General features: G+C 68.8%; 57 protein-coding genes and 2 pseudogenes (2 of these 59 running past the window's edge). 28 read left to right on the top strand and 31 right to left on the bottom strand.

What is annotated here, in order from left to right:
- The 4 genes from TK50_RS35510 to TK50_RS26710 form a co-directional block, all read left to right on the top strand.
- On the top strand, positions 1–3,820 hold the end of the coding sequence (locus TK50_RS35510) for a LamG-like jellyroll fold domain-containing protein (RefSeq protein ID WP_052503931.1). 6,911 nt of this gene lie to the left of the window's left edge; 3,820 of the gene's 10,731 nt are visible here — the last part of the coding sequence; the start codon falls outside the window, past its left edge; the stop codon is at positions 3,818–3,820.
- 50 nt (positions 3,821–3,870) lie between these two features.
- Entirely contained in the window at positions 3,871–4,302 is a 432-nt protein-coding gene (locus tag TK50_RS33940) for a hypothetical protein (protein ID WP_144420401.1), read from the top strand.
- A gap of 267 nt (positions 4,303–4,569) precedes the next feature.
- Positions 4,570–5,085 carry an SMI1/KNR4 family protein gene (locus TK50_RS33945; RefSeq protein ID WP_144420402.1) on the top strand — a complete coding sequence of 172 codons (516 nt, stop codon included), beginning with the start codon at positions 4,570–4,572 and terminating at the stop codon, positions 5,083–5,085.
- 342 nt (positions 5,086–5,427) lie between these two features.
- Entirely contained in the window at positions 5,428–6,039 is a 612-nt protein-coding gene (locus TK50_RS26710; RefSeq protein ID WP_043968121.1) for a DUF416 family protein, read from the top strand.
- A 581-nt stretch (positions 6,040–6,620) separates the two neighbouring features.
- On the opposite strand, the pseudogene TK50_RS33200 reads toward TK50_RS26710, so the two are convergent.
- From TK50_RS33200 to TK50_RS26730, 5 genes and pseudogenes are all read right to left on the bottom strand, one after another.
- Positions 6,621–6,833 (bottom strand): annotated as a pseudogene (locus TK50_RS33200) (tyrosine-type recombinase/integrase); the annotation flags it as partial.
- A pseudogene (locus TK50_RS26715) lies at positions 6,832–7,602 on the bottom strand (VirB4 family type IV secretion system protein); the annotation flags it as partial. The pseudogenes TK50_RS33200 and TK50_RS26715, both read right to left, overlap by 2 nt.
- Positions 7,603–7,649: 47 nt before the next feature.
- Positions 7,650–8,543 carry a PrgI family protein gene (locus tag TK50_RS26720; protein WP_043968122.1) on the bottom strand — a complete coding sequence of 298 codons (894 nt, stop codon included), beginning with the start codon at positions 8,541–8,543 and terminating at the stop codon, positions 7,650–7,652.
- Positions 8,540–9,451, bottom strand: a complete 912-nt coding sequence (locus TK50_RS26725) for a conjugal transfer protein TrbL family protein (RefSeq protein ID WP_043968124.1) — start codon at positions 9,449–9,451, stop codon at positions 8,540–8,542. The genes TK50_RS26720 and TK50_RS26725 overlap by 4 nt, the downstream gene beginning before the upstream one ends.
- Positions 9,452–9,465: 14 nt before the next feature.
- On the bottom strand, positions 9,466–9,753 hold the full coding sequence (locus TK50_RS26730) for a pilin (protein WP_043968126.1): 288 nt from the start codon (positions 9,751–9,753) through the stop codon (positions 9,466–9,468).
- A gap of 624 nt (positions 9,754–10,377) precedes the next feature.
- On the opposite strand from TK50_RS26730, the gene TK50_RS26735 reads away from it, so the two are divergent.
- Entirely contained in the window at positions 10,378–11,748 is a 1,371-nt protein-coding gene (locus TK50_RS26735; protein WP_241774118.1) for an SNIPE associated domain-containing protein, read from the top strand.
- 77 nt (positions 11,749–11,825) lie between these two features.
- Positions 11,826–13,643, top strand: coding sequence for an exonuclease domain-containing protein (locus TK50_RS26740; RefSeq protein WP_043968128.1), 1,818 nt, complete (start codon positions 11,826–11,828; stop codon positions 13,641–13,643).
- Between the two features lie 187 nt (positions 13,644–13,830).
- Here the strand turns inward: TK50_RS26740 and TK50_RS26745 are convergent, their stop codons facing one another.
- The 4 genes from TK50_RS26745 to TK50_RS26760 all read right to left on the bottom strand — a co-directional run bounded on the left by TK50_RS26745 (position 13,831) and on the right by TK50_RS26760 (position 16,310).
- Positions 13,831–14,286, bottom strand: coding sequence for a SitI3 family protein (locus tag TK50_RS26745; protein ID WP_043968131.1), 456 nt, complete (start codon positions 14,284–14,286; stop codon positions 13,831–13,833).
- Between the two features lie 16 nt (positions 14,287–14,302).
- Positions 14,303–14,659: a CdiA C-terminal domain-containing protein gene (locus TK50_RS26750; RefSeq protein WP_043969412.1), complete on the bottom strand. Its 357-nt coding sequence runs from the start codon at positions 14,657–14,659 to the stop codon at positions 14,303–14,305.
- Between the two features lie 230 nt (positions 14,660–14,889).
- Positions 14,890–15,417: a DUF6244 family protein gene (locus TK50_RS26755; RefSeq protein WP_043968134.1), complete on the bottom strand. Its 528-nt coding sequence runs from the start codon at positions 15,415–15,417 to the stop codon at positions 14,890–14,892.
- 116 nt (positions 15,418–15,533) lie between these two features.
- On the bottom strand, positions 15,534–16,310 hold the full coding sequence (locus TK50_RS26760) for a hypothetical protein (protein ID WP_043968136.1): 777 nt from the start codon (positions 16,308–16,310) through the stop codon (positions 15,534–15,536).
- A gap of 284 nt (positions 16,311–16,594) precedes the next feature.
- Here TK50_RS26760 and TK50_RS26765 point away from each other — a divergent pair, with 284 nt between their 5' ends.
- The gene (locus TK50_RS26765; RefSeq protein ID WP_241774119.1) at positions 16,595–17,170 is read left to right on the top strand and encodes a hypothetical protein; all 576 of its coding nucleotides are present in this window, start codon (positions 16,595–16,597) and stop codon (positions 17,168–17,170) included.
- A complete protein-coding gene (locus TK50_RS26770; protein WP_043968138.1) occupies positions 17,163–18,002 on the top strand; it encodes a TRM11 family SAM-dependent methyltransferase in 840 nt (279 codons plus the stop codon). Before TK50_RS26765 ends, TK50_RS26770 begins: the two co-directional genes overlap by 8 nt.
- A 70-nt stretch (positions 18,003–18,072) precedes the next feature.
- On the opposite strand, the gene TK50_RS26775 is transcribed toward TK50_RS26770, so the two are convergent.
- From TK50_RS26775 to TK50_RS26785, 3 genes are all read right to left on the bottom strand, one after another.
- Positions 18,073–18,963: an alpha/beta fold hydrolase gene (locus tag TK50_RS26775; RefSeq protein ID WP_043968140.1), complete on the bottom strand. Its 891-nt coding sequence runs from the start codon at positions 18,961–18,963 to the stop codon at positions 18,073–18,075.
- A gap of 162 nt (positions 18,964–19,125) precedes the next feature.
- Positions 19,126–19,476, bottom strand: a complete 351-nt coding sequence (locus tag TK50_RS26780; protein WP_043968141.1) for a hypothetical protein — start codon at positions 19,474–19,476, stop codon at positions 19,126–19,128.
- 58 nt (positions 19,477–19,534) lie between these two features.
- Complete coding sequence (locus TK50_RS26785) at positions 19,535–19,987, bottom strand: hypothetical protein (protein ID WP_241774120.1); 453 nt, start codon at positions 19,985–19,987, stop codon at positions 19,535–19,537.
- Positions 19,988–20,348: 361 nt separating this feature from the next.
- Between TK50_RS26785 and TK50_RS26790 the strand changes: the two genes are divergently transcribed.
- The 9 genes from TK50_RS26790 to TK50_RS26815 all read left to right on the top strand — a co-directional run bounded on the left by TK50_RS26790 (position 20,349) and on the right by TK50_RS26815 (position 25,101).
- Positions 20,349–20,813 (top strand): hypothetical protein, encoded by a 465-nt coding sequence (locus TK50_RS26790; protein WP_144420403.1) that lies wholly within the window; start codon positions 20,349–20,351, stop codon positions 20,811–20,813.
- Between the two features lie 160 nt (positions 20,814–20,973).
- Positions 20,974–21,159, top strand: coding sequence for a hypothetical protein (locus TK50_RS33950; RefSeq protein WP_144420404.1), 186 nt, complete (start codon positions 20,974–20,976; stop codon positions 21,157–21,159).
- Positions 21,156–21,770 carry a hypothetical protein gene (locus TK50_RS32365; protein ID WP_052503932.1) on the top strand — a complete coding sequence of 205 codons (615 nt, stop codon included), beginning with the start codon at positions 21,156–21,158 and terminating at the stop codon, positions 21,768–21,770. Before TK50_RS33950 ends, TK50_RS32365 begins: the two co-directional genes overlap by 4 nt.
- On the top strand, positions 21,767–22,186 hold the full coding sequence (locus TK50_RS26800; protein WP_043968145.1) for a hypothetical protein: 420 nt from the start codon (positions 21,767–21,769) through the stop codon (positions 22,184–22,186). Before TK50_RS32365 ends, TK50_RS26800 begins: the two co-directional genes overlap by 4 nt.
- Positions 22,179–22,412, top strand: a complete 234-nt coding sequence (locus TK50_RS33955) for a hypothetical protein (protein ID WP_144420405.1) — start codon at positions 22,179–22,181, stop codon at positions 22,410–22,412. The genes TK50_RS26800 and TK50_RS33955 overlap by 8 nt, the downstream gene beginning before the upstream one ends.
- An 86-nt stretch (positions 22,413–22,498) precedes the next feature.
- Positions 22,499–22,843 carry a CpaE-like family protein gene (locus TK50_RS26805; protein WP_043968147.1) on the top strand — a complete coding sequence of 115 codons (345 nt, stop codon included), beginning with the start codon at positions 22,499–22,501 and terminating at the stop codon, positions 22,841–22,843.
- 262 nt (positions 22,844–23,105) lie between these two features.
- Positions 23,106–23,237: a hypothetical protein gene (locus TK50_RS35515; protein ID WP_277814353.1), complete on the top strand. Its 132-nt coding sequence runs from the start codon at positions 23,106–23,108 to the stop codon at positions 23,235–23,237.
- Positions 23,234–23,812 (top strand): GGDEF domain-containing protein, encoded by a 579-nt coding sequence (locus tag TK50_RS26810; protein ID WP_277814350.1) that lies wholly within the window; start codon positions 23,234–23,236, stop codon positions 23,810–23,812. The genes TK50_RS35515 and TK50_RS26810 overlap by 4 nt, the downstream gene beginning before the upstream one ends.
- A gap of 86 nt (positions 23,813–23,898) precedes the next feature.
- The gene (locus tag TK50_RS26815; RefSeq protein ID WP_144420406.1) at positions 23,899–25,101 is read left to right on the top strand and encodes a hypothetical protein; all 1,203 of its coding nucleotides are present in this window, start codon (positions 23,899–23,901) and stop codon (positions 25,099–25,101) included.
- Positions 25,102–25,361: 260 nt separating this feature from the next.
- Here the strand turns inward: TK50_RS26815 and TK50_RS26820 are convergent, their stop codons facing one another.
- The 10 genes from TK50_RS26820 to TK50_RS26865 all read right to left on the bottom strand — a co-directional run bounded on the left by TK50_RS26820 (position 25,362) and on the right by TK50_RS26865 (position 35,480).
- Positions 25,362–25,652 (bottom strand): hypothetical protein, encoded by a 291-nt coding sequence (locus tag TK50_RS26820; protein WP_043968151.1) that lies wholly within the window; start codon positions 25,650–25,652, stop codon positions 25,362–25,364.
- Positions 25,653–26,330: 678 nt separating this feature from the next.
- Positions 26,331–27,110, bottom strand: coding sequence for a transposase family protein (locus tag TK50_RS26825; RefSeq protein WP_082106342.1), 780 nt, complete (start codon positions 27,108–27,110; stop codon positions 26,331–26,333).
- 47 nt (positions 27,111–27,157) lie between these two features.
- Positions 27,158–28,300, bottom strand: coding sequence for an endonuclease/exonuclease/phosphatase family protein (locus TK50_RS26830; protein ID WP_043968153.1), 1,143 nt, complete (start codon positions 28,298–28,300; stop codon positions 27,158–27,160).
- Positions 28,297–28,635, bottom strand: a complete 339-nt coding sequence (locus tag TK50_RS34550) for a helicase associated domain-containing protein (protein ID WP_241774171.1) — start codon at positions 28,633–28,635, stop codon at positions 28,297–28,299. Before TK50_RS34550 ends, TK50_RS26830 begins: the two co-directional genes overlap by 4 nt.
- A complete protein-coding gene (locus TK50_RS26840; RefSeq protein ID WP_144420408.1) occupies positions 28,521–29,753 on the bottom strand; it encodes a helicase associated domain-containing protein in 1,233 nt (410 codons plus the stop codon). Before TK50_RS26840 ends, TK50_RS34550 begins: the two co-directional genes overlap by 115 nt.
- On the bottom strand, positions 29,711–30,673 hold the full coding sequence (locus tag TK50_RS26845; protein WP_043968159.1) for a DEAD/DEAH box helicase family protein: 963 nt from the start codon (positions 30,671–30,673) through the stop codon (positions 29,711–29,713). The genes TK50_RS26840 and TK50_RS26845 overlap by 43 nt, the downstream gene beginning before the upstream one ends.
- A gap of 300 nt (positions 30,674–30,973) precedes the next feature.
- Positions 30,974–32,185 carry an FAD-binding oxidoreductase gene (locus TK50_RS26850; protein ID WP_063838625.1) on the bottom strand — a complete coding sequence of 404 codons (1,212 nt, stop codon included), beginning with the start codon at positions 32,183–32,185 and terminating at the stop codon, positions 30,974–30,976.
- 188 nt (positions 32,186–32,373) lie between these two features.
- Positions 32,374–33,012 (bottom strand): GOLPH3/VPS74 family protein, encoded by a 639-nt coding sequence (locus TK50_RS26855; RefSeq protein WP_043969417.1) that lies wholly within the window; start codon positions 33,010–33,012, stop codon positions 32,374–32,376.
- Between the two features lie 51 nt (positions 33,013–33,063).
- Positions 33,064–34,077 (bottom strand): acetamidase/formamidase family protein, encoded by a 1,014-nt coding sequence (locus TK50_RS26860; RefSeq protein WP_043968161.1) that lies wholly within the window; start codon positions 34,075–34,077, stop codon positions 33,064–33,066.
- A complete protein-coding gene (locus TK50_RS26865) occupies positions 34,074–35,480 on the bottom strand; it encodes an APC family permease (protein ID WP_043968164.1) in 1,407 nt (468 codons plus the stop codon). Before TK50_RS26865 ends, TK50_RS26860 begins: the two co-directional genes overlap by 4 nt.
- 333 nt (positions 35,481–35,813) lie before the next feature.
- Between TK50_RS26865 and TK50_RS32370 the strand changes: the two genes are divergently transcribed.
- The 6 genes from TK50_RS32370 (at position 35,814) to TK50_RS26895 (ending at position 41,318) form a co-directional block, all read left to right on the top strand.
- Complete coding sequence (locus TK50_RS32370; protein ID WP_052503934.1) at positions 35,814–37,151, top strand: NsdA family TPR-like regulatory protein; 1,338 nt, start codon at positions 35,814–35,816, stop codon at positions 37,149–37,151.
- Positions 37,152–37,185: 34 nt separating this feature from the next.
- Positions 37,186–38,061: a DMT family transporter gene (locus TK50_RS26875; RefSeq protein ID WP_043968166.1), complete on the top strand. Its 876-nt coding sequence runs from the start codon at positions 37,186–37,188 to the stop codon at positions 38,059–38,061.
- 190 nt (positions 38,062–38,251) lie between these two features.
- Entirely contained in the window at positions 38,252–38,755 is a 504-nt protein-coding gene (locus tag TK50_RS33220) for an HIT family protein (RefSeq protein ID WP_082106646.1), read from the top strand.
- Positions 38,756–38,996: 241 nt separating this feature from the next.
- Positions 38,997–39,839 (top strand): helix-turn-helix domain-containing protein, encoded by an 843-nt coding sequence (locus TK50_RS26885; protein ID WP_052503936.1) that lies wholly within the window; start codon positions 38,997–38,999, stop codon positions 39,837–39,839.
- Positions 39,839–40,051: a DUF397 domain-containing protein gene (locus tag TK50_RS26890; protein WP_043968168.1), complete on the top strand. Its 213-nt coding sequence runs from the start codon at positions 39,839–39,841 to the stop codon at positions 40,049–40,051. The genes TK50_RS26885 and TK50_RS26890 overlap by 1 nt, the downstream gene beginning before the upstream one ends.
- Positions 40,052–40,130: 79 nt before the next feature.
- The gene (locus tag TK50_RS26895) at positions 40,131–41,318 is read left to right on the top strand and encodes an MFS transporter (RefSeq protein ID WP_052503937.1); all 1,188 of its coding nucleotides are present in this window, start codon (positions 40,131–40,133) and stop codon (positions 41,316–41,318) included.
- On the opposite strand, the gene TK50_RS26900 is transcribed toward TK50_RS26895, so the two are convergent.
- The 5 genes from TK50_RS26900 to TK50_RS26920 all read right to left on the bottom strand — a co-directional run bounded on the left by TK50_RS26900 (position 41,285) and on the right by TK50_RS26920 (position 48,717).
- A complete protein-coding gene (locus tag TK50_RS26900) occupies positions 41,285–42,655 on the bottom strand; it encodes a hypothetical protein (protein ID WP_043968169.1) in 1,371 nt (456 codons plus the stop codon). The genes TK50_RS26895 and TK50_RS26900 overlap by 34 nt on opposite strands.
- Positions 42,652–43,785 carry a 3-phosphoserine/phosphohydroxythreonine transaminase gene (serC, locus tag TK50_RS26905; RefSeq protein WP_043968170.1) on the bottom strand — a complete coding sequence of 378 codons (1,134 nt, stop codon included), beginning with the start codon at positions 43,783–43,785 and terminating at the stop codon, positions 42,652–42,654. The genes TK50_RS26900 and serC overlap by 4 nt, the downstream gene beginning before the upstream one ends.
- Before the next feature lie 91 nt (positions 43,786–43,876).
- Positions 43,877–46,339, bottom strand: a complete 2,463-nt coding sequence (locus tag TK50_RS26910) for a valine--tRNA ligase (RefSeq protein ID WP_082106652.1) — start codon at positions 46,337–46,339, stop codon at positions 43,877–43,879.
- A gap of 33 nt (positions 46,340–46,372) precedes the next feature.
- Positions 46,373–47,599: an NUDIX domain-containing protein gene (locus tag TK50_RS33960; RefSeq protein WP_052503940.1), complete on the bottom strand. Its 1,227-nt coding sequence runs from the start codon at positions 47,597–47,599 to the stop codon at positions 46,373–46,375.
- Complete coding sequence (locus tag TK50_RS26920; RefSeq protein ID WP_158499197.1) at positions 47,596–48,717, bottom strand: Gfo/Idh/MocA family protein; 1,122 nt, start codon at positions 48,715–48,717, stop codon at positions 47,596–47,598. Before TK50_RS26920 ends, TK50_RS33960 begins: the two co-directional genes overlap by 4 nt.
- Before the next feature lie 381 nt (positions 48,718–49,098).
- Between TK50_RS26920 and TK50_RS32380 the strand changes: the two genes are divergently transcribed.
- From TK50_RS32380 to TK50_RS26945, 5 genes are read left to right on the top strand one after another with little or no spacing between them, the layout of a single operon-like run.
- A complete protein-coding gene (locus TK50_RS32380) occupies positions 49,099–50,103 on the top strand; it encodes a hypothetical protein (RefSeq protein WP_052503942.1) in 1,005 nt (334 codons plus the stop codon).
- A gap of 33 nt (positions 50,104–50,136) precedes the next feature.
- Positions 50,137–50,301 carry a PIN domain-containing protein gene (locus TK50_RS34555; protein ID WP_199486142.1) on the top strand — a complete coding sequence of 55 codons (165 nt, stop codon included), beginning with the start codon at positions 50,137–50,139 and terminating at the stop codon, positions 50,299–50,301.
- Positions 50,301–50,678, top strand: a complete 378-nt coding sequence (locus TK50_RS26935) for a hypothetical protein (RefSeq protein WP_043968176.1) — start codon at positions 50,301–50,303, stop codon at positions 50,676–50,678. The genes TK50_RS34555 and TK50_RS26935 overlap by 1 nt, the downstream gene beginning before the upstream one ends.
- A 5-nt stretch (positions 50,679–50,683) precedes the next feature.
- A complete protein-coding gene (locus tag TK50_RS26940; RefSeq protein ID WP_241774122.1) occupies positions 50,684–50,995 on the top strand; it encodes a hypothetical protein in 312 nt (103 codons plus the stop codon).
- 2 nt (positions 50,996–50,997) lie between these two features.
- Positions 50,998–51,705 carry an SDR family oxidoreductase gene (locus TK50_RS26945; RefSeq protein WP_043968179.1) on the top strand — a complete coding sequence of 236 codons (708 nt, stop codon included), beginning with the start codon at positions 50,998–51,000 and terminating at the stop codon, positions 51,703–51,705.
- Between the two features lie 238 nt (positions 51,706–51,943).
- Here the strand turns inward: TK50_RS26945 and drmC are convergent, their stop codons facing one another.
- The 4 genes from drmC to TK50_RS26965 all read right to left on the bottom strand — a co-directional run.
- Positions 51,944–52,654: a DISARM system phospholipase D-like protein DrmC gene (gene drmC / locus TK50_RS26950; RefSeq protein ID WP_043968181.1), complete on the bottom strand. Its 711-nt coding sequence runs from the start codon at positions 52,652–52,654 to the stop codon at positions 51,944–51,946.
- Complete coding sequence (drmB, locus tag TK50_RS26955; RefSeq protein WP_241774123.1) at positions 52,644–54,707, bottom strand: DUF1998 domain-containing protein; 2,064 nt, start codon at positions 54,705–54,707, stop codon at positions 52,644–52,646. The genes drmC and drmB overlap by 11 nt, the downstream gene beginning before the upstream one ends.
- Positions 54,704–55,561, bottom strand: a complete 858-nt coding sequence (locus tag TK50_RS26960) for a helicase-related protein (protein ID WP_043968183.1) — start codon at positions 55,559–55,561, stop codon at positions 54,704–54,706. Before TK50_RS26960 ends, drmB begins: the two co-directional genes overlap by 4 nt.
- 100 nt (positions 55,562–55,661) lie before the next feature.
- Positions 55,662–55,846, bottom strand: partial view of a transposase family protein gene (locus TK50_RS26965; RefSeq protein ID WP_082106342.1) — the 3' end only. The gene runs 595 nt beyond the window's last position; the window shows 185 of its 780 coding nt (coding positions 596–780); its start codon lies beyond the right edge, outside the window — the gene reads right to left on this strand; it ends in the stop codon at positions 55,662–55,664.

Genomic DNA, 55,846 nt, shown 5'->3' on the forward strand with positions numbered 1-55,846 from the left:
CCCCACCGGCGCCAAGACCACCGCCACGTACGACTACCTCGGCCGGGTGCTCACCCGCAGCCAGGTCGTCCGCCAGCCCACCCCGATCACCAACACCACCACCTACGACTATGGCACCGGCGCGTACGGCAACACCCCCGCCGCCGGACCCTGGCTGCGCAAGGTCACCACCCCGGAGGGCGTTACCACCTCCACCACCTACAACTGGGTCGGCGAACCCCTCACCGTCACCGACGGCGCCAACAACGTGACCACCACCGACTACGACGGTCTCGGCCGCCCGGTCCGCACCATCCTGCCGGACCTGACCAGAAGCACCGTCGCCTACGACGGCGTCGGCCGTCCCACGATGGTGCAGAACCTCGACGCCAGCAACGTCGTCCAGACCACCGAGAAGATGGGCTACGACGACAACGGCAACCTGATCTGGGTCAAGGACGCCCGCGGCACCACCACCAACTTCGGCTACGACGCCCGGGGCAACCTCACCAGCGAAACCCAACCGGTCACCACCACGACCGCCATCGGCACCTCCTTCGGCTACGACCTTGCCGGCAACCAGACCCGGTTCACCGACGGCCGCGGCAACGCCTTCTGGACCACCTACAACTCGTGGGGCCTGCCCGAGTCGCGGATCGAACCGGCTACCCCGGCCTACCCCAACGTCGCCGACCGCACCTTCACCGTCGCCTACGATGCCCTCGGCCGCCCCGCCCGCCAGGACTCACCCGGCGGCGTCACCGTCACCAACACCTACGACGACCTCGGCCAGCTCACCCGGGTCGCGGGCAGCGGCGCCGAGGCCACCACCACCGACCGCGTCTTCGACTACGACGACGCCGGCCGCCTGACCTCGCTGTCCGTCCCCTCCGGCACGAACACCATCGGGTACGACGACCGGGGCCTTCCGCTGACCATCACCGGCCCCACCGGCAGCAACTCCTTCTCGTACAACCGCGACGGCAGCATGACCGCCCGCACGGACGCCGCCGGCACCACCAACTACACCTACGACGTCGCCGGCCGGCTCAAGACCACCGCCAACCCCACCACCGGCATCAACGTCGCCGTCACCTACAACAAGACCTCCCAACCGGCGACGATCACCTACGGCACCAACAACAACGTCCGCACCCTCGCCTACGACCCGCTGCACCGACTCAAGACCGACACCCTCAAGAACTCCGCCGGCACCGTCACCCTCGGCTCCATCACCTACGGCTACGACAACAACGGCAACGAAACGTCGAAGACCACCACCGGGCTCGCCGGATCCGCGAGCAACACCTACACCTACGACCTCGCCGACCGGCTCACCTCGTGGAACAACGGCACCACCAACACGACATACGCCTACGACGACTCCGGCAACCGCACCCAGAACGGGTCGAGGACCTTCACCTACGACGCCCGCAACCAACTCAGCACCCAGAACGACGGCACCACCTACACCTACACCTACACCGCCCGCGGCACCCTCCGCAGCACCGCCAACGGGTCCGCCGCGTACGCCACCGAGACCGACGCCTTCGGCCAGGTCATCACCCAGCAGGGCACCGGCGGCGCCAGCACCACCTACACCTACGACGCGCTCGGCCGGGCGCTCAAACCCGGCTTCACCTACACCGGCCTCGGCAACGACCTCGCCAGCGACGGCACCGCCACCTACACCCGCGGCCCCTCCGGCGAACTCCTCGGCACCGGCAGCGGCACCGGCGCCGGATCCCGATACACCTGGACCGACCAGCACACCGACGTCGTCGCCCAGTTCACCGCCACCGGCACCACCATCGCCGGCTCCACCACCTACGACCCCCTCGGCAAGGTGACCGCCACCAGCGGCATGGTCGGCAACCTCGGCTACCAGTCGGAGTGGACCGAATCCCTCACCGGCCGCGTCAACATGCACGCCCGCTGGTACAACACCACCACCGGCCAGTTCGACACCCGCGACAGCGCCGACGTCAGCCCCGTCCCCGACTCCATCACCGCCAACCGCTTCCAGTACGGCGACGGCAACCCCCTCACCACCATCGACCCCACCGGACACTTCGGCTGGTCCAGCTTCAAGCGGGGCATCTCCAGCGCCGCGAGGGTCGTCACCAACCCCGTCTCCACATTCCGCGCCGCCGCCAACTACACCGCCTCCACCTTCAAGTACGTCTCCTCCGGCCGCGCCTGGAAAGACGTCAAATCCAGCGCCAAGAAGGTCACGAGCAAGGCCACCAAGGCCTGGCACACGGTCAAGAAGACCACCGTCCGCTGGGCGAAGAAGAAGACCCAAGCCCTCAAGGACGCCTACCACGCCACCCGCAGCTGCCTGTCCAAGGGCGTCGGCAAGTGCGTCAAGGAAACAGCCAAGAAAACCGTCAAGAAGACCATCGACAGCGCCAAAGCCACCGTAAAGGCCATCAAGAAGGACCCCTGGCGGTTCGCCGCCACCGCCGCCGCCGGCCTGATCGCCACCGTCGCCATCGGCGCCCTCTGCGCCACCGGCGTCGGATGCCTCATCCTCGCCGGCGCCGCCGCGGGGGCGCTCGCCTCAGGAACCGGCTACATGGTCGACGTCTCCCGCGGTGACCAGGAGTTCTCCTGGAGCGGCCTCGCCGGCACCATGATCGAAGGTGGTCTCGACGGCGCCGCGTCCGCCGGCCTCGGACGACTCGGGGGAGCGCTCGGCACCCGGGCGCTCGGCGGCGCCGCCGGCCGGCTGCCGAGCCTGGGCAGCCGGATGCCTGGCGGCAGCGCGGTGAAGGCCGGTGGTGGCTCCTCGGCCCGCGCCGCAGCGACCAAGAGCGGCGGAGGTCGGGGCGGGAGCGGTGGCGGTGGTTCGTCGGTGCGTACGGTCGACCGGTCCTCGGGTGGCGGCTCGCCGCAGGCGGGGTCGGGCCGCCGGCAGGAGAACTGCCACAGCTTCGACCCGTCGACCCGGGTCCTGCTCGCCGACGGCAGCAGCCGCCCCATCTCCGCGCTCCACATCGGCGACAAGGTGGCGGCTACCGATCCGCACAGCGGCCGGACCGAGGCGAAACGCGTCACCCAGCTGCACCTCAACCAGGACCGTCAGCTGACCGACGTCACCGTACGCGACACGTCCTCGGGCAAGCGGACGGTCCTGAAGACCACCGAGCACCACCCGTTCTGGGACGCGACCGAACGGCGCTGGGTCGACGCCGGCAAACTCACGCCCGGCCACCGGCTGCTGGTCCACGACGACAAGCGCCTGGAAGGCGACGGCACCGGCGCCGGCATGGGTGGCGGCGGACCCGGCCGCCAGGTCACCGTCACTGCGGTACGCAACCACACCGGCGACCAGCCGATGTACGACCTCACCGTTGCCGACATCCACACGTACTATGTGATCGCCGGCACCGCGCCGGTCCTCGTCCACAACTGCGGCGGGCCGAGTGAGCTCGATGCCAAGCTTGCCCGCGACCGCGCGGAAGACCTTCAGGGGTTGCGAAATGACTACCCGAATGCGGCGAATCATGGAACGACATCAGTGATGGGTGTGTACAGTAAGGCAACGGGGAAATGGACGAATCATATCGCCGTTAACGGTGACGGCTCAATGCCCGTCGGGTGGACGCTTGGGCGGAACGAGAAGTTCGTGCAGGGTGCCGGTCACGCTGAAGAGACGATTATAAATAACCTCGGTCCTGATGAGGTTGTAGGGTTTGGTGGGACGTCGCGAAATATCTGCTGGGACACCTGCTATCCGCTGCTTAATGGCAATGGAATGAGGTTCGGCGGTGCTGGGTATTTCGGCGGCCGAGCGGACAAGACTCCGTTTTCGTTGTTCTGGCAGGAGGACTGGTAGGTGTGAAGAGAGATGGTTTGCCGGAGGTGCTTGGCTATAAGGTGGGTGACGTGCTCTTGATCTCCGCGGAGGCGTCGGAAGCGCGCGTCGCAAGGGTGGCCCCTCGGCGACTGACCATCGCTTGGCCTTGGCGGGAGATTGATCCGGATTCGGAAAACTCATGGGATGGCACCTTGGGTTTTCCACGCGATCCCGACGCCTACGATTGGGTCAACACGCCCTGGAGGCTGGAGCCAGACCCTTCGGAGTTAAATAGCGGAGACGCGTGCTTCGTGGGGATTCCGCCAACAAAAGTTCGAGTCATCGGGATTGGGAGGTTCGACCCTCCTGCTGATTTCGGGTTCCTTCCTCGACCTGAGTATGTGCTTGAGGTGATTCCGGTTGACCTGGTTGATGACGGCGAGGCGGGATATGTTCTCTATCTGAACGGGCTGGAGCCAATTGAAATTGAAGTCGTGGAGGGTGAACCTTCTCCAAGCTGACTTTGCGGCTCCGGAGTAGAGTAAGCGGTTGATCAGAGCCCGGCCCGCCAGTGAGATGTAGGCTAACCATCTTCTGCAGGTCTAGTGACACGAAGACGAGCGGATCTCATCGAGGGTGGGATGCGGCGGGTAGGGCATCGGAGTGTGTTCCACATGTGTCTCAGTGGGGTTTGTTGAAGGTGTGGAGTTGTCAGCGGGTGACGGGTCGGCCTCGGGTGAGGTGGAAGTCTCTAATCCTGCAAGCCTGTCTGGGCATGGCGATTAGTGATGTTTGATCCGGAATCCTTCGAGCGGCTGGTTGAACCGCCTCAGGAGATGCCTCGGCAGGTTGACTGGGCTGTGGTCGAGTCTCGCATGGGGGTGGCTCTTCCCATGGACTATAAATGGCTGATAGGGCGCTATGGAATCGGCTGTTTCGGCGGGTTTCTATACATTTTCTGCCCCGAATCGTCTCGGCAGGGGCTTGATCTGGAGTATCAGCACGAACGCACCGGTTTGGCTTTAAGGTATCTGGCCGAGCGGGGGCACTCCCTTCCACGCGGTCCTGGTGACCTCCTTTCTTTTGGTTGCTCTGAGAATGGTGACGTCATGTATTGGATAGTTGGCCACGTCGGCGATTCCGGCCAGTGGAAAGTCGCTCTAGGGGAACCGCGCGGCCCATTGTGGGAAGAATTTGATGGTGGTGCCGTGGAATGGCTGGAAGCTGTTCTCGCAAGGCGAGTCAGAATGAACATATTCCCCAAGGACTTTCCCCGGCGAACCGTTCGTTTCCGGACGGTTTGATCCGCGTTGCGGACTACTTTTGCACGGTGCTGTGATTGGGGTGAGGTCAAAACTTCGTTTGCCTTGGCCCGCTGGCCTCTGAGCTTCACAACTTGGAAGATGGGGATGAGGCCGTCGATGAGATTGAGCGGCGATTCACGCGATCGAAAAGCCACTCACGGGTGAGTGGGCTCGCCTGCTCCTCAATTACTTCGGCGATGATATATGTTTCGGGCTGGCTTGGACGCTACTGCATCTGGTCGAGTCGGCTCCGCTGCCACCGGTTGCAGGCGAATCGTGTTACTGGAGGATCTCGCCCGATGGGATGAGCGCGGTTATGCGTACCTTCAGAAGGGAGAACTGATGGTAGCCCCGGTAGACTTCGATTCTCAGCGGCTGCGCGAAGGCCTTGCCAACCTCGCCCCGTGGCACCGTGTCGCCTTCGCGGTTAGCTGTGTTGAGGTGCTGATACCTGCATACTTGAAATTCAGCGAGTTGGAGGAGGCTGGCGATCGGGTCCTAGTTCGGATGTGGGTGGACGCGGTCTGGTCCGGGCTGCAGGGCGGCAACATGAGCAGCGCCATATCAGAGCTTCCTTCGCCGGACTCGATAAAGGAACTTTTGCCAGTTCAAGAAGAATGGAATGAGTGGGCGCCGCAAGCGGAAGATGCCATTGCCTCGCTTGTCTACCTCTTGGAGCTTTTGCGCGACGATAATGTCGACCTCGCTGTCTATGTTGCTGAGCGGGCGTATGCGGCAGCGGACGAGTTCGAAGCACGTGAACAGGATCTAGAGGTTATTGGAAGTGATGATAGTGAGGTGCTGTTGCAGGCTTCGTCGATCCAGGCCGAACTGCAGCGGCAGGTAGATGTCCTAAGTGCCCTGCAGGATCCTGTGGCCGACTCCTCTATAATTGCCGGTTTGCGGGCCGCTGCGATGCGAGTGCCTGTTGGTGGCTTGACGGGAGCCGGCTAAATAGTCTGACGAAGCGCGGTATGGGCGGCATGTCTGCCTTTTCGAAGAGCCCGGTGGCTGGCCATAGTGTGCGGACTTCTCGTGTCGCGTGAATGCAGGTAGGAGATGTCCGCGACTCGATGGTCGTCTCGTACGGATCGTCCGGATGCGGTTCTAGCTCAATGCGGTAGTGACCGAAGGTAGTCGTCTTCGTGGGACGAAGCCGTTCGTTGCGCTGTATCATCGGGTGCAATGTCGTGGCGTTGAGGCTCGGCCGGGCGTCGTCATGTCGGGCCGGGCTGCGAACCGGGGCCGGCGACGGGGCTCACTTAACCTTTCGTGGTCACGGCCCTGGTCACAGGTTTGGTGGTCGGCAGTGATAGCAGCCGGCATTGCGGTATCGTGGGCTACTGAATGGCCCGGTTTTGCGTACTTATCGGCATGATCCCCCACGCCGTGACAGAATTGTTATGTAACTGGGGGTCAAGGGGTCGTCGGTTCGAATCCGGCCGTCCCGACACTTGCTAAGGAACCCGTTGACCAAGGCGTATGCCCTGGTCAACGGGTTCTAATTCACTTCGTCCCGGTAGGGGATTGCTGATCTAGACGGCGCGTAGCTGGGGACCACTTGGGGACCGGCGCGCCTTCAAGTGGGCGCTGAGTGCCGTTCCCGCGTCAGTAATCGATTGTCGGTCGGGGTGCAGGTACCGCTGTGTCGTGGTCAGCGACCCGTGGCCGGCAATCTTGCGAAGCACGTGCACTGGCACCCCGGCGTCGGCCATCCAGGTCAGCCCGGTGTGTCGCAGGTCGTGTCGCCACGGTCGTGCCCTGGTACAGGTTGCGCAGCACTTCGAGCTTCACGAAGTAGCTCTTGCCTGCGCCGGAGCGGGCCAGGACGACCGAGTTGTGGTTGTCCTGCGCCCACCGGTTCCAGATCAGCACGCCGTTGCTGGTCGTGTTGACCCCGTAGAGGACCCCGTCGGGCGCGACGACGGCGCCCGGCGCGGGGGCGGCGAGGTCGGCCGAGGCGAGCGGGAACGCCGCCGCCAGGGCGGTGGTGTCGAGGACGCGGCGCATCCGCAGCGCGTCCACGCCGACGGGGAGGGTGGACACCCAACCCTGCTGGTGGCGGAACGTCGCCGGTTGCAGGTCCAGCAGCACGCTGGCGGCGGCCGACCTCACCCCCGCGACGGTTTCGTCCAGCTCGTCGAGGGTGCGGGCGTGGACGGTGACGTAGATGCCGACCTCGAACAGCTTCGCCGCCCCCCGGGCGACTCGTTCGGCGAGGTCCGCGGCGTCGGCCGCCGCCTCCACCATCGGGTCACCGAGCCGGCCGTGGTCGGCGTCGAGCCGACGCGACGATTCGAAGCGGGCCCGCTGCCGCTTGAGCATCGGCGCGGCCAGCTGCGACGTGACAGGGTCGAGGTGCACCGCGACGTCGACCCGGCCGGGGTAGGACAGCAGCGGGTCCAACCACGCCGGCCCGACCTCGGCCGGGTAGCCGCACACCACGTACGTGGCGGCGTACCCGTCGCCCACCTGCACGTGCCGGGGCGCGACCGACAGGGCCGCCGGGGACGGCATGCCGTCGGCGGCAACGGCGCTTCTCGTTCGGCTGGACTTTCTCAGGATCACGGTGTGCTCCGAAGGGTGATCGGGGTGCCGGGCACCGCGCGGGGACCGGACACCGGCGGGGAGAACGGATCGGCCACCTGCGCGAGGGCGGCGGTGACGGCCGGCCCGTCCAACGCGACGGCTTCGACACCCACGCCGGACAGGGCGCGCACGGCGGTGTCGGCCGCGTACGCGCCGATGACGACGGCGAGGACCTGCCGGCGCAACGGATCGCGGCGGCCGTCGAGGTCGACCAGGAAATCGGCGTAGTCGCCGGCGGCGGCCTGCAAGGCCGGATGCGGCAGGCGCGGCGCGTGGTCCACGGTCGCCTGCGCGTAGGCGGTCAGGTCGTGCCGTTGCGTGGCCACGACGAGCTGCGCCGGCCCGGTCAGCGAGTTGAGGAACCGCCCGAACCCGTCGAGCAACGCGGCCTGTTCGGTGCCGGTGCGCATGTGGATGTTCGTGGTGCCGCAGGCGATCAGGACCTTGTCGCCGCCCTCGCTGGTGAGAACCCCGGCCGGGGTGACGCCGGTGACCGCAGGGCGCAGCGGCGCCGGGACACGCGGCTCGCCGGCCACGACCACGACCGCGCTGGCCCGCGTCGCGCCCGGAGCGAAGGTGCGCGGGCTGCGCGACAGCAGGAACCCGTGGCGCAGCCACACATCCAGCGGCAGGCCGTCGCGGCGGCCGAGCGCCACCACGACCGCGCCGGCGAACACGACGACCCCGGCGACGATCCACGCCACCGGCGGCAGCAGATGCCCGAACCTGCGGTAGACACCGAACGCGGCCAGGCCGACGCCGCCGACGATGCCGAGCTGCCGGAACGTCAGCCCGAACGCGATGCGGTCCGGCTCGTTGACGTCCGCCGGGACGACCGCGCGGGGAGTCGTGTCATCCGTGCTGCTCATCTCGGCCTCCGTACCGGTAGGTGCCGGCCCAGGCCGCGGGGCAGCCCCTGGAGGGCGACCGTGCGCACGACGAGTCCGACGACGTCGGGCCCCCGGCCGCCCTGCTCGCCGACGAACCGGCGCATCAGGGTCGGGATCTTCACCGTGGTCCAGAGCACGACGACCACGAGCACGAGGTTGAGCGTGTCCGACCCGGGTAGCCCGAGCAGGATCGGCAGGTTCGACTCCGGGTTGATCAGCAGGTCGATGCCCGCCGAGAACACCACCGCCTGCAGGGTGGGTGTGGCCAGGCAGCCCAGGAGACTGCGCCACCACAGCTCGGCGGCGGCCTGCGTCCACGGGGTGGCATAGCAGGCCAGGGCCACCGGCCCGATGCCGGCCAGGACGACCAGCACCCCGACGCGCGCGATCCAACCGCCGACGAGCATGAACATCAGCACGACGATGAGCAGCCCGATGACGGCGGTGAGGAGCGCGGTGCCCTCGTCGGTCATCGCCGAGGAGATACGGGCCTGGACGAAGGTCACCGCCACGGTGGTCGGCGCGGCCTCGCCGGCCATCGACACGGTCAGGGCGTTCGCGACGTCGATGAGCGCGCCAGTCAGCGGCACCGCGAACGCGGACAGGACGAACCCGACGACGAGCCGGGGCGCCAGTTGTTTGACGCTGTAGCGGGTCTCCACCGAGTCGCCGACCATCGTGGCGGCGCCCGCGGCGACGATCGCGAGGACGAAGCAGGCGTTGACGACCAGCGACCCCTGCTCGGCGATCGACTGCACCTGCGGCAGGACCGTGACGTCCGGCGACACGAAGATGGACGAGGTCAGGAAGGCCAGCAGGCCGCCGAGAAGAGCAACGACCGTCTCGGCGAGCCAGCTGACCAGACCGTCCATCAGTACGTTGACCATCACCGGTGGCCGCCTCAGCCGCCGAGGATGCCCTGCAGCACCTGCAGGACCACCGGGGACAGCACGGCCAGGGCGTAACCGATCAGAGCCGACTTGAAGTTGCCCTTGGCCTGCTCGACCTGGGCCGGGTCACCCCCGGCCGCCATGTACCGCAGACCACCGATGACCAGGAACATCGTCGCGACGAGCGCGATGATGCCCATGATCCAGTCGGTGATGTTGGAGATGACCTGGCTGATGCTGTTCGCCGCCAACGGCTGAACGGCGGCGAGGTCGGACAGGACAACGAGAGTGGTGCGCATCGCGACCCTCCACAAGACTGTGCTGGCCGCCACGGTGGGGACCGGGCGAAGGGGATGTGGTCCGGTGGGGCGCTCCTCCCTTACCAGCGGTGAAGGGATAGCGGTGTCAGTACGCCGCGCCAGTCGTGCCGGACCACGGGCCCCGCCGGAAGGAAGGGTCCCCACCGGGCGGGCATGCCGTGGATGACATGCACCGCTCAGATCTCGACTGTCAGGCCGATCGAACCCCCGTTCTTCCTGTCAACCTCTGACAGGGCCGGTCATCGGGGCATGCGGTAGAAGGGCTGCCCACGTGTCCTTTGCTGGCCTGCCCGTTCCGCAGCAATGCTCGCTTTTGTCGGGAACTGGACTGAACTCCTCGTTTGGGTATTCGTGGCCGTCTGGACGGGCTGAACTGCCGGTCTGAGTCGTCGATGTCCGCCCGTGGGCTGCGGCGCTAGTTTCGTCGGGCCGTTGTGATGCCTGGGGAGAGCAATGGGATACCGCTTCAACGCACCGCCGAACTGGCCGACGCCTCCTGCCGGGTGGGTTCCACCGTCGGGTTGGACACCGGATCCCTCCTGGGGTCCTCCGCCGCCGGGCTGGCAGTTGTGGCTTCCGGACACTCCGGCTCCGGTGGCGCCCATGACGGCAGCCCCGCAGACTGCCGGTGCTCCTGCCGTCGTCCCGCACCAGCGCAGCGTCAGTGATCCGGACATTCCCCTGTTCGGTGCCCGGGGCAAGGCGCGTGAACTGGCCGCGGAGGGTACGCGGCTGCGCGCCGAGTTGGAGCAGGCGCGCGCCGAGCTGGCGGGGCTGCGGGCGGAGATGTCGCGCCTGGGCATGCTGTCGGTGTTGGAGTTGGAGCAGCAGCGGGACAGGCTCGGGCGTGAGCTCGCCGACTTGACGGCGAAGGGCAAGGCGCAGAAGGCCGAGCTCGACCGCCGACTTCGTGGGCTTCGGCAGCAGATCGTGGTCACCGAGGAGACCGCGCTGCTGCAGGAGGCCGGCGTCTACCAGTACCGGCACCCTCTGTCGGACGCGGTCGCCTACCAGAGCCAGCTCAGCCGGATCCAGGACCAGATCAAGGCCATGGCCAGGAAGGACGGGGGCGCGGTCAAGGCCGCTACCGGTTGGACGGTCAACGGCTCGGTCACGGAGGGCCGGGCGATGGTCCGGGACTTCTCCAAGCTGATGCTCCGCGCCTACAACGCCGAGGCGGACAACCTCGTACGCGGGTTGAAGCCGTACAAGCTCGACTCGGCCGTCGACCGGCTGGGGAAGGTGGCGGCCACGATCGCCAAGCTCGGCAAGACGATGCAGATCCGGATCGCTGAGGACTACCACCGGCTGCGAATCAAGGAGTTGGAGCTCACCGCCGACTACCAGGAGAAGCTGGCCGAGGAGAAGGAACGGGAGCGGGAGGAGAAGGCCCGGCTGCGCGAGGAGCGACGCGCGCAGCAGGAGATCGAACGCGAACGCGCCCGGCTCGACAAGGAACGCCAGCACTACGCCAACGCGTTGGCCGCCCTGCAGGCCAAGGGCGATACCGACGGTGCCGCGCAGATGCAGGACCGGCTGGCCCAGATCGACACCGCGATCCAGGACGTCGACCACCGGGCCGCGAACGTCCGGGCCGGCTACGTGTACGTGATCTCCAACCTCGGCGCGTTCGGCGAGAAGATGGTCAAGGTCGGGATGACCCGCCGGCTGGACCCGCTGGACCGGGTGCGGGAACTCAGCGACGCCTCGGTGCCCTTCAACTTCGACGTCCACGCCCTGTTCTTCTCGGAGGACGCGGTCGGCATCGAGGCGCAGATGCACGCACGGCTGGCCGACCGGCGGGTCAACCTGGTCAACCACCGCCGCGAGTTCTTCTACGCCACCCCGGAAGAGGCCAAGGAGCACCTGCTGGCGTTGACCGGCAGCCTGTTGCAGTACGAGGAGGTCCCGGAGGCCCTGGAGTACCGGCAGAGCCTCACCCAGGCGCAGGAGCAAGCGGGCGCGAGCGCCTGACGTTGTCGGGACAGTGGACAGCCGAGGCCGGTGCGGGCCGGTCGGGCCAGCGGAATCGTCAAGTAGGAGAGGTACGTATGTCGTCGGTCGGATTGTTCGCCTTCGGGTCAGCGGGCGGAAGCGGAGGTGTCGACCTGGGCGAGGCACCGTTCGTGGTGGTGGACGTGGAGACCACCGGGCTGTCGTCGAGGTCCGACCGGATCGTGGAGATCGCCCTGGTCCGCGTCGAGGGAGGCCGGGTGGTCGACGAGTGGGCCACCCTCGTCGACGCAGGCCGTGACCCCGGCCCGACGTTCGTCCACCACATCACGGCGGACATGCTGTCCGGCGCGCCGACCTTCGCCGACGTGGCGGGGGACATCCTGTCCAGGCTCGACGGTGCGGTGGCGGTGGCGCACAACGCCCGTTTCGAGGAGGGCTTCATCGCGCAGGAGTTCGCCCGCGCCGGCATCGACACCGCGCCCCTGCCGGCGGTGTGCACGCTGCGGTTGGCCCGACAGGTCCTGGCGGCGCCGAACTTCCAGCTCGTGTCCTGCTGCGCCGCGTACGGCATCGAGCTGCACGACGCCCACACCGCTCTCGGTGACACCCGGGCGACCGCCCAACTCCTCACCCGGCTCCTGGCGGACGCGCCCGCCCTCCGGTTCCCGTCCGCGCCCGTGCCACTGCCTCGGTACCCGCGCCACGCCCGGCCCCGCACCCGGGTAACCGGCCTGCGCAAGGGCACGGACGGGTGGATCCAGTCGCTGCTCGGCAAGTTGCCCTACTCCACGAGCGACGCCGACCCGGCGTCCGCCGAGGCGTACCTCGCCGCCGTCGGGGACGCCCTCAGCGACGGCAAGCTGACCGGCGTCGAGGCCAAGGCACTGGCCCGACTGGCCGGGCAGTCCGGCATGGGCGCCCAACAGGTACGGGACCTGCACCACCGCTACCTCGACGGACTGCGCGACGCCGCGCTCGCCGATGACATCCTGACCAGCACCGAGTACCAGCAACTCGTCACGGCCGCCCGACTTCTCGGGGAACCGGACTACTTCGCAGACCTCACCGCGCCCGAGGCGGAAACCACGCACCGAACCCGGGCGGTCAAGCAGAAGGGACAACGCGTCTGGTGCAGCCCGTCCGTGTCCGCCGACGCCCGGGACCGCCTCACCCGGGCCGGTTTCGTCCTGGCGTCGAACCTGACCCGCAACGTCGTCGCCGCCGTCGTCACCGCTGCCGACCGGGACGACGCGAAGGTCGCGCGAGCACGCGAACTCGCCATACCGATCCGCTCCGACCTTGCCCTCGACGACATACTGGGGACCACCGCCACGCCTTCCCCGGCACCCCACCAGCCTGGAGCCACCGGGGTGGGCGCGGAACAAGACGAGTCCCGCGACGAGCCGACACCGGCCGCCGCGGTGCCCGTGCCCACCCCACGCAGGCCGCAGGTCGTCGCCGGCTGGTACCTGGACCCGTCCGGGCGGTGGACCTACCGCTTCTGGGACGGCACGGGCTGGACCGAGCGGGCCAGCGCCGGAGACGGCCGCACCTGGTCGGACAGCACCGGCCTACCGCTGTGGTGCGCGCCCACGACGGACGGGCTGGTCGACGGCCAACAGCCGCACACCCTCACCGACCAGATCACGACGATGCAGAAGACCGACCTCCACGCGGCGCTGCTCCTGACCGTCCGATGCATCGACGCAGTGGAGAACGACGCACGCGTCAAGGGGCACGGGGTGGCTCCCTGGTACTACGAGAGGGCCGCCATCATCCTCGCCAGGCTGGGCGACCCCGCCGCCGAAGTCGCCGTGCTCGAACGATTCGCCCGACAGAGACACGCCCCCGGCGCCACACCGGCCCGGCTCCTCGAACGACTCAGACATCGCCAGGCCACGGCCCACGCGTAGCCGCCACCACCGTCCATGACCCGTGACGTGCCTGAGTGAATCTCCCTCACGGTGCGCTCGCGGGGCCCGCCTTCACATCCCCCTCGCTGTCACCGGCTGTGGCAACCCGGGATCGCCCCCGGTAAGCGGCAACCTTTGAACGCTGGTTCGGTGCCGTGCAGAGGGCAGTGGCGGAGCGGGGGCGGGTTCAGCCGGTGATGAGGTGGGTGAGGTGGTAGTGGTCCCACCAGTCGGTGCGGTGGTGCAGGCGGACGACGCCGTTGGTGCGGATCAGGAGGAGGTGGTTGCCGTCCTGGATGAGGGCGGCGTCCCCCTCCCGTCCGGCCAGGACCCTGGACACCGTGGCGATCATGTTGGGGATGGCTTTGTCGGCCAGGTCGTCGGCGTGGGGGGAGAAGGTGATGTTGACGTACGTGTCGGGTTCCCATTCCCAGCGGGCGTCGTCGTCGGCTTCGGCTTCGTAGTAGCCGTGGGTGCCGGCGCGGACGGTGATGGCGTAGCCGCGTTGGTCGTAGAGGCGGGCCGTGAACAGCCGCGGGTTCGCTGTCGGTCGCGGTGTCTCGTCGGGGTGTGCGGCGGTGAGGGCGGCGATCTCGTCGACGGGTGGATCGCCGGCGATGATCAGCCGGAACTCGACGCCCATGTCCGCCCCGCCTTCCTCAGTCTCGCCGGATGATCTGTTGGATCGTACCGTCGGGTTTCACCACGGCCAGTTCCTTCAGCCCGTCGATCGGCCAGTCGTCGAATTGCCGTCGTAGCGCGGCCGGGTCGCCTTCCCAGTCCTGGAGGTTCACTACCACCCGCTGGGTCTGCTCGTCGTCGATCTTCTCCCGGACCTGACTCCAGACGTTACGCACGGAGGTGTGGGCGGCGGGGGAGTAGCAGTCGAAGACGTGGCCTTCGACGAGGTAGTCGGGGTCCTTGTCCGGGTTGCCGTGGTCGCCGGTGCGTTCGCGGGCGTCGCCGGTCTCGGCTGGGGTGGGGTTCTGGTGCACCCGGTAGCCCCTGGCAGCCATGCTGTCGGCGCATTCGTTCTCCAGTTCCAGGGCCCGCCGGGTGCTGTCGTCCACCTTGGGCCCGATCCTGGTACGCGGTCCGGTGGGCGTGCCGCCGGGAACGCCGCTAGGTTGCCGGCTCCACGGCGGAAACACCTCACCCGCAACCCGGGCGTGACCGGGCTTGGCGGGAGAGGGGTCGGTGCTGGCGGCAGGAGTGGGGCTGGCCGGTGGGTGCCGGTCAGCCCCACTCAGTTTCCCGAGGCCCCGAGCTGCCGGGCCTGGCCGGTCGCCGCTTCTACGGCCTGCCCGGCGGTTGCGGCGCGTTGTACGAGCAGCACGAGGACCTGTTTGACGCCGTCGAGGGCCTGTAGAAGCGGCCCCGGTTGTCCGCCCTGCAGGACGACGCTGGCCAGGTGTCGGGTCTCGTCGAGGTGGCTGATCGTCGCGGTGGCGGACTCGCGGGCGGCGGTGATGCGCTGCTGCACCGGCGCGAGCGCGGCGATGGTTTCCTGCGCGGCAGCCTGCCGGGGAACCGCTGCGGCGGCCGTGGTCGCCTCCCCGACCGCCGCGGCGAGGCTGCCCAGCCCGCCCTGGATGGTGGAGACCGTCGCCCGTACCCGGGCGATCCCGGCAGCGACGCCGGCGAACCCTGCGGCGGCGGCCCGTAGGGCGATCTCCTGGGCCTGCCGGTCGACCGCCGCCGTGAGACCCTGGGCCCGCTCGACGCCCGCCGTCAGCGCCCGCAACTCCCCGATGATCTGTTCCATGCTCGACACGCGTCAGCCACCCCGACCGAGAACGAACTCCGGACCCCGCAACCTACCCGGACGAACCGGCCCAGGGGCACCCCGAACCGCCCGGACACGTCGAGGACGCCGGCCGTGTGATGCCGTCAGGCCGCCGCAGCGGCGGCTCGCTGGGCGGGCGGGCGCATCGCGCCGGAGAGGTCGCCTCGGGTGACGGCGGCAGCCACGACACGTTCGGCTCGCCTTCTGCGCATCCGCAGGACCGAGGCGGTCACGCCCCGCTCGGCGGCCAGTTGCTCGATCAGCGCGTCGCCGAACCGGGTTGCGCTGATCAGCTCGGCGGCGTCGGCGGTGATCAGTCCGGCGGCGGCTGCCCGGCCGAGCAGCAGGTCCGGATGCCCGTAGGGCATGCGCGGTGACCGCGAGCCGGTGGGCAGGTCCAGCGGGAGTTCCTCGCTGTCGTCGGCCTTGACGACGGCGGCGCCTGCGCGCCACGCGGCCCAGCACAGCCGTAGCCACAGCCGGGGCGGGGCGAGGTCCGCCGTGCGCAGGGCGTGGAGGAACCCGGCCAGCACCTCGGAGTCCACGTCGTCGGCGTGCCGGGCGTGGCCTCGGCTGATCTTCGCCGCGAGGTGCGTGAGCGCGGGCAGGGCCACGCCGATCGCGCCGACGACCCAGGCCGGCCCCCAACGGCGGGTGTGGTGGGCGAGTTGCCGCCACACCTCGTCGGTGGTGTCACTGTCGTAGCGGTTGAACATGAGCAGGGTGCGTAGCTCGTCCAGCGGCATCGTCGTGTCCGGCAGGCCCGGCACCGGGCGTGCGTCGAACACCAGCGGCGCGGGTTCGCAGGTCAGCAACTTGAACGCCTGCTCGGCGGTGCTCAGGGCCGTGACGGCCGTTCTGGTGCGGGTGGTCGGTGCCATCGTGATCGTTCCCCTCGGCGGTAGCGCTTCGCCCGACTGCGAAGGCTTCGAGACCCCCGATTGGGACAGCTCCACCTGACACCAGAAGGAGTTGTCAGACCGGGACAGGCCGCGTCCGTCCCGGTCAGGTTCGCGGCGGTGCCGACCGTCCACGTGCCCGCCCACTGGGTGACGGGGCGTGTGACCTGACCGGTTCGGTCAGATCGCCGGTGGGTTCGATCGACCTGACAGCCACGCACTGGGAATCGTCAGTACGTCCCGCCGGTCCGGGGGCCACCGCGCCTATGACCGACAGAAACCCGCACCAGGCACCGGTTCCCGTGGGGGACGTGGTGCCCGGCGACGCGCCCGTGCCGATCACCGTCTGGCCGGTCCCGGCCCCACCACAGGGCGAGACCATGTCCAACGCGATGGGCGTACGGCTGGTCCACAACCTCACCCACCCGTCCGACCTGGTCATCGACCTGGCCGTGGGCCCGCAGTTGGCCCGCGCGGTCATCGCCGCCCACCGCCGCAGCCATCTGCAGTCGACCCGGCTGCTCGGCTGGGGCCGGGAAGCGGCGACGCTGATCGTCACCGGCTGGCCCCCCGACGGCGGCGTCTCGGCGGTGGAGTTCTTCCTGCGCTGCCACGCGAGCCTCCTACCGGGCGGCTGCGTGGCCGTGCTGCTGCCGCACGGGGACGTGATCCTGCCGGTCGACGTGGTCATCGCCGCGAAGCGGGCCGGGCTGGCGTATCTGCAGCACATCGTGGCGGCCGACCGGCCGCCCCGGCGTGGTCAGCGGGCGCAGCTGGATATCCACACGGACGTGCTGATCCTGACCCGCAGCGCGACGCAGCCCGGAGGCGTCGATGGGTGAGTCCATGCCGGTGACGTCGGTGTGGCTGACCTGCCAGCAGCCGGCCCGGGACCAGCGGCGGGGCCGCTACGTGCCGGAGAGCTCCAGCCATCCGGGAAAGATGTTGCCCCACCTGGCCGCGCACGCGATCAGCTCGTACACCGCGCCGGGGGATCTGGTGTTCGACCCGATGTGTGGGGCCGGGATCACTCTGGTCGAGGCCATGCACCTCGGCCGGCAGGGGGTCGGGATCGACATCGAACCCCGGTACACCGCGCTGGCCGCCTCCAACGTCGCCCTGGCCGCGTCGCAGGGTGCGACCGGGTCGGCGCAGGTGTTCACTGGCGACGCCACGGGTCTGCTCGGCCTGGTGCCGGCGTCGGTGGTCGGCCGGGTGGGGCTGGTGCTCACCTCACCGCCGTACGGGCGCGGCACGCACGGCCTTGTGCGCGCGACGAGCGCCGGGGTCCGCAAGCGAGACCACGTGTACGGGGACCGGGAACGCGGCAATCTCGCCTACGGCGGATGGTCCCGCCTGTTCGACGGGTTCGCCGCGATCCTGGCCGCCAGCTACCGGCTGCTGCGTCCCGGCGGCATCGTGGTGATCACCTGCCGTCCGGTACGCCGCCAACGCGACGATCTGATCGACCTGCCCGGGCAACTGCTCGGGGTCGCCCGGTCGGTGGGGCTCGTGCCGGTGCAGCGGTGCGCGGCGATGCTCGCGGCCGTCCGCGACGGCCAGATCGTGCACCGGGCGAACATGTTCGGGCTCCTGGCCGTCCGCCGCGCCAGGGACGAAGGCATCCCCGTGCACCTGATCGCCCACGAGGACGTGCTGGTCCTACGTCGCTAACAGACTCCCGAGAGTTCAGGGAAGCTGACGGGCTCTCGACGTGAACCCAGGGTTCGTCTGCGCAGTCACGCTATCGCGGGTCCGGGGGTTCGCGGTGAACCTGGCTGAGGGGCTGGCGACTGTGTTGCGTCAGGAAGGTGGCCACCACTTCACGGAAGTCGTCAGGGTTCTCGACCCACGGCAAGTGACCGGAGCCGGCGAGGCTCACGCGTTGGCTGTTCGTCAACGCCTGGTGCAGCGAGTCAACGGCCCAGCGGGGGCGGATGTCCTCGGTGCCGTCGATGATCAGCACGGGCAGGTCGAGCGCTCGGCACTGCACAGCCAGTTCGGAGTCGCTGAGCTCTTGCTTGACCTCCGCGTTGAGGGCCTGGTTGCAGTCGTAGTTGATGCCCAGCCATGGGGTGGCCATGCGTTCGGCGTGCCGCAGTGCGGTGCCGGGGTCGGCGAAGTCGGCCGACCATTGCAGGAGCGCCCATTCGTGGTCCTCTGCGGGCGTGCGGGTGCGGACGCCGAGTGCCTCCCACCGGGCCAGATGATGCCCGAGTCGCAGCCTCAAATTCCGCTTGTAGTGCGGGTGCCAGCCGCGGTCGGGGTCGATGCCGGTCCCGGACACGTAGATCAGGTGGCTGACCCGTTCGGGGTGTTCGATGGTGTACCGCAACGCCAGGTGCGCACCCCACGAGTGGCCCATCAGGGCCATGCGCGGTCCGGCCAGTTGGTCGCGTACCGCGTCGAGGTCGGCGACGAAGCGGGCGACGGTGTATGGTCCGCGCCGCTGCGAGCGTCCGCAGCCGCGCTGGTCCCATCGGATGGTGCGGGCGCGGTCGTCGAGCAGCCGGGCGACCGGGTCGAGGTAGTCCCACAGGCCCGGACCGCCGTGACAGAGCACCAGCGGCGGCCCGGCGCCGGACTGCTCGGCCCACAGATGGCAGTTGTCGTCGCTGCGCACGTTTAGGCTCATGGGCGACAGTATGGCGGCTTGTGCGGGACCGCTTTGCTGAGCGATACGGCCGAGGCAGTTGATGGTTGGGCGTGTGGGCCGGCCGGCGTGGGCCGCCGGACTGTCGCTTCGCAGCGGGTCACCGCCAACGCTCGAGCGATTCATCGGACATGAGGTTCACGGTCAGGCCGGTGTCCCCGGCACCTGGTCGATGAGTGCGGCCTCAGGGACGCGGCCGTCGGCGATCAGAGCGGACAGCTCATCGAGTAGTCGTTCGAGATCGTCGCGGTTCTCAAGGTCGTAGTGCTTGTTGACCATCCTGTCGTCGGCGAGGCGGACTGTCGTCAGCTCCGCCTCGCCGGTGGCCCAGATGATGATCGCGGCGAGCCACGTCGTGGACTCGAGCTCGCTGACCACGACCGCCTTGCCGTGGTTCGGCTGGATCGGGTGCGTGTGCCATCGCATCCCCAGCCTCGCCCACGTCTCTGCTCGGGCCTTGACGGTGACCGACAGCGCCTCCAGGGGAAACGTCATGCCCGTGACTGTCGCACGGCCCCCACCGGCTGAATCGGCACCGAACCCGGCGGTGCGTTCAGTCGAACCAGTTGAACAGCAGGTCTCCGAGCCGGTCCTGATGGTGGTAGGCGACGTCACGGCGTTCGTCTTCGGTGAGGAATCGCAGGTCATTGTCGCTGAGCGGCTGGATCAGCTCTGCGGCCTTCGCGACCCGTAACTCCGCCTCGGAGAACGGGTCGCCGGCCGGCACGTCCACGAACGTCAGCGTCACCGAGTGGTGATCCTGCGGCTCGGCCGCAGCGACCAACGACGCCGCAGCGTTGAACAGCAGGCCCACCGCTACTCCATCGCGGAGCCTCACACCCACCCGGTAGTAGTTCCGGCCGACGGCGGGCTCTTTGACCGGGGTGGTGACGGTCCCGCCGGAAGCACGCATGCTGGGGTGCACCGCAGCGAGCCATACGGCACGAGCGACCGGATCGTGGTGTGGCCTGGTCGCCCCTGCCTGCGCCACGTCCACGATCTCCACGGCTGAATTGTCCGTAGCTGGTGGCCCGGACGTCGAGTCCCGCACGGGGAACAATCTGACAGGTCGCGGCTTTCGGCGGGCTGACAGCCTCTGCCAGCCGTGTCGACCTGACAGCAGGGCCCGTGGGACTCTGGCCGAGGCTAACCTGAGGGCTCTTCTTCTTCTCGTGTCCCCTGATCTGGCCTCTTCTCGCGACGGCATCGCGCCCACCGGCTCCGGTCGGCCGCCGTCGCCCGCGTCTGATCCGGCCCCACACGGTCCACGACCCTCTGCTCATGCCACAAGGGCATGGGTGATGTTCCCGTTCCGCCCGACGGTCACCACCCGGTGGCCGCCTTCGCGCTGTCCGATGGAGGACGACATGCTCATGCCCCGCTGGTACCTGACTACCCCCGACTGGTTCGCCGAGCTGCCCGCCACGATCCACAGCGGCGACGACGGCAAGACCGTGACCAACCAGCCCGCACGACCGCTCCACGACGGGCATTCCGTTGGTCCAGCGGAGACCGACGCCGCGATGGGCGTGGCCCTGCTGGCCGTCGAGCAGCTCGGCGAGGCCATGACCCACGCCACTGAATGCCATGACCTGACCGAACTGGCCCGGCTGCTGTGCGGCCTCAACCTCGTCCAGGCGTACCTGACCCAGACGATCCAGCGCATCGCCGAGAACGTCCACGGCGCTGCCTTCAGCGGACTCGCCGCCGTGCCGGACACCGTCGTGCAGGACCTCACCGACAGCCTCAGCACCGCCGGCAGCAACAGCGAGATCCTCGCCGGTCACCTCAAGGACGCCCACCTGATCCTGCGCTCCGTTGCCGTCTCGTAGACCCAACCTGCGCCGGAACGCGTAATCCGGCACCGGACACGTAGCTGTCTCGACCCGCACCATCCGGCCGATGCCCGGCCGACCGCGCACACCCGCGCAACATCCGGGCACGGCCGGCAGGCGTGCCCGGATTCCATCCACCAGCAGATGGAGGAATCCCGTGCCACACCACCTCTCCACACTCTCCGGCCCTCGCCGCCGGATCCAGCCGAACCACCTCGACGACCGCCCCGGCGACACTCCTGCCGCGCACCTCGGCCGCCGTGCCGAGACCGGCCGCTGCCGGGACCTTCCCGCGCTGCGACGGATGCGCTACGCCCCCACCGCCCCGGTGGTGCTCGCATGACCGCGCCCGAGGTTCCCGCCGTCCCCGTACGCCTGGCCCGGCGGCCCGTCGTCGGAGGGCTGGTCGTCCCATGGGTCACCGCCCGTACCCCCGATGGCCGGTACCGGTTCGGCGCCGTCGACCACCACCGTCACGTCCGAGCGCTGCAGGACCGGCTCTGCCAGACCTGCGGCGACGAACTCGACACCAGGCGGATCGTCTTCGCGATGCGCGACAGCGACCTGCGGCTGCTCGTCAGCCCCGAGCCGGGCATGCACCCCGTCTGCGCCGCCTACTCCGCCAGCGGCTGCCCCATGCTGGCCGGCCGGATGAGCCACTACCGCACGACACCACTGGCCGCGCAGCTGACCGAGGCCGGCGCGTCCTTCCACGGTGATCCCACCGGAATCCGCCCGGCGGCACCCGCCGAACGCTGGCACCTGCTCTGGACCAGCGGCTACCGGGCCTTTACGAATCCGCTCACCGGCCAACCGGCCGCGATGGTGCTGCCCGAGCAGATTCTGCGCGTCCGCCCGATCGGCCCACCTCCGCCGCTGCACCCCGCCGATCAAACGCCGGACAGCGAGCCCGGCTCCGCATCCAACCCTGGTCCCGAACGGAGTCCGTCATGACCCTGCATGTCATCGCCGTCTACCACAACACCGAAAGCCGGTTCCTCCCGTACGAGCCGGGCCACGCCCTCACCCAGGTCATCTCCTACTGGCGGCGCCTGCCTGCCTCCGCCAAACCGGAGCGGACCGCCAGCTGGATCTACGGCCTGTTCAACGTCGACCTCGACCAGCTGGAGACCTGCCGCGAGACGCTGAGTGGAGAAGCCGACTTCCTCATCGCCTGCACCTACCGGCTGCTGCGGCTGCGTTCGATGTCCACCGGAGACGTCATCGCCATCACCGCCAACGACCGCACCACCTGGCTGGCCTGCGAATTCGGCGGGTGGAGGCGCATCGACCCACCGAACAACATCACCGGGGAACTGTTCACCGCCGGCACCGTCCGCCAGCACCTGCGGCGGGACCGCCGTGCGTGAGCACCCCTGCCGCCACCACCCGCGGGGCCGGCACACCGATGCCTGCCTGACCGGCCCGTGCGGCTACTGCGGAACCAGCCTCCAACTCATCGCCTCCGGCGAATGCCGCTCCTGCCTGCTGATCGTCTGCGAGGCATGCGACGCCGGCTACCACCCCGACCTCGGCCCCATCTGCCGCTCCTGCGCCCAACCCGCCGCCAGCCGCAAGGCCCGCCCGGCTATCTGACCGTGCCCTGGGACCACCCCCTACGGCCACCCTCATCGTCCGCCGGCGCCGCCGAGCGGGCACGTCCCCCTTCCCGGAGGTTCCTCATGACACCCAAACCGTTTCCCGTCATCGCCGTCACCGGTAGCCGGCTGCTGCGTGCCGAGCTGCGCACCGTCGAACAGCAGGCCGGATACGAGTTCGAGTACGCCGACTCCGTTCCCCAGGGCCGCCGCTACGCCAGCCGCCGCCCGCTGATCGTCATCGGCTCCGACCTGGTCGCCCGGTTCCGGAACCGGCTCGCCTGCCGCGGCATCGTCGTCGTGGCGTCGGTGAACCAGCCCGACGCGAAGGTCTGGGTGCACGCCGAGCGCGTCGGCGCAACCTACGTCATCGTCCTGCCCACCGCCTCCTCCTGGCTGGTCCACCACCTCCTGCGCGACCTGCCGTAGCAGCTGGCCGCCGGCCACCTCGCGCGGTGACCGTCGGCAATAGGACCGAACAGAGTTCCGGTGCCCGGTAATCACCAGCCCCCGACCGGGCGGCAGTGCATCCGGCAGCAACGCCGAGCCCGCCCCACGGTGCCCGCTGCCGGGACACCGAGCACAGAAAGCGGCCCGCCATCAGGCGGGCCGTCGTCGTTTCAGGACCCGGGACGCAGCGCGCCTACGAAACGTACGCGTCCCGGGTTCTCCATCGGAATGGAGGAACCCAGTGTTCACCACACTCCTCGCGATCGCCACCATCCTGGCGGCGATCCTCGGGGCCGGCGTCGGTCACCTCGCGGGGGCCCGGCCCACCATCCCCGGCTGCGCGCCGAACTGGCCGACGCCGCCTGGCAACTGACCCACGACCCGCTCACCGGCCTGCTCAACCGCACCGGTTTGCGCGCCATCCACACCGCCGTCGGCGCGACCTCTCCACCGCAGCGTCTCGTCGTCATGCTCATCGACCTCGACCGGTTCAAGGAGGTCAACGACACCCACGGCCACGACGCGGGCGACGACCTGCTCGTGGAGATCGCCGACCGGCTCGCCCAGGTCGTCCACACCTACGGCGGCACTGTCGCCCGGCTGGCCGGCGACGAGTTCACCACCATCCTGCCCCTGCGGCACCACCCGGTCGACGACATCGCCGACCGGATCGTCAGCGTCGTCGCCGCGCCGGTCAACGTGCAGGTCGACGGCGGCCTGGCCACGGGCACCGTCACGGCCAGCGTCGGCATCGCGACCGTGGTCAGCACCGACCCGTTGCAGGACATCGCGCTGCACCGCGCCGACATCGCCATGTACCACGCGAAGCGCCAGGGACCCGGCCGGTACGTCGTCTACGCCGACGGCATGACGATGCCCGACCGAGTGTACCGTCGTGGACCGCGGCTGCGTGACCTGCGCCGCGACCAGCGGGGGAGCGCCGAATGAACCTCGCGACCCTCACCGCCTGCGCGACCTGCCGGCTGGCCCTCACCGAGCACCCCGACGGACACGGCACCATCTACCGGCACCCCGTGACCGAAGGCCGCCACGCCGTCGTTCCCGTCGACGCCGACCAGGTGAACGACGTGTTCGACCGCTGCCACACCTGCACCGGCGCGCCGCCGGTGTGGAACTACCACACCAGCCTCATCCAGATCGCGGTCCTCGCGGCCGTCGAGACCTACAACGACCAGTGGCACGTCTGCTACCGATGCGCCCAGTTCATCGAGGCCGACGACTCCGAGGGCCTCACCGCCCACTGTGCCGCCCGCATGCAGTGGCTGCCCCACCACCACGAGTACGCCGTCCTCCGCGCACTGCACCGCGGCATCGTCCTCGGCCGCGAAAGCAGGACCCTGCTCAGCACCACCGACTGGCCGCCGGCCCGGCTCACTGCCGACATGCTGCCGAAGATCCGCGACCGGTTCACCGGTCTCCTCCGCGGCCCCGCGCACCTGCCCCCACATCTGAACGACCCCGACCACCGCCGGGTCCTGGCCGACCAGCTCGACCTCGCACCCATGTACTGGATCAACCAGGATTTCACCGACATGGTCAACGAAGTCGGCAACGACCAGCCACTCGCGGCCGTCACCGACGAACTCGCCGCCACACCGGCCGGGCTGCTCGCCTGGCCCGAACCCGTCGGCGACACCCGGCAGCTCGCTGCCGTGTCCTGGACACCCCACGCGGACGGCTGGCAGCTCATCGGCTACCGCAGCATCGGCGGCACCGCCCTCGACGACGACCTGATGCCCGCACTACGACACGAGATCGGCTGGCTCGTACCCATCCACGCCGAACACGTAACCCGAGGGACCAAGCTCGACGGACGACACCCGCTCGGCCCCCTCGTCACCACCTGGCTGCTGATCAGACAGCAACTGGCCGAGGCGGTGCCGGCGAAACTGCCCAAGGCAACCACCAAGGCGTACCAGCGTCACCGGCGTCCTGCCCCCGAGGTCAGGATCGTGCGAATCGCACCGCGCAGCACCACCACCGCACCTCAACGAGGCAAAGCTGGTGAAGGCTCCACGCGGGCCAAGCCCGACCACCGCTACTGGGTCTCCGGCCACGACCGCCAACAGCCGTACGGCCCCGGACGCAGCCTCCGTCGCACCATCGAGATCGCACCCTTCCTCAAGGGAGACGAGGGTCTGCCGATCAAACTCAGTACCACCGTCCGTGCCCTCGGTAGCCGAGGCGATGACCGGACGCGGTCTACCGACCAATAGCTGTGCGTGTGTGGTGGTGGAGCAAGCTCCACCACCACACACGCACAGGGGCCTATTTGTGTCTGGGCGCCCGGTCGCCGCTTGTGCGCGATCGATGTGGTCTGACCTCTCGATCGGTCCGGGCGCGAGTTCGTCGGCTGGGAGGATGCCCGCGAGGCGGCGTGGCCCGGCTGGCGTTCATCCTCGATGGCTGGTCGACGTCAGTCCTCCGCGCCGGAGGGCAGGGTGGTCAGGGGCCTTGGGGTAGCCGATGTTGCGTGTCACTCGCCTCGGCCCCCGGGTGTCTCTTCCGGTGGGCTCGGCTGGCCGTCGTTGAGGTACTCGATGTACAGGATCTGCTTCCGGTATTCGAGGTACCTCTGGTTCGTTGGTCGCCGGCTTTCGATGGAGGCGCGCGCTGAGGTGAAGGCGTCTACGAGCCAGTCGACCGCGTTGCCTTCCTTCTCTGCCTCAACGAAGGCTTCGACCTCGATGGTGCCCCCCTGAGCGTCGCTAGAGGTCGCGACGTCAGTGACTCGGGGTGGGTCCTCGGCCGCGAGCATCTCTTCCATGAATCGCTCGGCTTCATCGTGCAGTTCGTCTGCGGATGGGAGCCACCCATCCCGTCCTCGGGCTGCGACTCGTAAGACGACCCTGGCCTCCATCCCTGCGCCATCCCCCTAATGATGTCACCTTGACATGGGCGGGAATCAGCCCACTTCAGCAGCTGGTTCGCGTACCTCTGAGGCTCGGATGGGTTCGGGTGCACCTGTCGGGAGTGCTGGCCGCACGGGGACGGGCATACAACGCCTCGTTCCATTTCTCCCCGCCAGCCTCTGAACCTGCGGAGGTAGAGATCTTCCAATGCTTCCTGAACTTCGATCGAAGGGTGGTTGGGGTATCCGTCAGGCCGCGACAAAGTCTTCCTCCCTGGGGCTTCCCCTGTACCAACGACGGCGGTTCCGAGGGGTTGCGTGGAGGGTCCTTTGGTGGCATTCGGCGGAGGAGTGTTAAGGGAAGTTGGGAGTGGTCTGATTAATCACTATGTGGAACATGTGGATCATCGTGCCGCCGTTTCTCCTTTCCCGGTCGCACACCGTGTGCGATTCAATGTCTACTCCCGCGGGGATGCAATCGGAATCAATCGCGCGAATCTGGCTAATTCGCCTTTCCCTTATCGCCTTGCTTTGATGGTGTCTAAGGGATGTCTCGTAACTCGGTGATGGCGTTGCCGGTCAACGGTGTCGGTGTCATCCGAGCAGGATGATGTTGTGGAGGTGGGCGATGCCGGAAGCGGTGTCGGTCAATGTGCTGGCGGCGCGTCGGTAGTCCCGGAGGATCTTGAAGGTCTTCATGCGGGCCAGGGCGTGTTCGACCTGCGCCCGGATCGTGCGGTGGTGCTTGTTCAGGTCCTTCTTCCAGTCGGGTAGTTCGGTGCCGTCGGTGGGTTTGCGGTACGGGATGATCACCTCGGGGTTGCCGCGGTAGGCGCCGTCGGCCATGACGGGCCGTCCGGCCAGTTTCTGGTCGATGCCGGAGGTGCGGTAGGCGATGGTGTCGTTACGGTTGCCCGGCTGCGGGTCACCCAACGCGACGACCAGGCGGGTGTGGGCGTCGATGGCGACCTGCAGGTTCGTCGAGTAGCGGTAGTTCTTGCTCGGGGCGGCCAGCCGGTGGTCCCGGGTCGGGACCAGGGTGCCGTCGACGATGGCGATCTGTTCGATCCGGCGTCGGCGGACCGGGGCCAGGGCGAGCAGGGGGCCGAGGGTGTCGATGACCCGGTGGGCGGCGGAGTGCGACACCCCGAACAGCGGGCCGATCTGCCGCATGGTCAGGTTCGTGCGCCAGTAGGCGGCGACCAGCAGCACCCGGTCGGCGAGGTCGAGGGACCACTGCCGGCCCGGCCGCCCGTCGGCGATGGCGTCCCCGCCACGTTCGGCGACCAGCCTGACCAGCCTGCGGAACTGGGCGGGCTGCAGCCCGGTGAACGGGAAGATCCACTCCGGGCGAGCCGCCGTGATCACCTGCACCAGAACATGATCCACCATGGACCCACCGCCGAGTTACGAGACATCCCTTAGCCATATTCCTCAAGGTGGGAAAGGTGGGGGTGGTAGGTGTCATTCTGGGGAAACATTTCGCCGACGCCTGACGCAACCGGCTGCGCGTGCGGCGAGCCTCGCCGGCCGACCCGCGCGGACGCCGGCTCAGCGGCGGGGACCGCACGGGCGGGGGCCGGCAGCCGGTTGCTGCCGGATGAGGGGAGCCGGGCGTGGGGGTGGTGACGCGGTGCCGGTGGTGGGGTGTCGAAGATCAGGGTGGCGGTGACGAGTCGGTGGTCGGAGGGGTAGGGCTGTCGTGCCGGGACGTGGACGCGGTAGCTGCCGGGGTCGACGTGGGGGCGCATGGTGTCGTTGGCGAGGAGCCAGTCGATGAGCAGGCCGCCGCCGGCATCGATGCCGTGGTTGACGGTGGGGAGCAGAGGTATGTGGGGGTTGGCGGTCCGGGCGAGTTCGGCGAGGGCGTGGAAGCCGCAGCCGTCGGTGCGGTGGTGGGTTTCGGGGTCCCAGCGTCCGATGAGGTGGTCGACGGCGTCGGTGTCGGCGGTCCAGGTGCCGTCGGGGTGTCGGCGCGCTTTCTGGGCGCGGGCGCGGTGGCCGGCGGCTGCCCAGTCGCGTTGGGGGAGGTGGGGGCCGGAGGCGGTGCTGTTGAGGTCGCCTCCGACGATGACGGGCATGTCGGTGGTGCCGTAGCGGTCGAGCAGGGCGGCCTGTTGGCGGCGGCGGATGCCGCAGTGGGGGTCCCAGTGGGTGACGGCTGCGGCGAAGGTGGTGCGGCTGTCGGGGGTGCCGGGTTCGCCGGTGCCGCGGATCGCGAAGACGGCGATGTTGCGCTTGTCGGCGAAGACGTGCGGGTCGGCGGGGGCGGGCCAGGATCGCAGAGTCAGCAGCGTCGGGTCGTAGAGGATGGCGGGTGGCATGGGGCTGTGTGGGTCGTGGCCGAGCACGCCGACGTAGGGGCGGTCGAACCGGTCGGCGAGCAGTTCCGCGGCGTGGTGCAGGGGGCGCTGGCCGTCCTCGTGCCAGGTCTTGGCCTCGCAGAGCAGGATCAGCGCGGGCGGGGCCTGCACGTCGTGGAAGGCGTCCACGAGGGGGCGTAGGTTGCGTTGGCCGTGGCGGAGGCCGCCGGCTTCGACGTTGAACAACGCGACGGGGATCATGGTTGCTCCGTGGGTGGGGCGCTCTGGTGGGCAGGCGTGGGGTTTGCTGGGGCCGGGTCCGGGGTGCTTGTCCGGCGACGGGCGGTGACCTGGCGGGTGCGGGCCCAGCCGGAGGGGATCTCCCACTGCATGCCGATGGCATCGAGCGCGGCGATCTGCCGGTCGGTCAGGGTGCCGGCGCGACGGGCGGCACGTTGCTTGCTGAGCCATTTCGCCAGGTTCACCCCGGGGCCGTCGTGGCCCTTGCGGGGGTGTAGATGGCCTTCACGCTGGTAGTAGGCGGTGGCCGCTGCGAGGTTGCGCTGCCAGGCGGCCTCGCGGATGGACCAGTGAATGCCCAGTGCTTCCAGGGCGCGGACCCGCTCGGCGCTGAGGGCCCGGAAAGCCAGCGGTAGAGGTCGATGGCGTTGACGGTGTGGCCGAAGGGAACGTCGAGGTGGCCGTGGTCGGCGTGGAACCGGCGGGCGGCGGCGTACCCGTCGTGGTGGGACGCGCGGATGCTCCAGTCGATGCCCAGGGCGTCGAGGTCGGCGACCCGGCCGGCGGGCAGGGTGCCGCCGCGGCGGGCCGCGCGTTGCTGCCACAGCCAGGTGTAGAGATCGAACCCGTCGAGGACGTGGCCGTGGGGGACGTGCAGGTGAACGTGCTCGGCGTGGAACCGTCGCGCGTAGGTGAGCCCTCGGGCCCAGATTCCTTCCCGGGGTTCCCAGTGGAAGCCGAGCGCGTTCAGGTGATCGACGCGGTCCTGGGCCAGGCGGCCAGCTTTGTGGTCGGCGCGCTGCCGGAAGACCCACCGGTCGAGGCGGACACCCTGCCGGAGGTGACCGGTCGGGACCCGGGTGTGGCCGTGGTCGGCGTGGAAGTCGCGCAGGGCGCCGTAGCCGACCATCCAGTCGGGGGTGGTTTCCTCCAGCACCCGCACCGTCAGGTGCCGCAGCAACTGCTCGGAGGCGTATCCGTCGGGCAGGCGGACCAGCAGCCGCGGCGGCAACTCCGCCGCCCCGGCGCCGGTGCGGGCGCGTTGCAGGTCGAGGTCGGCCGCCAGAGCGCTGTCATGGGCCCGCAACGCCCGCAGCGTCTGCAGCAGGGTCGCCCAGCGGGTCATGTTCCCGGCCAGGTCGGAGGTCATGTCGGCGGGGTCGTCCGGCAGCAGCACCGGAAGCAGGATGGTGGCGATGCCGGAACCGGCCGGATTGCGGCGCACCGCCCGCCCCACCACCTGGACGACGTCCACGGGGGACTCCTTCGGTGCGGTGAGCACGATCGCGTCCACGGCGGGCACGTCCACGCCCTCGCCCAGGCACCGCGCGTTGGACAGCACCGTCCATCCGTCCTCGGGCGGGTCGGCCAGCCGTCGCAGGTGCAGGCGCCGCTGGGTGATGCTCTGGGTGCCGTCGACGTGTCCCACCGTCAGCCGGCCCTTCGGCCGTTCGCCGGCAGGCAGCGACTCCACGGCGGCCGGCAGTGTGCGGGCGAACTCCCGGCTGGCCTGCACCCGGGCGTGAACACCAGTATCCGCCGGAGACCGAACTCCGCCGCGGCCCGGACCAGGGCGGTCTGCACCACCACCGTCCGCAACGGCGCGGCCCGCGCATCGACCACCGCGGCCGGGTCCAGATCGCGCAGCATCTCCAACGCCTGCGCGGACGTGACCCCGATGGCGAGGACCCGGTAGTCGTCCAGCCAGCCGTCACTGATGGCCTGCGCGAACGAGTACGTGTAGCAGACGGGCCCGAACACCGCCGTCTCATCCATCGACAGCACGTCGTCACCGTCGCCGCTGGTGCGGAGCCTGGCCGGCAGCAGCCGGGGCGTGGCCGACATGTACAGCCGCCGCCGCGCCGGCAGATGCTCGTCACGGTGCACCAGCGCACCGTGCTTGCCCGCCCAACCGGCCGTGTGGTGCGCCTCGTCCACGATCAGCAGGTCGGCGGCCACCCCGGCGGCGTTCAGGCCCCTGCCCACGGTGTCCGCCGACCGGTGCGTGACCAGCACCAGACTCAACCCCGACGCCGCATCGTGCTGCCTCGCCCACCCGGCGATCTGCGCCGCGTCGGTGGTCACCGGGCAGGTCAGGTCCACCACCCGCACCGCTTCGTCGGCGACACCACCGTCGCCGCACACCGCCAGCACCCGGGCGGCCGCACCCGCCCGGACCCACACGTTCAACGTCTGGGCCAGCAGGGTCAGCGACGGCACGGCCACCACCACCAGCCCCGAGGGACACAGCCGGACTCCCACGTGCACAGCCACGACCGACTTCCCGCTGCCGCAGGCCGCCCGTACCTGACCACGGCCGCCGTCCACCAGCGCCGCGACCACCGCGTCGACGGCCTCCCGCTGATAGCCGCGCAGCGTCGGCATCGGCGTCATCAGCGGGTACGCCGGTCGACGCGCGACAGCCGGCCGGGAGCGGCGGACGGCGCACAGGCCGACGCGGACCGCAGGATTGCGTGGTGGAGACGCCGGGGTTGGGAAAGCAAGGGTGTGCTCCTGGGTCAGGGTGGGTGGGGCGGCGGCTGCCGACGTCGGCTCGTTCGCCTGGAGAGACCGGTCATCCGGTGCCGGGCGGGACATCCCGCAGGGGAAGCGCAGCCCGAGCACGTCGAGGGGCCGTGGAGGCGTGGCCCGAAGGCCTCGGGGCCGGGCGGCCGCGAGGAGGTGGACGCGGTGTCACCGCAGCGGGGTCGCCTTGCGGCGCGTGATGGTGTCCTCCCGTCGGGAGAACCTGGTGCCGCCGGTTGGGTCTACGGCGGGTGAAGTGGGGCGGGTGAAGGTTTCGGCGAGGTGGAGGTGGTCGGCGGGGATACCGGCGAGGGGGAGTCGGTGGCGGGCGTGGTCGATGAGTGCGGGTGGGCCGGCGACGTGGACGTGGTGGCCGGGCCGGTAGTGGTCGAGGACGGCGGTGAGCACGTCACCCTGGGCGGCCGGGTCGACGAGGGGGTCGTCGGTGAAGGTGGGTCTGATGGTCAGCCACTCCGGATACGCGGTCTGGAGGGTGTCGAGGGTGATGCTGTCGTAGAGGTCTTCGAGGGTGCGGGCGCCGACTATGAGGGTGACCCGCCGCTGCCGGCCGTTGGTGGCGCCGGTGGTGGTGAGGTGTTCGACGATGGCGCGTAGGGGCGCCAGGCCGGTGCCGCCGGCGGCGAGGAGGAGATCGCCGTGGTGGTCGGGGTCGAGGGTGAGCCCGGCGTGGTAGGGCGGGCCGAGCCACACGTACTCCCCGACGGCGGCGTGGCGGGTGAGACAGGGCGAGACGGGTCCGTCGGGGACAGCGCGGACGTGGAGCTCGATGGTGCCGTCGGGGCGGGGTGCGTTGGCCGGGGAGTACCACCTCCAGGTGCCAGGTCGGTGGAGTGTGGTGACGGGAAGAGCCTGGCCGGGTTCGTAGTGCAGGCGGCGGCGGGGACGCAGGGTGAGCACGGTGACGGTATCGGTTGCCGCGTCGCGGCCGATGATCTGCGCAGGGGTCCACGGGAGCGTGGTGGTGAGGCGGTGGGCGGCGCGGTGGATGAGATTGAGGACGTGGTGGCCGTGACGGCGCCACCGTTCGGCGATCGTGGACGTCCAGGTAGTGGGCGCGTGGCGGGCGACGGTGGCGGTGAGGGCGTCGACGAGCGTCTGATGGTGGTAGGGCTGCAGGCCCAGGTGCCGGTAGGTGGGGGCGAGGGCGGCGAGCAGGGCGGTGCGGCCGGCGTGGTTGTCGCCTCCGGCGATCAGGTGACCGACGGTGGCCAGGAACGTTTGTGCATCACGTTCGGGCAGCAGCCTCATCCGTTGGTCGGCCAGGAGGGACGAGAAGTGGTCGGTGGCGCGGCGCAGGTGGGGTGTGACGTCGGCCCAGGATGCGCGGAGGTCGGCTGGATGGGCGGCGGGCGGTGTCACGAGACCGGCTCCTTGGCGCTGATCGGAATGCTGGGTCGGTGGCGTGGTGCGCGTGAGGGCGCTGGTCGCTGGCGGTGACGCGTCGTGGTCCTGCCAGCGGGCATGAAGGCTCGGCAGCCGGTGATGTTGCGGCGGCTGCGGGACGGACGATTCACCGCCGTTCCCCGGGGGGACGGCGAGAGAGCGGGTCAGCGGTAGGTGGCGGTGGCGAGGTCGCCGATGCTGGCGTCGACCGCGGCGGTGATGTCCCGTACAGCTCGGTGGTGCTGGTCGGCGATGGTGGTGAGGCGTGTGGTCAGCGTGGTGGGGTCGTTGTCGAGGTACAGGTGGGTGGTCAGGCCGAGGACGGCGACGAGGCCGGCGAGTGCGGCGGTGTGGTCGTTGGGTTGTTCGCGACCCTGGGCGAGGTAGCAGAGTCGGGCGCGAGGCACGACGGACCACTTGCAGTGGGTGGGTAGATAGGTGTCGCGGTGGGCGATGCCGGCGAGGCGTCGTTGGCGGTGTGGTCGCAGGATTCCGGTGGTAACGAGTCCGGCGCGGGTGCGGTCGTAGAGGTCGACGGCGAAGTGCCGCAGCCAGGTCCGCAAGGGCGGGGCGGTGCGGGTGGGGTGCAGTGAGGCGAGGGCGGCGTCGGCGATGAGGTCTCCGACGGGTCGGTCGGTGCGCAGGCGCAGCCGTTGACCGGGCACGGGGCTGGTGGGGTCGGGTGGGTCGACGATGACCCGTGCGGCGAGGTGCAGGTCGATCAGGACGGCGCCGGCGAGGCCGAGGGCGAGGGCCCGGCGGTGTACGTGCAGGCGGCCGGTGTCGTCGTCGTGGGCGAGCATGAACAACTCGTCGCGCAGCGGCAGGCGGGGGATCGTGGTCACGGTCGGCTCCTACCGTGTTTCGGCAGCGAGCCGCCGTAGCCGGCGGTGCGCGTCCTGGTAGGCGTCGGCGGGTGCGGGGAGCAGGGCTTTGTCGACGGCGGCGAGGATCGTGTAGTTGGGGTCGCAGACGTTTCCGACGGGTGCGCGGCCGGCCTGGGACACGAGTTGGTAGGCGTCGAGGGTGTCCAGGCCGGTCAGGGTGCTGGTCCAGCCGACGAGGTCGTGGTGGGCGATGCGGTAGGCGTCTTCCAGGGGACGGGCGCAGCCGACCGACATGAGCGAGGTGTCGGTCTCCAGCCGCGGCCAGGGTGTCGTCACGCCTTTGACGACCTCGACCAGGAGGGTGGTGACGGTGGCGATCTCCACGGCGGCGCCGCAGGCCTCGCCTTCGCCCTGTCGGGCGTGTCCGTCGCCGAGGGCGAGCATCGCCCCGTGCACGTTGACCCCGAGGAAAAGGGTGACACCAGGGCGTAGCTGCGGGGTGTCGAGGTTCCCGCCGTGGGCGTCGGGCACGAGCGTGGAGCGGGCCTCGAACCCTGCGGGTGCGACGCCGATCGTGCCGATCATCGGCTCCAGCGGCAGATCCACCGTGTGGTCGCTGCTCGTGGCCTGGAACCGTACGGTGCGGGCCTGCTGGTCGATCCCGTACACCCACACCCGTTCGGGCAGCGGCGGTTGCAGGGTGGCGGTGCGGAGGGTCGAGGTCAGCGCCCCGAAGTGCGGGAACGTCGTCGACACCCCCCAGTCCGTGGCGGGGGTGATCGCGGCGATGTGCACGGCGAGGGTGTCGCCGGGCTCGGCGTCCTCGACGAAGAACGGCCCGGACACCGGGTTCAGGTACGGCATGCGGCACACCCGCGACGGCAGGTCCGCCGGGCCCCGCACCAGCCCACCGAAGCAGTCCTGCGTGAACACCTCCAGCACATCCCCGCAGCGGACGTGGGCGACGGGCAGACGCGCGCCGAAGGTGTGCGCCAGTTCCCCCGGGCCCGGCCGGTACACGATCCGGTCCACGCCGGTCACACCCGCTCCAGGTCACGGCCGGCCGGGCGGGCCGGCACCAGGCCGGACAGCACGGGACGTCGACCGGTGGCGTACAGGCAGGCGAGGACCACCAGCCCCACCGCGAGCCACGCCAACCCGGCCCGCTGGGCGGCGATGTTCGCATGCACCACCACGTATGCCAGGACCGTGAAGCCCAGCACCGGCATGACCAGGTGCGCCCACCAGTTGCGGCTACGCCGCCGGACGAGGTGGTGCACCACCACCGACACGTGCAGCACCAGGAACGCCACCATCGCCCCGAAGTTGACCAGCGACGACAACACCGTCACCCCGTCCGCCCGACCCGCCATGTACAGACCCAGCACCAGGGACACCACACCGGTGAGCAGGGTCGCGTTGACCGGCACACCCCGCCGGGGCGACACCCGCGCCAGGAACCCCGGCAACTGCCGATCCCGCGCCATGGCGTAGAGCAGCCGGCTCGTCGCGACCTGAGCCACCATCGAGTTCGGCAACCCCCACGCGATCGCCGTCGCCACCGCGCACACCGTCGCCAACCAACCCCCGCCCGCGACCCGCGCCACGTCGTAGAACGCCGTCCCCGCCGGATCACCCTCGGCCAACAGCCGGCCAGGGTCGGCGACGAGCATCGCCGCCAGCCACGTCTGCCCGACGAACAACACCCCCGCCAGGATCAGGACCGCGGCCATCGCCCGCCCGACCTGCCGGGGCCCGCCCCTGCTCTCCTCGGCGAGCATGGAGATGCCGTCAAACCCCAGGAACGACAACACCGCGATCGACACCGCCCCGGCCACCACCGACCAGCCGAACGTGTCGGAATCGTAGAACGCCTCCCAGCTCAACCGGCCCTTGCCCGCGGCGAGGGCACCGGCCGCGACGACCAGGAACACCGCCAACACCAGCAGCTCACCGACCAGCATGACCCGCGTGACCAGCGCCGTCATCCGGATCCCGACCGAGTTGACCACCGTGTTCACCACCACGAAGCCCAGCAGCCAACACCACACCGGCACCGACGGCACACTCGCGTGCATCGCCACCGACGCCACCAGATACAACAGGCCCGGCACCAACACGTAGTCCAGCAGGATCACCCAACCCGCCAGGAACCCCACCGGCGCACCGATCCCACGCCCCGCGTAGTTGTAGACACTGCCCGACATCGGAAACGCCCGCACCATCTGCGCGTACGAGAACGCGGTGAACACCAACGCCACCACACCCACCACGTACGCCAACGCCACCATCCCACCCGACCCCGCGTACACACTGCCGAAGATCGCCATCGGCGCGATCGGCACCATGTACACCAACCCGTACGCCACCAGATCCCGGAACCTCAGCCCTCGAGCCAGTTCCTGCCGATAGCCGTAGCGGCCCAACTCGTTCTGCTCATGCATCAGCGAGCCTCTCCATGTCGATCAACTGCGTGTGCCCGACGTCGTACGCCGGTCATGGTCGAGCGGTCTGTCGTGCGCCGCCGTCATCGCCTGCCGCCGGAGGTTGTGGAGGGGGCCACCGTCGTGAGCAGGTGCCGTGGGCAGGCGTTCCGCGTCGTGTTCGAGGGTCCCGTCCGCAGCGGGGAAGATCGACCCCAGCTGGTGGGGACCTTCGACCTACCGCTACTCCCCGGATCACGGGGAGTAGCGTGTCGATGGCTTCCGTCACGGCGACGGTGATCGCTAACGTGCTACCGACGGTCGTCCTGGTGGCGGTCACTTTCGGAGGCAGGGATGGCGAGGAGCGCGCGTAGTTTCCAGCGGGAGGCCGACGAGCTGCGGGCCAGCGGGTGGACGTACCGGCGGATCGCCTCCCACTGGCGGCAGCGGTACCGCATCAACCCGCGGGTGGCGTTCCGCCTCGCCCACGGCCTCACGCAGGCCGACGTGGCGCGCCGCTGGAACGAGCAGTGGCCCGACGCGGACGCGCCGAAGACCGCGAAGCAGATCTCGTACTGGGAGATCTGGCCGGGCCCGGCGGGCCGGGCACCGTCGCTGGACACGCTGAACAAGCTGGCGTTCCTCTACCGGTGCGCCGCCGGCGACCTGCTCGGCGGCGAGGACCACAGCCACCTCGATGCGGAGGCCCTCCGCGCGGGCACACCGGAAGCGCCGGCCAGCCGGTCCACCAGCGAACGCGCCACCGGCGTTCCGCTGCCCTCCGGCGCCGTCCTGACACGGGTCACCGAACGGGTGGTCGAGGACCTGGAGATCCTGACCGACACCTACCGGCGTCTCGACTACCGGGAGGGTGCCGGCAAGGTGAGCGCGGATGTCGGCACCCATCTGCACCGCATGCTGGAGGTCAGCAACCGCACGACGAGCACTGCCACCCACCGCCGACTGCTACGCGCTGCCGCCGACGCAGCCCAACTCGCCGCCTGGCTCGCCATCGATGCGCAGCGCTACCAGCAGGCGCACGGATACTGCCGGCTCACCATCTCGCTCGCGGAAAAGGCGGACGACCGGGCCCTGCACTCGTACGGCCTGGGCGTTCTCAGCCAGATCCATCTCCACAACGGGGACGGCCGCACCGCGCTCAGCCTGCTCGGCACCGCCCGGGACGTCGCCGGCCGAGGCGTCCCGGCCGCCGTCAACTCCTGGCTCGGCGAGGCCACCGGGGAGGCGTACGGACTCCTCGACGAGCCCCACCGGGGAATGACCGCCCTGGCCGGGGCCGAACGGGCCTTCGACGGCGTCAGCAGGGACAACACCCCCGCCTGGTTGAGCTTCTTCAACGCCGACTGCCACGCCGCCCGCCTCAAGGGCCGCTGCCTGACCCGGCTGAGCCGCCCCACCGACGCGACCCGCTCCCTCTACGAGGCGTTGACCCTGCTGCCCGCCGACTTCGTACGGGAACGCTCCGGCACATTCATCGACCTCGCCGTCGCGTACACGCAGATGAACCAGATCGAACAGGCCTGCCACGCCGCCACCGAGGCCGACGTGCTCGCCCGACGTACCGGATCCGAGCGCAACCGCAAGCGGCTACGCCAGCTCCTCGTCGACCTGCTGCCCTGGACCGGCCTCGACTGCGTGCAGAGCCTGTACCGGCAGGTCCTGATTAACTAGAGCGCGTGCGTACGTCGACCCGCCACGACCCGCTGTGACCCGCCGCTCCTGGATCGAACTCATCGTCCTGTCCGCCCTCTGGGGCGCGGTGTACCCGCTCATCACCGTCGCCCTGCGCGATCTCCCGCCAGCCCTCGTCGTCCTCGGGCGCGTGCTGCTCGCCGCGCTGCTGCTGCTTCCCCTCGCGGTACGCCGGGACGCACTCCGCCCCGTCTGGAGCAACCCTCGGGCGATCATCGAGACGGTGCTGGTGCAGTCCACCGCCCCGCTGCTGCTGCTCACCTACGGGCAGCAGTACGTCTCAGCCAGCGTCGCCGGCATCCTCGTCGGCGCACAACCACTGTTCGTCGCGCTCCTCGCCCTCCGGTTCGCACCCGACGAACGCCCGCAGGGCTGGCGGGGCCTGACCGGGATAGTCCTCGGCCTGGCCGGGCTGGTCATGCTCTTCGGCGTCGACCTGAGCGGAGGCCGGACGGCGCTGCTCGGCGGCACGCTCATCCTCGCCGCCGCGCTGTGCTACGCCGCCGGCGCCATGATGATCCACCGCCGGTACGCCGAGGCTCCGCCCCTCGGCGTCGCCACCTCCGCCATGCTCGTCACCACCGCAGCCGTGGTCGTACCCGCCTCCGTCACAGCCCCCATTCGGCTGCCCGGCGTGGACGCGACAGCTGCCCTGCTCGTCCTCGGGATCGTCTGCACCGGCGCGACACTCGCTCTGTTCTACGCACTCATCATCCGCGTCGGCCCCGCCCGCGCGGCACTGGCGTTCTACCTGTCACCAGCCTTCGCCGTCGCCTTCGGCGTGATCTTCCTCCGCGAGCAGATCAGCGTCGCCGCGCTCCTCGGGCTCGGCGCGATCGTCGTCGGCTCCGTGCTCGCCGCGCACCGTAGCGAGTCGGCTCCCCCGTAGGCTGCCGGGACAGGGGCACAGGCAAGCGCGCGAGTGTGTGCAGACGTTCAGTCCCGGCGGCGGCCAGGCCGCTACGGCCGCCTTGACCTTGGGGTTTCCCGATAATGCGGAGGGCACCACGTGTCGGTACGAGGCTGGCCGGTGCGCCTGACCCGTCGGGCACCAAGACACACGCATCCACCCGCTGCCCATGTCAACTCATCGGGAAGAATGGTGCGGAACTTCGCTCCGGGAGGCGATCGCGATCTTGAATCTGTCGTGCGTGTTTTGTTCGGTGACGGCTGGCGTTACCGATCCTGGGGTCTGTCTAGCCGTCAACAACGAGTTCGTCGTCTTTCCGGCCCTGCACCAGCGGCCGAACAACCGAGGTCACATGCTCCTCGTCCCGGCAGGTCACCTCGGCGGCATCGCCGACGTGCCGCCCGAGAAGGCGGCCCCCATGCTGGCCGCTCTTCAGGCAACGACGCAGGCGGTGAAGGCCGCGTTCGGCGCCAGCGGGACCACGGTACGGCTCAACCTGGGGCCTCCCGCTCAGGACATCTTCCATCTCCACTGGCACATCATCCCGCGGTACGTGGGCGATGACTTCAACAGCGCCAAGTCCTCCGAGGTGCCCCTGAGCGAGCGCTTGCAGCTCACGGCGAAGCTTGGCCAGCACCTTGTCAGACGGGCTTCGGCCCGGCTCCCTAAGTGACCGGGTCGCCGGCAAGCAGCTCCACACGTTCGTGCGCCGGTCGTCCGGACGAGCATGCATGCTGGTGGAGTTGGGGGCAGCTTGTGAGGGCTGAGCGCTCGCCTCGCCCAGGATCACGTGATCTTGGCGGTTTCGATGCTGGTCCTCCCTGCTACCGGTGCTGTACTGTCCGAGGAGCTTATGCACGTGCGCATGGAGTCGCTGACGAATGGGTACTCGCGGATCGCCCCAACGCTACCGAGTGGGCGCTGAGCTGCGTCGAGTACGCGAGACTCTGGGGTGGTCCGGGGAGCGTGTCGCCGATTCGCTCAAGTGGTCGCAGTCGAAGGTCTCCCGGATCGAGACCGGCACGACGACATTCACCGTTCGCGACATAGATCGGTTGCTTGGCCTTTACGGGGTCGATCCCGACATCCGTGCCGAACTGCTGGCGGCTACCGCGGAGGAGAACGGCGAGGGGGCCTGGATCACGAGCGCCGGCGGCTGGGGCCGGCGGCAGGGGGCCGTCGCCGCGCTGGAGTCGACGACACGGGAGATCAGGCAGTACCAACCGGTCGTAGTGCCGGGCCTGCTGCAGACCCGCGCCTACGCCCACGCGATGGCGGTCGCGGTCGGGGCGGGAAGCCCGGATTACATCGCAGATGTGCGCATGGCGCGACAGCAGATGCTGGAGGGGCCTGAGGCGCCTCGCTTCACGGTCGTGGTGGACGCTCGAGCTCTGCTGTTCCGCGCGTTCCCGGTCGAGGTGTCCAGAGGCCAGATCCAGCATCTGACGGGCTTGGTGGGCCATCCCAACATCGAGCTCGGTGTGGTCCCGATCGGCGTTCAGCACCCCGTCGTAGCAGCCCAGGGGTTCACCATCTTCGACTTTCGTTCCGGCCTCAGCCCTCGTACGGTATGGATCGAGTCGCCCGGGGGTGACTGCTACTTCAGCGAGGAAGCTGCCGTCGCCCGGTTCGAGAAGGCGTTCACGGGGCTGAAGTCCATTGCACTGCACAGCAATCATGCCGTTGAATATCTCAATGCTCTCGACGTCGACGTCGAGCGCTTCGACGCCATCGTTCCCGAGGTGGGAGGCAGCTGATGACATCAGTGCGGTTCGCAGGCGCGACGTGGCGGAAGAGCAGCGTGAGTGGCGACACGGGCTGCGTGGAGGCCGCGTTCGTCGATGAGGAGGTGGGGGTGCGGGACTCGAAACTGTCTGACGACAGTCCTGTCCTGGTCTTCGCACGGCACGAGTGGGCGGCGTTCTTGCGCGGCGTGGGCAACGGTGAGTTCGGTCTCGCCACAGCCTGAGAGCACTCGGCCGGCGCCGTCGGACCGGTCGGCGGCTGTGGCCGACCGGCGGCGTCAGATCCGTCCTCTGTTGGCTGCGGTGGCTGTCTCCGTCGCAGGTGACGGAGCGTTCATCGCCGCCGCGCCGTTGCTGGCTTCGACCCTGACAGCCGATCCGCTGGCGATCTCCGCTGTGAGCGCCGCCTTCTACCTGCCGTGGCTCGCCCTTGGCCTACCGGCTGGAGCGCTCGCAGACAGGTGGCCACGCCGTCGAGTGCTCGTGATCGCCGACCTCGTCCGCGCGGCGCTGATCGGGCTTTTGGCCGCCGCGCTGGTGCTCGGCTGGGCGAGCGTTCCGCTGCTGATCACGGTCGTCTTCGCGGTGGGTGTCGCCCAGTGCTTCTTCGACGCCGCGTCGCAGGCCGTGATCCCGATGATCATTGGCAGGGACGGGGACGACCTGAGCAAGGTCAACGGCCGGTACTGGGCTCTGGACACCACGGGAAGGTCGCTGGTGGGCCCACCTCTCGGCTCGTTGACGTTCTCAGTCGGCCGGTCCGTGCCGTTCGCCGTCGATGCGGTCTCGTTTCTGGTCTCGGCGGCACTGGTGCGAATGCTGCCCGATGTGCGGTCTGAGCAGCCGGCCCACCAACCCTTGTGGGCGTCGATTCGCGAAGGCATGCGCCACCTGTTCAGGACGCCGGACCTTCGTGTCCTCGCGGTCGCGATGGGCGTGTTCAACTTCGGCTACTTCATGGTCATGGGGACGTTCGTGCTCTATGCCCAACGCACTCTTCACCTTCCGAATGCGGCCTACGGGGCGCTGCTGGCCGCGATGGCGGTGGGTGGGATCGTCGCTGCGGCCAATGCGCGCCGCATGATCGGAGGTTTCGCGTATCGCAAGGTGCAGGCCGCCGCCATGGCTGTCCAGGCGGGGGTGTGGCTGGTGGCGATGTTGGCGGGCAACGTCTGGGTGATGGCCGCGCTGTTCGTCGTCTACGGCGCGGCGGCAAGTCTGGCGTCGGTCGCGGTCGGCTCAGCGCGACAGGCATTGTCGCCGGACGACCTGATCGGCCGGGTGGTCGCGGCGTTTCGGATTCTGGGCCTGGGTGGGGCGGGACTCGGCGCGCTTGTCGGTGGCGCGGTAGCCAAGTCGGCCGGGCTGGACGCGACCTTCGTCGTCGCTGCTGTGGTGTTGGTCGTGGCCGCGTGTTTCACCTGGCCGAGAAGACGGCAGTCGAATCAGGCGAACGATCACGAAGGGTCGCGGTCGGACGCTCTCACCTGAGCTGCGTCCCGCCCGTCCGCATCGAGCAGTTCGAGACCGGAGGGCGTCCCGGGTAGTCGTGGGTCGTCGCCGTAGAAGATGCCGTGCAGCGAGATGGCACGGCGATAGGTCGCGGCGAAGGAGGCAATGCCCTGCCGTCGGATCATCGGGATGAGCGTGCTGGATACGGAGAGGATCGCGCGCTGGAAGCCTGCGTAGGCACGCGACATATCGAAGTTCCTCAGGTGCGACTCGACCTCGTTGAACCACTCGTCGCATGCGGCGTCCAGGTCGATGCCACCGGTGCGGGGTTGCTGTAGACCGATGTACCGCAGACTGTTCAACACCTTTTCGCGCAGCCGCGACGCACCCACGGTGGGCAGCGCGACAGCGCGGAAGTCCTTGCCGAGCGGTGAGGACAGCAATGCGGCGCGGACAAGGCACGGCTCGACGTCAGCCGGCGCGTCGGCGAGCGAGGCGCCCGTGTACCGCGAGAGTTTGCGCCCCGCCGTGTCCAACAGAGTGCCGTGCTGAACGATCATGGTGGGCAACGCGCCGGTCTGGTTGGCGGCCAGGAGCGTCAACAGCCACTTGCGTTGGATGTCGAATCCGGCTGCGGCCACGATCGGGCCGTTCAGGCCGAGGCGGCGCAGCAGGCTTGGCCCGAGAGCCGCGACCAGCCGCGGATCGAGGATCTCGCCGTCGTGCAGCGGGGAAGGGACGCCGAGACTCCGCTGAGGGTGACCGACACGGATCAACGGATGGACGTCGATGAGGCTGCGCAGACGGCGGATGCCGAAGCCGGGCACCCATTCGACGGTGGCCGCGCGACGGAACACCTCGTCAAGGTCGACGGGCAAGAACCAGTCCCGTGTAGTGCGTAGACGCAGTGGGTTCTCGCAGGTGAAGCAGTGCTCGGTAGCGGCGCTCGGTGGGAGGGCGATTCGGCAACTGAGGCACCACTTCTCCTCAGCGGCCAGGTAGCGGACGATGTCGCGGTTGGCCAGTTCGGTGACGATGGCCTGAACATGTGCCCGTACGGACGCGTCGTCGTCCCGTAGTGCTGCGTGGGGCGACACCACGATGCCGAAGCCTGCGAACGTGAAGACGGCATTGTCGACAGCACGTTGGCAATAGCGTGCGAACCCCTCCGGATCGTCGCCGAACGTCGGTTCGAGGCGGCGGCTCGACATGTTCCATGACTGAGGCAGGTGCGCAGCACCGCCGAAGTGTTGGGCAGTCCGGCGAGCCGCGTCGAGCAGCGCCCATGTGTAGATTCCGCCGAGGTGTGGCGCGCCGGGCGGTGACGGCGGCGCCAACAGAACGGTGCTCGTCTCGCGATCCTCCCACGCGATCATCGGGGTCCCCGTGCTCTGCGGCTCGACACGTGGCGGGGTAGCCGCCGCCGCTTGGCGCGGGCAAAGTACGCCATGAATTCGACGAGCTGGCCGACCGCATCCAGCGAGATCGCGTTGAACAGCGAAGCACGCAGATGTCCGACCTTGCGGTATCCCCACAGTCCGACGAGTCCCTGTTGCGCGGCGTCCGCCTGGAACTCGTCCTCCAACTCTGCGGTCGGCAGCGCGAAGGTGACGTTGACCTTCGACCGGCTGTCGCGGTCGGCGAGACCCACATAGAAGTCGCTGTTGTCGATCGCGTGGTAGAGCAGCTCGGACTTCGTGGTGCTGAGGGTGTCCATCGCCTTGACGCCGCCCTGCCGCATGGTCCACCCGGCCATGAGGTTCAGCACGAAGATCGCGCTGATCGGCGGAGTGTTGAACCGCGATCCTGCCCGCGCGTGCGTGAGGTAGCTGAGGAAGGGCGGGAGCTGACGCACCGGTTCGAGAAGGTCGGTCCGGATCACGACGAGCGCGAGGCCGGCCGTGCCGAGGTTCTTGTGAGAGGTCGCGTAGACCAGGCCGTGCCGGGCGATGTCGAACGGGCGGGTGAGGAGGTCGCTGGACGCGTCGCAGGCAAGCCAGGCGCTCGCCGGTATACCGGGCGGCTGCTTGAACTGCGTACCCATCTCGGTGTTGTTCGACGTGTAATGCACGTACCTGGCGGTCGGCGTGAACGACGTCTCGGCTGGCGCAGGCAGACGCAGGTAGCCGTCTGCCTGCGTGGATGCCGCGGTGTTGACGTAGCCGTAGAACGCGGCCTCAGCTGCTGCCGCCGCCCCGAAGTGTCCCGTGATCAGGTAGTCCGCGACGTCGTCCGGGCCGAGGTGGTTGGCGGGCAGCATCGTGAACTGAAAGCGCGCGCCGCCGGGTAGCAGCAGCAGCTCGTACCCGTCCGGGACGCCGATGAGCGCGCGTAGACGCTCGACCGTCGTGTTGTAGAGCTGCTCGAACTGTCCGCTGCGGTGGCCTAGTTCGAGGATGCCGAGCCCGGTGTCGGCGTAGTGTTCGATGCCTGCCTGGTACTCGGTCAGCACGTCGTCGGGGAGGATGGACGGCCCGGGGGCGAAGCTGCGTACTCGTGTGGGCATGGTGCTGCCTCCGTAGCTGATGCGTACGGTTCCGAGGGTCCGGGCCCGGCTGGCTGCCCTGAATCAGGTGGCGGGCCAGCCGGGCGATATGTCAGGCGATGATGGCGACCTTGATGCCGTCGACGCCGCTGTCGGTGTCCGCGTCGCTGAAGACCGCTTCGTCGGCGCGGGCAGCCACGCGCAGCGGTTCGGCCAGGGCTTGGGCGGTTCGGTGGCCGTCGTCGGTGACGCCGTGCAGCACGACTTTCGCGATGCGGGTGTTGCTGCCGAGGTTGAGGCCGCTGCGCAGGACGCGGATCCGGTCGAGGATCGTGGACATGTCGTCGATGAGCTTGCGGTCGGTCCGCCACTGCGGATGCGGGGCCGGCCAGGAGGTGAGGTGGAGGCTGACGGTGTTCTCGTGGGGCCGGAACATCTGCTGGTAGAGGTAGTCCGTGACGAACGGGGCGAAGGGCGCGAACATGCCGAGGACGGCGCGGAAGCCGATGCCGAGCGCCGCACGGGCACTGGCCCGCTCGGCGTCGGTGTGATTGCCGGGGTTGAGGAATCGCTCCTTGACCATCTCGATGTAGCGGTCGCAGAGGACGGACCAGAAGAAGCGTGAGGCGGCCTGGTATCCCTGCATGAAGTCGTACTCGTCCATCGCCGCGGTGGTCTCGTCGATGGCGGACGCCAGGTGCGACAGCATCCACCGGTCCACGTCGGTGCACAGTGCGGCGGGATCGGGTGCGGCGTGTGAGTCGAACCCGTACAAGGTCATCAGCCGGGCGACGTTCCAGATCTTCACGGCGAACTTACGGCCGGTCTTGACGTCCTTCTCGTTGTAGCGCAGGTCGGTGCCGATCCGGGCCTTGGTAGCCCAGATGCGCAGCGCGTCGGCGCCGTACCGCTCGATGACGTGATCGGGGACGTAGCGGTTGAAGCCGTCCGGCGTGGTGGACCGATCGAGGTCCCGCTTGGCGATCTTCTTGCCCTGCTCGTTCAGCCCCCAGCCGGAGATCATCACGGTCTGCCAGGGCAGGCGGTCGAAGTGGTACTGCGATTGCACGATGGTGTAGAACAGCCAGGTTCTGATGATCTCGAACGCCTGCACACGCAGACTCATGGGAGCCAACTGCGGGTCGCTGTTCAGCCCGTTGACCGCCCAGTTGTCGTTGATCTGCGGCGACAGGGAGGAGGTCATCCACGTGTCCATGACGTCGGGGTCCGGGCTGAGGCGACCGGAGCAGGCAGGACAGGCATCCACCGGCGGCGTGTCGGCGAGGGGGTCGACGGGCAGCGCGCTCAGGTCGGCGGTGACCGCGTGACCGCAGTCGTCGCAGAACCAGACGGGGAACGGCACTCCGTAGTGCCGCTGGCGGCTGATGTTCCAGTCCCACTTCAGGCCCTCGATCCAGTCTTCGAGGCGGCGCTGCATGTGGGCAGGTATCCAGGTCATCTCCTTGGCGCGGGCCAGGAATGTGTCCTGGTGATCGCGCACGCGGATGAACCACTGCGCCCGGATCTGGTACTCCACCGGCGTCAGGCACCGCTCGTGCACCCCGACGTTCTGCTTGAGCGGGCGGCTTCTGGTCAACGCGCCGATCTCTGCGAGCTGGGCCACGATCGCCGCCCGTGCCTGGGGCAGCTGCAGACCCGCGAACTGCCCGGCGAGCTCTGACAGCCGGCCGTCGGGAGTGACGACGAGCCGCAGGTCGAGCCCGTCGCGTCGCCACTTCAGGACGTCCTCACCGTCGCCGAAGGTGCAGACCATCATCAGCCCCGTGCCGAAGGCGGGATCCACCGACTCGTCGGCCCTGATCGGGACCTGATAGCCGAACAGCGGCACCGTCGCCTGGGTGTCGAGCAGGTCCCCGTACCGCTCGTCTGCCGGATGGAAGTACAGCGCCACGCAGGCGGGCAGCAGCTCGGGGCGGGTCGTTGCGATGACCAGCGCCCGACCGTCCGCCGCTGTGAAAGCGATGTCGTGCATCTTCCCATTGCGGTCGAGGTCCTCGACGTCGGCTTGCGCCAGGGCCGTCCGGCACTCGGTGCACCAGATGATCGGGTCTTCCACCCGGCGCAGATGGCCCGCCTCGTGAAGCTTGATGAAGCTGGTCTGCGCGGTGAGCTGGCACCGCTTGTCGATGGTCGAGTAGAGCAGATCCCAGTCGACCGACAGACCCACCCGACGCCACAGATCCTCGTACCGGGCCGCCGTCTTGCGGGTTTCGGTCAGGCACAGGGCCACGAACTCCGACCGCGGCATGTCGATGGCCCTGACCCCGTAGGTCTTCTCGACGTAGCGCTCCGTGGGGAGACCGTTGTCGTCGAAACCCATCGGGTAGAAGATCCGGTCGCCTTGCATCCTTCGATAACGAATCACGAAGTCGGGCTGCGAGTAGCTCATGGCATGGCCGACGTGCAAATGGGACGCCGACACGTATGGAGGAGGCGTGTCGATGCTGAACACCGGACCGACCGCCGAGCGGTCGAACCGGTAGATGTCATGCTCCTCCCAGAGCGCCCGGACCGTCGTCTCGACGGCGAGATGATCGTATTCAGTGGCATCCATACCGCAGCATCCTCATTCTTGCGTTGGCCGGTTTCAGTTGGTGTGCGACTGGCTGAGGTGACGCTCGAAGATCAGGCGGGCCTCGGGGGTGAGGTCCATCGACAGCACCTCGCTCGTATCGACGAACCGGTGGTTCGAATGCTCGGTCAGGCGGGGTGCGACGCTGTCAGGCAACTCGACCTCGAACGAGAACGCGGCCAGTCGGCCGCTCACGACGGGCTGGCCGTCGAACAGGCGGCTGACGGCGAGGTAGGCGCCGGTCTCCTCCCACACCTCACGGGCCGCTCCGGCGGGAGGGTCCTCGCCAACCTGGAGGTAGCCGCCCGGGATCGTCCACTGGCCGGGGTAGAGGTAGTCGTCGGGGTGTCGCTGCAGGAGCAGTGCCTTGTGCCCAGCCCACAGGATGCTCATCGCCGCCGCCTGCGGCAGCGCGATGTCCCAGCGGACCGCGTTGTCCTGCCCGTTCCATCGCACGTCGCTGACGCCCCGGCGGCGGAAGTCATCGAGCATGCGGCCATGGACGGCGTCCAGGAAGGTCGCCCCACGCAACGCGAAAGCCGCACCCACCTCCTCGTACTGCGAAGTGGCCTTGCGGGTGGCGCACTCCTCCAGGAACGCGATCTCCTCAGCGGTCAGCCGCCCGGTCGCGGTCAGATGATCCAGGCCATCGCGGTAGCCCATGCTGAGGTAGCCGTAGAACACGGCGATGTACTCCAGGCTGATGAGCGGCGTCCGCACGAACTCGGCCGCGCCGTGGGGCGCCATCGAGACGTCGAACAGAAACTTGCGCAGGAAGTAGGAGAAGGAGGCTACGGTCCGGATCGCCTCGCGACGGGTACGCGACGGTGGCGGGTCGGTGAACTCGGCGAAGATGTTCCGGCCGAACAGATTCACGCTGGTGTACTTGGCCTGGTAGATGAACAGCTCCGCGCGGTTCTTGTGCTGGAACAGCTCGTACCGCCCCAGCGAAGGCTGCGCATCGGCCAGGGTGTGCACGTTGACGCTGATCGGAATGCCGAGCTGCGCTGCCGACTCCTCGCGGACCTTCGCAATGCCTACGGCGGTGCCAGCGTCGAGGCGGTCGAGGATGAGTTGAACGTCGATGTTGCTCTTGGCGTGGGCAATGCCCCGTGAACGTGAGCCCAAGAGCATCGCCCCGACCACGGCAGGAACGCCGCCGAACGCCTCACGGAGCGCCTCGACGAGATCAGCGTCGATCTGGCGGGTGTTCACCCTGTCGGAGATCAGCAAGTCGGTCATGCGAAGGCCGTCCTTTGCGAGGGGACGAGTGAGGGACCTGAGGCGGGTCGATCGGGTCGAGGGCCGGGACGGGTGGCCGACGACACCTGCCCCAGGGTCATCGTGAGGTCGATCCAGTCGCCGCCGAGCGCGGCCGAAGCTGTGGCGGCTTCCAGCACAGCCACCACGATCGCGCCGTGGATGCCGTCAGTGCGTGGGCGCGCACCGGTGCGAACGCATTCCGCGAAGTGGCTCAGTTCCAGGTCAAGCGGAGGACGAGGATTGGCTGCCGACAGCGTTCGCGGCAGCACCCCGCTGCCGTTGACGTACAACCGGACAGATCCACCCACATCGTCGTAGACGATGCCTCCCGCAGTGCCTGCGACCGTAGCCCGCCTGACCTTCTCGGGGTCGATGCAGCTGAGGTGCACGTGGCCGAGGAAGTCGCCGAAGTCGAGTGTGAGGAACGCCAGATCGGAGATGGTGGGCCGGGTGAACATGTACTCCACGCAGCGCACCGCCGTCGGCGGACCTCCGGCCCAGTGGATCAGGATCGACACGTCATGCGGTCCGAGGTTCCAGATGACGTTGGCGTCCTCGCGGAACCTTCCGTATGCCAGGCGCTGCAGGCTGACGTAACGCAGCTCGCCGACCTGGCCCTCCCGAAGGGCACGCTCAACGTCGATGACGTGCTCGGAGTACAGGAACGTGTGGCCCACCATGAGAGTGAGACCGGCTATCGCCGCGGCCTCGGCCAAGGCGACCGAGTCCGTCGTTGACAGGGCCAGCGGCTTCTCGACGAATACATGCTTGCCCTGGGAGATCGCCGCCATAGCAAGTTCGAAGTGACTCGCGGCGTCCGTCGCGATCAGCACCGCGTCGAACTGACGATCACCCAGCAGGTCCGCTGGCGATAGGACCTTGGGCGCGGACGTCAGACGAGCGGCAAGCCTCGTCGCAGCCTCGGGCTTGACGTCCGACACAGCCGAGAGCAGGGCTCCGGCACTTCGTTCAGCTGCCGCCGCGACGTTGGCCCCCCACTGCCCGCAGCCGATCAAACCGAGCCTGACCGGCCCGGAGGTCCGGCGGCGATCACGCCTCTCAGCGTCGGGCGCGGTCGCAGCCTGGGGGTATGGCATCGAACTGCCTCCTACAGCATCATCGAACCAAGATCGCTTATGCATGCACGCATGAATAACGTTCTACGGAGATCGCTCCGATGTCAAGGGACTTGCTGTGTGGTGAGTGGACTGTTCAAGGTGGCGGTCCGGCGGTGTGCGACCGATCGGCGCTGGTGGACGCGGGCCGCGCTGCCCAACTGTCCCCGAACCGATGAGCATCTGCGAAGGGTCGTGAATACCAGTACTACGAGTTCTGGCGGTCGGCCGGCTTGACCGGGGCGGACTCGGCTGATCCCTGCGAGTGACGACTCCTATGCGGGCCCCACAGCGTATCGACCGAGCGGTAGCATCGCGCGTCGGAGCGTACTGATGCGGTGACATAGGGAGCGACTATCCGTCATGTCCTTCGTGCCCCCGCCGCCGAAGAGCCGGCACTGGACCTTCACCGCCGCCGCCACCGCGGTCGTCACACCGGCGCTGGTGTGGGGCATCGACCGGTCGTACCGTTCCACGGATCGGTGCCTGCGGGCCCACGGATCATGGATCGGTGATTCAGAGGCCGATATTCCGGACGCGTGCTCGCAGATCAGCGCGCTCCTGGGCATGCTGGCACTGATCGCTGGTGCCTACGTCGCGGCGACGGCGATCACCGGGTTGTGTGTGGGGGTGGCGGAGGGACGCCGCCGGCGCGGCTTCGGCCACCGTCGCTGGTTCACCTTGACCGTCGTCGGCGTCGCCGCCCTATGGGCACTGGCTGCCTACGCCGTCGGCTACGGCATCGGCCGGCTACTACGACCCCCCGCCGCCGACACGTCGTGGACGGACGGTCGTGACGCCGCGCGTCGTACCCTCGAATTCCTCGCCCAGGGCGGACAGCTCGGCGCTGTGCCCGCCCCGGGATTCCTCACCGACGAACCGGTTCACCTGGACGCCCGGCTGCACTACGCGCGGCACTACGGCACGACGGTCACCTACCAGCAGACCTCCGCGCTGGCATTCGGGTCAGCGGCCTTCGTCACCGGCGCCCTGCTCGCCAACGCCGTCGGCAACAGTAACGCCCGCTCCCGGGCCGCACGCCTCGCCAGCCCACAGTGGCGCGACCACGAACTCACCCGGGTCGTGCTCACCCCCACCCGAACCTGGTGCTACTCCTTCGGACGCTGGCTGTCGTTCGAACACACCGCCGTCATGGAATACCACCTCGACCCGCACGGCGTGGTGCTCCTGTTCGCCGACACCGAGCCGCTGCGCCTGACCGGGCCAGCCGCCTGGCTGCACGCGGTCCTCTTCGCGTACTTCCGGTTCGGCGCCTCGGCACTGACTACCGTGAACTTCCTTCTGCCGATTAGCGCTGTCCAGCCGGCGGCCGCAGCTGCCGCGACTTCACCCTCAACCAGCAGGTGAAAGCATGGACAATAACGAGCAGAAAGCACCCGTGTGGCGGTTCTCATCGATGCCGACAACACCCAGATCGCGGTCGTCGCCCCGCTGCTGGCCGAGATCGCGAAGTACGGAACGGCCCATGCCGAACGCGCCGCCTGCCTCAGCCCCATGGTGCAACGCTGGCCCGCCCCGCCAAGCCCCAGCGCCTCACCGTGCTGATGGAGCGGCTCGCCCTTCCCTTCACGGCACCGAACTACGCGTCCTACCGCGCGTTGCTCGGACTCGCGGGCGCCATCCTGGCCAACGCGACCCAGCCCGAACTGGCGACCCGACTTCTGCACCACACCCCGCGACAGGCCATCGACACCGCCGACGGTTACGCCGCCCGCGACATCCTCGGCTTCCGCGAACCCCTGAAAGGCATCACCGCCGACCAGCATGCCGCCCTGCGCCGCATCGCCACCACGGCGGGCCTCGGGCTCGGTGAACTACCGGAGGAAGTGGTACGCCACCTGACCACTGCAGCAGATGTGGCGGTGCAGGCGCTCGCGGCACCAGCAGCGGCTGCGCCGGCAGCGGGGCCGGGCAGAGCGTGAGGCAGATGCCGAGCTACCTGGATCTGGGTCGGCCGCGAGAAACCGACGTGTACCTCAATCGTACGCTGCGGCTGGTCCCAACCACCAAGGTGCGCGACCGTGCGACGTACGTGATCCGCCGCGCGTCGGCGCAGGCGCAGCTCGGGGAGGCCGACCACGCCGCGTCGCTCCTCGCGGAGGCGATTCCGCTGATCCGTGAGGCGCCCTCGGAACGGAACCTGCGTCGCGTCGTTCGAGCACGACAACGGCTCCCGTTCACCAAGATCGACCCGCGCGCTCGCGCACTCGACGCCCAACTCGCCACCCTGGGGGCCTGATCATGGTTGATGACACCAAGGTAGCCGTGGTGACCGGCGCCAACCGTGGGCTTGGCGCCGCCATCGCCCGCGGGCTGGCCGAGCAAGGCTTGCACGTGGTGCTGGCCGGACGTAACGAGTACTTCGTCGACCGCGTGGTGTCCGAGCTGACGAAGGACGGACTGTCCGCAAGCGGCCACCAACTCGACATCAACGACCCGGCCAGCGTGGCCCGCGCCTTCGCCGGCACCGCCAAGCGATACGGTCGGCTGGACGTGCTGGTGAATAACGCCGGTATCGCGATCGATCGTGGCCAGTTTGCGGCGAGCCCCGACTTCGAGCGGGTCCGCAGCGCCCTGGACACCAACCTGCTGGGTGCCTGGCGCTGCTGCGCTGCCGCCGTGCCAGAGATGAGAAAGAACGGCTACGGCCGTGTCGTCAACATCAGCAGCCACCTCGCTTCGCTCGCCACCATGGGCGACACGAACGTCTCCTATCGGGTGTCCAAGGCGGCTCTGAACGCGCTGACCCGGGTGCTCGCGGCCGAACTGGCCGACACCGGCATCCTGGTCAACGCATGCTCACCGGGACGCATGAACACCCGGATGGCGTACGGCGAGACCGACCGAAGCCCGGAGGAAGGCGCAGACACGCCGATCTGGCTCGCAACCCTGCCATCAGACGGCCCGACCGGCGGTCTGTTCGCCGATCGCCTGCCGATCGACTGGTAGACGCGCAACGTTGTCGCGTTAGGTCTGCCGCTGGTGGGTCAACCCCTGAGTCATCCTCGGCCGCCTGCCAGTGGCACCCGTCTTTCTCTGGCCCCTTGGGCCTGGGTAGATGGGAGAACTGACCCGCAATGCGCTATCGTCGGCCCCTTCGATCCGGCCGGAACTGCTATGCGCGGCATCGGTGGTGCGCGCGTTGCCGATGTGCGTGCTGGAATCTTGGTAGGCGCGCGTGCACCTGTCAGGTCACTTGCTCGTAAAGCACCCCGTGCTTGCTCCGCATGAGGGCTTCGATGGACGCGGCGAGGTTGATGTCGTGCACCAGCAGCCCCAGTTCGATGTTGGTGTTCTCGGCGCTGTAGGAAAAGTTCGCGCTGGTTAGCAGCGTGATCACGCGGTCGACGATGATGAACTTGGCGTGGCTGACCAGCGGATGGTGGCCTCCGGGCGGGGTCAGCGTCCGAAGTACCGTGGCCTTCGGCAGATGGGCCGCGACGGCTGCCGGAGAGCCGGCGTGGGCGTCGAGGTACACCGTGACGCTCAGGCCGGGGCGCACTGCGGCGCTTTTGAGGGCAGTCCACATGCCCGAGTGCGGTGTGAAGTTGAAGCTGGAGCATACGATCGACATGCGTGCGTCGTCGATGATGCGCTGAGCCTCGCTGGTGAGGCGACCGGTCGTGGCTTCGACGCCGGGCATGGTCCAGACGGGGGAGATGACGGTCCGGACGGATCGTGCGCCGGCGATGGCCCGGAGTATGGCGACGGAGCCGTCCCGGTGCTCCGGACCGAGCTCGGCTGCGAGGAGTAGGCGCTTCGCCTCGCCGCGGCGGGCGGCGTGCACCTCTTTCAGCGCTTGGCCGGTGGTGCCGCCGGCTTGTAGGACGGTGGCGAGTCGTTGTGCCTCGTAGGCGGTCAGGAAGGCGCCGAGCGCCGTGTAGGGGTCAGTAGACATCGATGGTGCCGAAGAAGCCGGGGACCCGTTCGTCGTCGATGGTGGGCAGGGTGAGCAGGAATCTGCGGTCGAGGAATCGGTTGGCGCGTTCGCAGGAGGTTTCCGAGGCGAAGCTGCAGCAGTGGCAGGCCGCGCCATGCAGAAAGTCCTCGCCGTGCCGTGGTGTGCGTTGCCCGCACACGGGGTCGGAGGAGCAGCGGGCTGCTCGGCGCAGTGCGTCGAGCAGGAGCCCGTGCAGTCGTTCCGGCTGGCTGAGCGCGACGAGGCCGCCGAGAGTTCCCTCGCTGTCGGAGGCCGTGGTGCAGATGAGCAGTCCAGCGGCGGCGGGCCGGTCGGGCGTGGCAGGCCAGGCGTAGAGGCGTTCGCTGAGGCTGGCGGCGCCGTACCCGCAGGACATCGCCATTTCGCGGATGAGGATGTGCGCCAGGCTGTGGATCAGCCAGTAGCGCGGGGCGGGGAAGCGGGTGTCGGGGTCGATCTGGGCGGCGGTGGCGGAGAAGCGCCGGGAGAAGTTGTGCCGATGGGCTTCGCGGTGTGCTCGCCACAGCGCGGTGGGCAGGATCTGCGCTTCCCAGGCGGCGATGGCGGGCTCATCGAGTTGCAGGAAGATGCCTTCGCCGCGGTCCTCGGTGGCCGGTACCCAGGTGGGTCTGCCGTCCCGGGTCAGCTTGACGAGCCGGCTGGCGAGGTCGTTGACCCGGTCCATCTCGTCGATGCGGGTGAAGCCGATCACCGCGTTGACCTTCTTCATTCGGTTCACGGCGATGACCCGGTGCACTTGCTTCGGGAGGTCGGCAGCCGTTGGCATCTCGGTGACCATCAGTCCGCTGGAGTCCTGCTGCTGCGCGAATAGGCTCGGCTTCTGCAGGTAGTCCCACTCCGGCACAAGAAGCTCGACCGGGTCCCAATCGCGTAGCCTCTCCCGGCGCTCCTCCTCCGACGGGGGTGGGGCGAGTGCCTCGGCCGCCGCCGCGGTCAGCTGTTCGTCGGTGACTCCGGTGGTGTCGCACTTGTGTGCGATGAGAAGCGAACGGAGCACCTTCGGCAGGGCTGCGTAGTCGGCCAGTTCCTCCGGGGTCAGATGCGTGCGGAGTTTCGTGGCGAGCGCGGTTTGCTTCTGCTCCTCGCTGCGGGGCATGACGATGATCGACTGGGTCGAGGCGAACCAGAGGTTGGACGCGCCCATCATCATCAGCGAGGTGTCCAGCCCGCATTTGGGATCGAAGGCGTTCAGGTGCGGATGCCGGCCCCGGCAGGTCGGTAGCTTCCGTTTGCCGGCCTCGCCCTGCGCCTCGCCCATGCCGCGCCGCTGTTGGCATCGTTCGCAGGCGATGACCGCGCCGGCTCCCTGACCGATGTTGCTGTCGCGCAGTTTCAGGTCAGGGTGCGGGGCAGCGGGGCAGGTTCTGCCGCGGTGCACCCATAGCGCGTACGGGAACTCGTCGAGGTGCCCGTTGGCGCAGGCGAGCAGGTAACGGGCAGGCACAGCCGGGCTGCGCCTGGCCTTTCCTTTCGCGGGAACCTTGGCCTTCCCATTCGCCGCCCCCGCAAACGTACGGCCAGGACAACTTGCGTGTTCGAAGGTGGCCAGGTCGGGCCGGAACGGGTGGGTGTTGATATAGCTGAACCGCGACAGCGGCCCGAGGTAGTCGCAGCCGGTGCACCGCAGCCACTGCGGGAACACCCGCGCCGGAATGCCGAGGTCGGAGCCCTCCTGTGACATCGCACGAGCCTTTGGCTGCCACGGGAAGGGCCGCAGTTGCTGCACGCGGGATCCGAGGTGAAGCTGAACCACCTTGAGTAGCCGTGGCTCTTCGATCGTCGGCACGGTTGGCCGCCGCCGCCAGATCGGCTCCCAGTCGTCGAGGCCAGCCGGCATGATCGAGAACTGTGGCAGGTCCATGATTGAGCCGACACCGTAGGTGTAGAGCAGCGACGACGGCCGGGCTGAGCCCACCTTGGTCCGGTTCTTGACGTTCGACTGCTCACTGTCGGCCAGCGGGTCCAACAGCTGCGCCGACTCGAAGATCATCTGCCCGTCGTCGTCCGTCACTCGTCTTCTCCTTCGGGCAGCTCCCACGACGGCGCGTCATCGGGCTCGACGACGAACAGCCGTTCGGCTATGGGGCTGACCAGCAGGTTGATCTCCGGCTGGACCTCCCGCATCGAGTGCGCGACGACGAACGGCGCGCGGTCCGGCTGACCCTGGTGCGCCTTCGCGTTCTCCGGGCTGATCAGCAACGGCAGGTAGCTGTCGTTGTCACCGGTGCGCTCATACACCAGGGTCTTGCTAAGTTTCCCGGCGTACTTTCCCCGGGCGTTCCACTGGTCCAGCCGGTTGATCAGCCGCTGGTGCGCCTGCGCCATCAGGTCGTCCAGCTGGGCCGCCGGCCGAATTCGGGCATAGAGCCGATCGACCAGGGCGGCGAGAGCGTCCTGTTCGTCACGGACCCGCCACGCGGCCCGCTCCGGCGACAGCCCGTCGTCACGGTGCGCCTGCAGCACCCGAGCCGCGCTGACCAGCACCCCGTCAATGCCCCGGTCCAGAGCCGTCGGCGAGAACGGGGTAACCGACAGCGCCTCCACCTGCGCGTAAAACGTCTCGTGGTAGTGCCGAAACTGTTCGTAGTGGGCGAGGTCGCGGGGCCTCGCCCAGTTTCCGAGCGCCACGACCAGACCGGGCCGGCCGCCGTCCTCACCCGGACGGCCGACATCACGGCCCACCCGCGAGGACGCCTGGATGTACTCAGCGGTGTTCTTCGGCTGCCCCACCACCAGCATCAGCCCGAGCCGCTGCACGTCGACCCCGACCTGCAGCATCGAGGTGGCCAGCACCACGTCGAACGGGTCGGCCTTAAGCCGCTCCACCCGCCCGCCGGCCTCCTGCCGTTCGAGCCGTCTCCGCATCGCCGCGGTCGTGGCGTAGTCGGGGTCGAACTCCAGGGCCAGATTGTCTAAGGGATGTCTCGTAACTCGGTGATGGCGTTGCCGGTCAACGGTGTCGGTGTCATCCGAGCAGGATGATGTTGTGGAGGTGGGCGATGCCGGAAGCGGTGTCGGTCAATGTGCTGGCGGCGCGTCGGTAGTCCCGGAGGATCTTGAAGGTCTTCATGCGGGCCAGGGCGTGTTCGACCTGCGCCCGGATCGTGCGGTGGTGCTTGTTCAGGTCCTTCTTCCAGTCGGGTAGTTCGG

The organism is Micromonospora haikouensis, assembly GCF_000876225.1.
In the GTDB taxonomy this organism is placed as follows: Bacteria; Actinomycetota; Actinomycetes; order Mycobacteriales; family Micromonosporaceae; genus Micromonospora; species Micromonospora haikouensis.

What these genes read in the sequence shown, in the direction of transcription:
- TK50_RS33945 (WP_144420402.1), top strand. Translation starts at nt 4,570, where the DNA reads ATGTTTGATCCGGAATCCTTCGAGCGGCTGGTTGAACCGCCTCAGGAG.
- TK50_RS26710 (WP_043968121.1), top strand. Translation starts at nt 5,428, where the DNA reads ATGGTAGCCCCGGTAGACTTCGATTCTCAGCGGCTGCGCGAAGGCCTT.
- TK50_RS26720 (WP_043968122.1), bottom strand. Translation starts at nt 8,543, where the DNA reads ATGAGCAGCACGGATGACACGACTCCCCGCGCGGTCGTCCCGGCGGAC.
- TK50_RS26725 (WP_043968124.1), bottom strand. Translation starts at nt 9,451, where the DNA reads ATGGTCAACGTACTGATGGACGGTCTGGTCAGCTGGCTCGCCGAGACG.
- TK50_RS26730 (WP_043968126.1), bottom strand. Translation starts at nt 9,753, where the DNA reads ATGCGCACCACTCTCGTTGTCCTGTCCGACCTCGCCGCCGTTCAGCCG.
- TK50_RS26735 (WP_241774118.1), top strand. Translation starts at nt 10,378, where the DNA reads ATGACGGCAGCCCCGCAGACTGCCGGTGCTCCTGCCGTCGTCCCGCAC.
- TK50_RS26740 (WP_043968128.1), top strand. Translation starts at nt 11,826, where the DNA reads ATGTCGTCGGTCGGATTGTTCGCCTTCGGGTCAGCGGGCGGAAGCGGA.
- TK50_RS26745 (WP_043968131.1), bottom strand. Translation starts at nt 14,286, where the DNA reads ATGGGCGTCGAGTTCCGGCTGATCATCGCCGGCGATCCACCCGTCGAC.
- TK50_RS26750 (WP_043969412.1), bottom strand. Translation starts at nt 14,659, where the DNA reads ATGGCTGCCAGGGGCTACCGGGTGCACCAGAACCCCACCCCAGCCGAG.
- TK50_RS26760 (WP_043968136.1), bottom strand. Translation starts at nt 16,310, where the DNA reads ATGGCACCGACCACCCGCACCAGAACGGCCGTCACGGCCCTGAGCACC.
- TK50_RS26765 (WP_241774119.1), top strand. Translation starts at nt 16,595, where the DNA reads ATGACCGACAGAAACCCGCACCAGGCACCGGTTCCCGTGGGGGACGTG.
- TK50_RS26770 (WP_043968138.1), top strand. Translation starts at nt 17,163, where the DNA reads ATGGGTGAGTCCATGCCGGTGACGTCGGTGTGGCTGACCTGCCAGCAG.
- TK50_RS26775 (WP_043968140.1), bottom strand. Translation starts at nt 18,963, where the DNA reads ATGAGCCTAAACGTGCGCAGCGACGACAACTGCCATCTGTGGGCCGAG.
- TK50_RS26780 (WP_043968141.1), bottom strand. Translation starts at nt 19,476, where the DNA reads ATGACGTTTCCCCTGGAGGCGCTGTCGGTCACCGTCAAGGCCCGAGCA.
- TK50_RS26790 (WP_144420403.1), top strand. Translation starts at nt 20,349, where the DNA reads ATGCTCATGCCCCGCTGGTACCTGACTACCCCCGACTGGTTCGCCGAG.
- TK50_RS32365 (WP_052503932.1), top strand. Translation starts at nt 21,156, where the DNA reads ATGACCGCGCCCGAGGTTCCCGCCGTCCCCGTACGCCTGGCCCGGCGG.
- TK50_RS26800 (WP_043968145.1), top strand. Translation starts at nt 21,767, where the DNA reads ATGACCCTGCATGTCATCGCCGTCTACCACAACACCGAAAGCCGGTTC.
- TK50_RS26805 (WP_043968147.1), top strand. Translation starts at nt 22,499, where the DNA reads ATGACACCCAAACCGTTTCCCGTCATCGCCGTCACCGGTAGCCGGCTG.
- TK50_RS26820 (WP_043968151.1), bottom strand. Translation starts at nt 25,652, where the DNA reads ATGGAAGAGATGCTCGCGGCCGAGGACCCACCCCGAGTCACTGACGTC.
- TK50_RS26830 (WP_043968153.1), bottom strand. Translation starts at nt 28,300, where the DNA reads ATGATCCCCGTCGCGTTGTTCAACGTCGAAGCCGGCGGCCTCCGCCAC.
- TK50_RS26845 (WP_043968159.1), bottom strand. Translation starts at nt 30,673, where the DNA reads ATGACGCCGATGCCGACGCTGCGCGGCTATCAGCGGGAGGCCGTCGAC.
- TK50_RS26855 (WP_043969417.1), bottom strand. Translation starts at nt 33,012, where the DNA reads ATGCTCGCCCACGACGACGACACCGGCCGCCTGCACGTACACCGCCGG.
- TK50_RS26865 (WP_043968164.1), bottom strand. Translation starts at nt 35,480, where the DNA reads ATGCATGAGCAGAACGAGTTGGGCCGCTACGGCTATCGGCAGGAACTG.
- TK50_RS32370 (WP_052503934.1), top strand. Translation starts at nt 35,814, where the DNA reads ATGGCGAGGAGCGCGCGTAGTTTCCAGCGGGAGGCCGACGAGCTGCGG.
- TK50_RS33220 (WP_082106646.1), top strand. Translation starts at nt 38,252, where the DNA reads ATGTCAACTCATCGGGAAGAATGGTGCGGAACTTCGCTCCGGGAGGCG.
- TK50_RS26890 (WP_043968168.1), top strand. Translation starts at nt 39,839, where the DNA reads ATGACATCAGTGCGGTTCGCAGGCGCGACGTGGCGGAAGAGCAGCGTG.
- TK50_RS26900 (WP_043968169.1), bottom strand. Translation starts at nt 42,655, where the DNA reads ATGATCGCGTGGGAGGATCGCGAGACGAGCACCGTTCTGTTGGCGCCG.
- serC (WP_043968170.1), bottom strand. Translation starts at nt 43,785, where the DNA reads ATGCCCACACGAGTACGCAGCTTCGCCCCCGGGCCGTCCATCCTCCCC.
- TK50_RS26910 (WP_082106652.1), bottom strand. Translation starts at nt 46,339, where the DNA reads ATGGATGCCACTGAATACGATCATCTCGCCGTCGAGACGACGGTCCGG.
- TK50_RS33960 (WP_052503940.1), bottom strand. Translation starts at nt 47,599, where the DNA reads ATGACCGACTTGCTGATCTCCGACAGGGTGAACACCCGCCAGATCGAC.
- TK50_RS26920 (WP_158499197.1), bottom strand. Translation starts at nt 48,717, where the DNA reads ATGCCATACCCCCAGGCTGCGACCGCGCCCGACGCTGAGAGGCGTGAT.
- TK50_RS32380 (WP_052503942.1), top strand. Translation starts at nt 49,099, where the DNA reads ATGTCCTTCGTGCCCCCGCCGCCGAAGAGCCGGCACTGGACCTTCACC.
- TK50_RS26935 (WP_043968176.1), top strand. Translation starts at nt 50,301, where the DNA reads ATGGAGCGGCTCGCCCTTCCCTTCACGGCACCGAACTACGCGTCCTAC.
- TK50_RS26940 (WP_241774122.1), top strand. Translation starts at nt 50,684, where the DNA reads ATGCCGAGCTACCTGGATCTGGGTCGGCCGCGAGAAACCGACGTGTAC.
- TK50_RS26945 (WP_043968179.1), top strand. Translation starts at nt 50,998, where the DNA reads ATGGTTGATGACACCAAGGTAGCCGTGGTGACCGGCGCCAACCGTGGG.
- drmC (WP_043968181.1), bottom strand. Translation starts at nt 52,654, where the DNA reads ATGTCTACTGACCCCTACACGGCGCTCGGCGCCTTCCTGACCGCCTAC.
- TK50_RS26960 (WP_043968183.1), bottom strand. Translation starts at nt 55,561, where the DNA reads ATGCGGAGACGGCTCGAACGGCAGGAGGCCGGCGGGCGGGTGGAGCGG.